This is a genomic window from Streptomyces sp. NPDC048337 (genome assembly GCF_043201175.1).
Classification (GTDB): domain Bacteria; phylum Actinomycetota; class Actinomycetes; order Streptomycetales; family Streptomycetaceae; genus Streptomyces.
In genome coordinates this window covers 115,344-172,386 of the sequence record NZ_JBICYR010000019.1, presented here as the reverse complement: position 1 = coordinate 172,386, position 57,043 = coordinate 115,344, and the positions used below count along the sequence as shown (strand labels likewise).

Sequence of the window (57,043 nt, the reverse complement as noted above, 5' to 3'; positions counted from 1 at the left end):
CGCGCCCTCGTCGGACTTCCGCTGCATCACCTGCTTGAGGTGGTTCACGTCGTCCTCGGTACCCGCCGCGACGTACTCGCCGATGGCGATTTCCTCGAGGTAGGCGTAGGAGGAGAAGGCGACGAGCTGTGCCTTGCGGATGTTCTCGTCCGTGCTCGGGCGGACCAGCAGATGGGTGCCGACGGAGCGCTGCAGCGAGTTCGCCGCCTTGGCCAGCTGGACCGCGTAGACCATGCGGCCGTACGAGGTCACGTTCCCGGTGCCGAGGCCCAGCTCGTTCGCGAACTGCATGAGGTAGTGCTGGACCAGCACGTACCCCTCTTCGGTCGGGATGGGGCCGGGCGCGGTGGGGAGGCTCTTCTTCGGGGTCTCGATCGCGGCCTGGTACGCGCTCTTGCGGACGTCCTGGAGCCTGGGCTCCTCCGCGCGGAAGAGCTCCAGACGCCGTTCCATGCCCTGGTTCTTCGGCAGGTCCTGGACGGCCTGGTCGAACTTCACCTTGGCCGCGTCGGTGTTCCCGCGGACCTTGGTGACGACCTCGCCGGCCTGCTGGCCGCTCAGCAGCGGCTCGGCGCTGAGGTCGCGCTCGTTGAGGAGCGCCTGGCTGTATTCGGAGGCCGCCTGGACGACCCTGGCTATCTTCTCGGCGTCCTTGGCCTCGTTCCAGGTGTCGATGGAGCCCTTCACCTGGTAGCCGCCCATGACCAGCCCGACGAGGGCCGGCACGAGCAGGATGGCGTTCAGACGCGTCGGCACGCGCCAGTTGCGGGGGGAGAACCTGCTGGAGCTCCCCCCGCTCGCGGGTGGTTCCACGGGCACGTCGACGGGCGACGCGGCCGCTCGCGGCGGCGGGGTGAAGTTGCCGCGCGCGGATTCAACCGCGGGGCTTGCGTTGCTTCGCCTCACTCGACCAACAACCTTCCGGCGGTGCTACTAGCTAGTTCGTTGAATTCCAGCACGATTGACGGCCGCGCTCCAAACAGTTGAAAGCGGCCATTCCCAGAGCCTTGTCCCCCACGTAAAACGGACATAAAGAGCGTCCTACGGCAAAAATGGGGGGAGTTGTGAGCGCAGCGGCATCAACCGAATGCGCCCTGTGGCGAACTGGCCGCAATTGTCTGTCGAAACGTTATGAACGAAGAGGGCGGGCCGTGTCCTATGACACAGCCCGCCCCCTCACGTTGTGAAGAACCAGTGGTACTTGAGTGGTGCCGCTTGAGCCGGGCGGGCGGTGTGGGTGTTACTTGAGGCGTGCCATGAGGGCGTGCTCGACGAGTGTGATGAGCGCGCTCTTGGCGTCCGCCCGGTGGCGGGCGTCGGTGGTGATGATGGGGGCGTCCGGGCCGATCTGCAGGGCCTCGCGGACTTCCTCCGGGGTGTAGGGCTGGTGTCCCTCGAAGCCGTTGAGGGCCACGACGAACGGCAGCCCGCTGTTCTCGAAGTAGTCCACCGCGGGGAAGCAGTCGGCCAGCCGGCGGGTGTCGACCAGCACGATCGCACCGATGGCGCCGCGGACGAGGTCGTCCCACATGAACCAGAAGCGGTCCTGACCGGGGGTACCGAAGAGGTACAGGATCAGGTCCTGGTCCAGGGTGATGCGGCCGAAGTCCATGGCGACCGTGGTGGTCGTCTTGTCACCGGTGTGGGTGAGGTCGTCGATACCGGCGGAGGCGCTGGTCATGACGGCTTCGGTGCGCAGTGGGTTGATCTCGGACACGGCTCCGACGAACGTGGTCTTGCCCACGCCGAAGCCGCCCGCGACCACGATCTTCGCGGAGGTGGTGGAGCGGGCCGCCCCGCCGTTAGAGCTTGCGAAGTCCACTGAGCACCCTTTCGAGCAGCGTGACGTCCGGCGTGCCGCCGGCCTCTCCATTGCCCGGCTGGTGGATGGCCACCATTCCGGCCTCCGCCAGGTCGGCGACGAGGATCCGGGCGACACCGAGCGGCATCGACAGCAGTGCGGAGACCTCCGCGACCGACTTGACCTCGCGGCACAGGGTGCAGATGCGCTGGTGCTCAGGGAGCAGGCCGGACAGGTGCATCGGATCGGCCGTGGTGCTGACCAGGGCCTCGATGGCGAGCTGGTAGCGGGGTCGGGTCCGGCCGCCGGTCATCGCGTACGGACGCACCAGCGGCTGGTCGCCTTCCGAGTACGAATCTCCGTACGCATCGGGGTAGGCGGGGGGCGGGGTCATTGATCCTCCGGGCTGGACAGCAGTGGTCAGCGTGCCGTCTGACAGGGCGGCCGGTGGGGGGACGGGATGACGGCCTGTCGGTGGTACTGGGTTCCGGGGCGGACCCCGGTCTCCCGGCCGGTAGTACCGTCCGGCCGGGAGAGGGAAAGTCAGATGAGCAGGCTTCCCTGGAGTTCCGCTCGCAGGTCCGGGGTGAGGACACTGCCGGCACGGTCCACGAGGAGGGCCATCTCGTAGCCCACGAGGCCGATGTCGCACTCGGGGTGCGCCAGTACGGCCAGCGAGGACCCGTCGGAGACGGACATGAGGAAGAGGAATCCCCGGTCCATCTCGACCACGGTCTGGTTGACGGCGCCGCCCTCGAAGATGCGGGAGGCTCCGGCGGTCAGCGAGGTCAGACCGGAGGCCACGGCCGCCAGCTGGTCCGCGCGGTCACGGGGGAAACCTTCGGACATCGCCAGAAGGAGTCCGTCGGCGGAGACCACCACCGTGTGGGACACCCCGGGGGTGTTGTCCACGAAGTTGGTGATCAACCAGTTCAGGTTCTGTGCCGCCTGGCTCATCGAACTCAACTATCGCTCCTGCTGGTAAGTGGGGTCGATGTGGTAACTGCCGGTCGCCGGGCCGCTGCTGCCGGCCTGACGGCCCTGCTGGATACCGCGTCGGAGGTTGGTCAGGCGGCCGCGGACGTCGTCCGGGGCACGCGAGACCTGCGGACCGGGCTGCGCGTCGGCCTGCTGCTGCGCGGTGCCGGCCACGAGGTTGGCCCGCGGGACACGGCGGGGCAGGCCCGAGGTCGTGATGCCGCCGGCGGCGGGCTGGCGCACGCGCTCGGCCTGTCGCATCAGCTCGTCGTTCGGCGAGGACTTCCAGCTGACGGTCGGCATGGCGCCGGTCGCCGCGGTGGCGGGCTCCGGCGCCTGCTCCTGGCCGCGCTGCGGCAGGTGCTGCTGCGGAGCGGGGGCCGCCGGGGCGGACTGCTGCGGCTGCTGGCCCTGCTGGGGTATCGCCGTGGACGGCGCCTGCGCGGGGGCCTGCTGCTGGCCCTCCTCGCGGAACCAGTTCGACTCCAGCGTGTCGAAGATCGGGCTGCGGGCCTCCGCCGAGGCGGGGGCCGGGGGCAGCGCCTCGGGCCGGTGGGCCTGCGGCAGCCGCGGGGCCTCCGGACGCTGGGGCGCCGCGGGGGCGTAGCCACCCTGCTGCTGGGCCTGAGGCTGCTGCGGGGCCTGGGGCTGGCGGGCGTAGCCGCCGACACCGGGACCGCCGGGCCGCTGCTGCGGGTAGCCGGGGCGCTCGAACTGGCCGGTGGCGGACGGGTCCACGGGACCCCGTACGTCCGGGCGCTCGAACTGTCCGGTCGTGCTGTTCAGGCCGTCCGCCTGCGGCATCGGGGCGTTGAAGTCCGGGCGCGCGAACTCGGCCGTCGAGCCGGGGCCCGAGAGCTCGTCGTGGCCGCGGGCCTGGTCGGCACCCCAGCTGGTGGTCTGCGGGCTCGGAAGCTCCGCACGCGGGGCGCCACCGCGCGGCGGCAGCTGCGGCCGGGGGCCGCGCGGAGCCGGAGCCGCGGGAGCGGCCGACTGCTGCTGGTGCTGCGGAGCCTGCTGGGGCTGCTGCGGACGCTCGAAGCCGTTGCCCTGCGGGAAGCCGCCCTGACCGGAAGCGGTCGGCGCGGGCGCCGGACGGGCCTGCGGACCGCGGCCCGCGAGTGGCGCACCGGCACCGAAGGCACCCTGACCCTGACCCGCGGTCGTCGGACCCGGCTGCGGGCGGCCGCCGGGTGCACCCGGACCGCCCTGCGGGCCCTGCGGACGCTGCCCGGCACCGGCACCGTCGCGTCCCGGCAGGGCGGCACGCTGGCCGCCACCGGCGACCTGGCCGCGCTGCGGAGCCGCGCCCACGGGCGGACGCGCGCCCGCACCGGGAACGGAAGCCTGCTTGCCGGGACCGCCCTGGTTGCCCGGAGCGGCACCGGGGCCACCCTGCGGACCGCCGGAGGCACCCGGCATCGGGCCCGGCTTCTTGCCGCCCTGGGCGACGTCCACCGGAAGCATGACGAGGGCCGTCGTACCGCCCGAGTCGGAGGGGCGCAGCTGGATGCGGATGCCGTGTCGCAGGGACAGGCGGCCGACCACGAACAGACCCATTCGACGGGACACCGAGACGTCCACGGTGGGCGGCGAAGCGAGCCGCTCGTTGATCGCGGCGAGGTCCTCGGGGGAGAGGCCGATACCGGTGTCGTGGATCTCGACGAGCACACGGCCGTCGGGCAGCGCGTGACCGGTGACCTTGACCTTGGTCTGCGGGGAGGAGAACGAGGTGGCGTTCTCCAGCAGCTCGGCGAGGAGGTGCACGAGGTCGTTGACGACGCGACCGGCCACGTCGGTGCCGGGCACCGACGCCAGTTCGATGCGCTCGTACTGCTCCACCTCGGACGCGGCGGCGCGGAGCACGTCGACGAGCGGGACGGGGCGGGTCCACCGGCGGCCCGGCTCCTCGCCCGCGAGGACGAGGAGGTTTTCGCCGTTACGGCGCATGCGGGTCGCGAGGTGGTCGAGCTTGAAGAGCGAGGACAGCTGGTCCGGGTCGGCCTCGCGCGACTCCAGTTCGGAGATGAGCGACAGCTGACGCTGGATGAGGCCCTGGGAGCGGCGCGAGAGGTTGGTGAACATCGCGTTGACGTTGCCCCGCAGGAGGGCCTGCTCGGCGGCGAGGCGGACGGCCTCGCGGTGCACGTCGTCGAAGGCCGCGGCCACCTGGCCGATCTCGTCGCGGGTGTGCAGGCCGACGGACTCCACGGACGTGTCCACGTCCTGCGGGTCGGACTCCGACAGCTGCTTGACGAGCTCGGGCAGTCGGTCCTGGGCCACGCGGGTCGCGGTGTCCTGGAGGCGGCGCAGCGAGCGGATCATCGAGCGGGCCATGACGAAGGCGCCGACGAGGGAGACACCGAGGACGAGGAGGATCAGGGCACCGTTGATGATGGCGTCCTGCTGCGACTCGTTCTTGAGCTCGCGGGCCTTCTGCTCCATGTCCTCGAGCAGCGTCAGCTCGATCTGCTTCATGGCCTGGAGCTTGGTGTCGTCGGCGTCGTACCAGTCCATCCAGGACCGGTTCTTCTCCTTGCCGAACTGCCCCTCGGTGGCCAGGACGCGGCGCGCGTAGTGGTCGGCGGTGCCGATCTCCGTGTTGCCGTCGCCGAGCGAGGAGAGGAGCTCCTCGGAGTGGCCCTGGTAGACGAGTTCGAAGGTCTTCTTCGCCTGCTGCTCGCCCTTGAGCGCGGAGAGACCGTAGAGCCGGTCGTTCTCCTTGAGCGTGCCCTGCTTCTCGGCGCTGTCGGGGAGCGAGGCGGCGATGATCGCGCGCTGGACGGAGGCGTACTCCTTGGAGGCGGAGAAGGCCGCCAGGGCGCGCGTGCGCTTGATCATCTCCGGGTTGGAGGTGGCCTGGGCCATGTCCGCGGAGAGCGAGAGCAGCGAGACGATCAGCGCGTTGTACTCGGTGACGGTCTGCTGGGCGCCGTTGGCGTACGCCTTCTTGCGGATTTCCTCGAGGTTGGTGAGCTGGCGGCCGATCTGCAGGATGTTGTTGCGGATCGACTTGAGCGTCTCGTCCTTGTCCTCCGTGTTGTCGACCTTGTCGGTCGCGGCGGCGAAGGACTTGGCGGCGGAGTCGGTCGTCTCACGGACGCCGTCGACGATGCTGTTCTGCTTGCCCGGCGCGACGGACAGCGGACCCGCGGACTTGTCGCGCTCCTCCTGGAGCGCGGCGGCCAGGTTGGTGGCCTGCCGGGTCATCGTCGTCAGCAGCTGCATGTGCTCCAGCTGGGCGATGTCGTTGAGCGAGTCGTTGATGCGGAAGCCACCGAGCGTGGTGGCGGCGACGACCGGCAGGGTCAGCAGCGACACGAGGCGCGTGCTGATGCGCCAGTTCTGCATCGCGAGACGGGAACCGGGCCCACTGGGGGCCTTGGGTATCGCCACGTCCTGCTCGACCGACCCGGCCTTGGCGGGCTTGGCGGCCTTGGACCTGCCTCGGCCCTTCGCCTTCACCGTCGTGGAGGAGTCGGGGCCTGCGCCTTCGACAGCCGGCCCGCGGTTCTGGGCGTGCTGGGGCGAGGAGCCACGGTCGGTCCCGCCGCGGGGCTCCTGCTCCGCCGCAGCGCTGTCCCTCTTGAATCGTCCCTGCACTAGCGTCGCAACCTCTGGACCAGGCGTCCCGCCGGGCGACCGGTGGGACGGTGTCGAGTCGTGGGGCACTGACGGCCCCATGGTGGTCGTCGGTGACCGGCGCGTCTCCCTCTCCTTGCCGCCGCGCGCAGCGCTGTCTTGCGCCACCTGCGCGCCGGCTGATACCCGCGGCGGTCCCGCGAATTCCAGCACAGTGGAGGATCTCCAACAAGGTGCGAGCGTCGGCCCGGAGAGTCGGTGACGGTTCGTGACAGACGCGCTACGCGATGTGGGACCGATTCCGCGACAAAGCGGACTTACGCCCTCCAAACGCGGAGGCTGTCAAGGTGTCCCAGTCGAGATGATCAGCAGCGGAATGACTCATTCAGTGGCGCAATGTCTGTTTTGCGGGGCAGAATTGACTGTCCGTTATGCCGGTAATGCCAGGTCACGGGTGAGCAAACTCACATAGTCGTGGCCATTACTTCCTGGTTCGGCGGGGGATTCAGATGTTTAGCCTTGCCTCTTCAAGGGTTGGCGCATGCACCGACCGACACCATTCACTCCGAGCCGAGGGCCCGAAAACTCCGATGAAGACGACGTCGCCGATGTTCCGCAACATAGCCAACCCCCGCCGCACCACCCTCGCGCACCTCAGGGACGCCGAGGAGCTGCAGGCGGCCCCGGCCACCCCGGAGCACGCCGTCGAGCTGCCGACCCAGACCGCGAACCCGCGCCGCACGATCCTGATGGACGCACCCGAGGCCACCGCCGCGCAGTAGCCGCCGCGGAACAGAACGCGAAGCGCCGCTGCCCGCCGCGTTAGCCTGGGGACGCAGACTCCAGCCAGCGGAATACAAGAGGGGCAGACGCAACACGTGCGCATCGCCAGGTTCTCGATCGACGGCAATGTCGCCTTCGGCGCGGTCGAGGGCGACGCCGCCCCCGGCGCCGAAGGGGAGCTCGTCCTCGACATCATCAAGGGCATCCCGTTCGCGGACTTCGAGCTCTCCGGTACGAAGGTCCCGCTGAGCAAGGTCCGGCTGTTGCCGCCCGTGCTCCCCAACAAGGTCGTGGCCATCGGCCGCAACTACGCGGAGCACGCGGCGGAGCTGGGTAACGAGGTCCCGGACGCCCCGATCACCTTCTTCAAGCCCTCCACCTCGGTGGTCGGCCCGGGCGACCCGATCACGTACCCCTCCTTCTCCCAGGACCTCCACCACGAGGCGGAGCTCGCCGTGGTCATCGGCCGCATGTGCCGCGAGGTCCCCAGGGAGCGCGTCAAGGACGTCATCCTCGGCTACACCTGCGCCAACGACGTCACCGCGCGCGACGTCCAGCAGCGGGAGAAGCAGTGGGCCCGGGCCAAGGGCTTCGACAGCTCCTGCCCCCTCGGCCCCTGGATCGAGACCGACCTGGACCCGAGCGACCTGACCATCCAGTGCACCGTCAACGGCGAACAGCGCCAGCTCGGCCGCACCAGCGACATGGTTCGCTCCATCGAGGACCTGATCGTCCACATCACCGAGGCCATGACGCTGCTCCCGGGCGACGTCATCCTCACGGGGACCCCGGCCGGAGTCGGCCCCCTCAACGTCGGCGACGAGGTCGCCGTCACCATCGAAGGCATCGGCACTCTCACCAACAAGGTGATCAAGCGTGGCTAACGCGAACGTCCGCGTACGTTTCTGTCCCTCCCCGACCGGCAACCCCCACGTGGGTCTGGTCCGCACGGCCCTCTTCAACTGGGCGTTCGCCCGCCACCACGGCGGTACGTTCGTCTTCCGGATCGAGGACACCGACGCGGCCCGCGACTCCGAGGAGTCGTACAACCAGCTGCTCGACTCGCTGCGCTGGCTCGGCTTCACCTGGGACGAGGGTCCCGAGGTGGGCGGCCCGCACGCCCCGTACCGCCAGTCCGAGCGCATGGACATCTACGCGGACGTCGCGAAGAAGCTGATCGACGGCGGCTACGCGTACAACTGCTACTGCACCACCGAGGAGCTCGACGCGCGCCGCGCGGCCGCCCGCGCGGCCGGCAAGCCCTCGGGCTACGACGGCCACTGCCGCGAGCTCAGCGCCGCGCAGCTGGAGGCGTACCAGGGCGAGCACCGCTCCTCGATCGTCCGATTCCGGATGCCCGACGAGCCCATCACCTTCACGGACCTCGTCCGCGGCGAGCTCACCTTCACCCCGGACAACGTGCCGGACTTCGGCATCCTCCGGGCCAACGGCGCGCCGCTGTACACGCTGGTCAACCCGGTCGACGACGCGCTGATGGAGATCACCCACGTCCTGCGCGGCGAGGACCTGCTCTCCTCGACCCCCCGCCAGATCGCCCTGTACAAGGCGCTGATCGAGCTGGGCGTGGCCAAGGGCATCCCGTCCTTCGGCCACCTGCCGTACGTGATGGGCGAGGGCAACAAGAAGCTCTCCAAGCGCGACCCCGAATCCTCGCTCAACCTGTACCGCGAGCGCGGCTTCCTCCCCGAGGGCCTGCTGAACTACCTCTCGCTCCTCGGCTGGTCCTTCTCCAAGGACCAGGACGTCTTCTCCATCGAGGAGATGGTCGGGAAGTTCGACATCGACGGCGTCAACGCCAACCCGGCGCGCTTCGACCTCAAGAAGGCCGAGTCGATCAACGGCGACCACATCCGCCTCCTCGACCCGAAGGCTTTCGCGGACGCCTGCACCCCGTGGCTGCGGGCCCCGCACGCCAACTGGGCGCCCGAGGACTTCGACGCCGAGGCGTGGGCGCGCATCGCGCCGTACGCCCAGACCCGTGTGACGGTCCTGTCGGACATCACGGCCAACGTCGACTTCCTGTTCCTGAAGGAGCCGGTCGAGGACCAGGCCTCGTGGGACAAGGCCATGAAGGGCGAGCCGGCGGCCCTGCTGACCACGGCGCGCGAGAACCTGGCGAACGCCGACTGGTCGGACCCGGAGTCCCTCAAGCAGGCCGTCCTGACCGCCGGCGAGGCCCACGGCCTCAAGCTCGGCAAGGCCCAGGCGCCGGTCCGCGTGGCCGTCACCGGGCGGACGGTCGGCCTCCCCCTCTTCGAGTCCCTGGAGATCCTGGGCAAGGAGCGCTCCCTGTCCCGCATCGACGCGACGCTGGCCAAGCTGGCCGCCGCGTAACCCGCACCCGTACGCACCCTCGGGGGGCGGCAGCCGATCTCTCTCGGCCGCCGCCCCCCGAGGCGTTCCGGAAGACCGGAAACGCCTCCGTGGAGGCCGCCTGCGGCGTAGGGTCGGTCATATGCCGATCCGTGCCGTGCTGTGGGACATCGACGACACCCTGTTCGACTACACCGGGGCCGATGCGGCCGGGCTCGCGCGGCAGCTGGACGCCGAGCGGTTGGCGGAGCGGTACGGGACTCCCGAACAGGCGCTGGCGCTGTGGCGGGAGATCACCGATCGGCACTGGGCGCGCTTCGCTGCCGGCGAGGGGACCTTCCAGGGTCAGCGCCAGGCGCGGGTGCGGGAGTTCCTCGGGGAGCCCTCGATGACCGCGGACGAGGCCGATGCCTGGTTCGACCGGTACATCGAGCACTACAAGGCCCAGTGGACCGTCTTCCCCGACGTGGTGCCCGCCCTCGACGCCCTCGCCGAGGACTACCGGCACGGGGTGCTCTCCAACTCCTCCACCGTCAACCAGGACCCCAAACTGCGTGAGCTCGGCCTGCGCGACCGCTTCGAGGTGCTGGTCTGCGCCGTCGAGCTCGGCGTCAGCAAGCCGGAGGCCGGCGCCTTCCTGGCCGCCTGCGACGCGATGGGGCTGCCGCCGGGCGACGTGGCGTACGTGGGGGACCAGCCGGAGATCGACGCCCGCGGGGCCCGGGACGCCGGCCTGCTGGCCGTCTGGCTCGACCGCGACGGCGGACGCGGGGCCGGGCCCGACGGCGTGCACCGGATCGCAGGCCTCGAACAGCTGCCGGAGCTGCTGGCAGGGGATACCCGTTTTGGAGCACGGTCAGGCATCCGGTAATGTTCTTTCTGCGCCGCCGGAGCGGGCCGAAAGGCCGGACGGGGGCGCCACTCGAAAGAAAGTTCCGATAAGGGCTTGACTTTCGGTGGGGTATAGTGTAATTGGCAACACGAGGGTTTCTGGTTCCCTTATTCTAGGTTCGAGTCCTGGTACCCCAGCGCAGTGCAGCAGTAACGCAGTGCTTTGCCCCCGTTGTGTAGCGGCCTAGCACGCCGCCCTCTCAAGGCGGTAGCGCCGGTTCGAATCCGGTCGGGGGTACAGATCCTTCCCGTGAGGTGTCCTGGGTAGCTCCCGTACGTCTTGATGCAGGATCGCTAGGGCCCCCGTTGTGTAGCGGCCTAGCACGCCGCCCTCTCAAGGCGGTAGCGCCGGTTCGAATCCGGTCGGGGGTACTGTTGGTCTGGTATAGACCACTTTGGGCTATGGTGTAATTGGCAACACGAAGGTTTCTGGTTCCTTTGTTCTAGGTTCGAGTCCTGGTAGCCCAGCGCAGTGCAGCGCAAGCTGTAAGGCATGCCCCCGTTGTGTAGCGGCCTAGCACGCCGCCCTCTCAAGGCGGTAGCGCCGGTTCGAATCCGGTCGGGGGTACGCATCGAAGAGGCCCTCCGCGTTCATCGCGGAGGGCCTCTTTCGTCGTTCCCGCGCACCGGGCTCCCGGGTGCAAGTGAGGGCCCGGCGGCGCGTGTTCGGACGTGTGCGGCGTCGTACGCGCCCCCGGGCCCGGGGGAGTGACAGGTGGGTGCGGAGGTCAGCCGGAGCGGCGCAGGGCCTCCGTGAGGCGGGCGGCCGCGTCTATGACGGCCTGGGCGTGCATCCGGCCCGGGTGGCGGGTCAGCCGCTCGATCGGCCCGGAGACCGACACGGAGGCCACCACGCGGTTCGACGGCCCGCGCACGGGCGCCGAGACGGAGGCCACACCGGGCTCCCGCTCGCCGATCGACTGCGCCCAGCCGCGACGCCGCACGCCCGAGAGCGCCGTCGCCGTGAAGCGCGCCCCCTGGAGGCCGCGGTGGAGCCGCTCCGGCTCCTCCCAGGCCATCAGGATCTGCGCGGCCGAGCCGGCCTTCATGGGGAGCGTGGAGCCCACCGGGACGGTGTCGCGGAGGCCCGAGAGCCGTTCCGCGGCCGCCACGCAGATGCGCATGTCTCCCTGACGGCGGTAGAGCTGCGCGCTCTCGCCCGTCACGTCCCGGAGGTGCGTGAGTACCGGTCCCGCCGTGGCCAGCAGGCGGTCCTCGCCGGCCGCGGCGGCGAGCTCCGCCAGCCGCGGGCCGAGGATGAACCGGCCCTGCATGTCCCTCGCCACCATCCGGTGGTGTTCCAGTGCCACGGCAAGGCGATGTGCCGTGGGTCGTGCGAGCCCTGTCGCCGCGACCAGCCCGGCGAGGGTGGCCGGACCGGACTCCAGTGCGCTCAGTACCAGAGCTGCCTTGTCGAGAACGCCGACGCCGCTAGAGTTGTCCATGAAACGATATTCACGTCTCACACTGTGAAACGCAAGTTCAATTTTTCCAAGAACCAGCGAGTCTGTATGTACGGGTCCACGAACCACTGGGCCCGGGACGGTGAGCCGGAGGGAAAGCGATGGGTAGGACACTCGCGGAGAAGGTCTGGGACGACCACGTCGTCCGGCGCGCCGAAGGCGAGCCCGACCTCCTCTTCATTGATCTGCACCTGCTGCACGAGGTGACCAGCCCGCAGGCCTTCGACGGTCTGCGTCAGGCCGGCCGCAAGGTCCGACGCCTCGACCTCACCATCGCGACCGAGGACCACAACACCCCCACCATCGACATCGACAAGCCGATCGCGGACCCGGTCTCCCGGGCCCAGCTGGAGACGCTGCGCAAGAACTGCGCCGAGTTCGGTGTTCGCCTGCACTCGCTGGGTGACGTCGAGCAGGGTGTCGTCCACGTCGTGGGACCGCAGCTGGGCCTGACCCAGCCCGGCACCACGGTGGTCTGCGGCGACTCCCACACCTCCACCCACGGCGCCTTCGGCGCGCTGGCCTTCGGCATCGGCACCAGCCAGGTCGAGCACGTGCTGGCCACCCAGACCCTGCCGCTGGCCCGCCCCAAGACGATGGCGATCACCGTCACCGGCGAGCTGGCCGAGGGTGTCACCGCGAAGGACCTGATCCTGGCGATCATCGCCAAGATCGGCACCGGCGGCGGCCAGGGCTACATCCTGGAGTACCGCGGCGAGGCCGTCGAGAAGCTGTCGATGGAAGCCCGCATGACCATCTGCAACATGTCGATCGAGGCCGGTGCCCGCGCGGGCATGATCGCCCCCGACCAGACCACCTTCGACTACCTGGAGGGCCGCGACCACGCGCCCAAGGGCGAGGACTGGGACGCGGCGGTCGCGTACTGGAAGACCCTGCGCACCGACGAGGACGCGGTCTTCGACGCCGAGGTCGTCATCGACGGCTCCGCGCTGTCCCCGTTCGTCACCTGGGGCACCAACCCGGGCCAGGGCGCGCCGCTGTCGGCCAACGTCCCCGACCCGGCTTCGTACGAGGACGCTTCGGAGCGCCTGGCCGCCGAAAAGGCCCTGGAATACATGGGGTTGACCGCCGGACACCCGCTGCGTGAGATCAAGGTCGACACCGTCTTCGTAGGTTCCTGCACCAACGGCCGCATCGAGGACCTGCGCGCCGTCGCCGGGATCATCGAGGGCCGCAAAGTCGCCGACGGCGTACGGATGCTGGTCGTCCCCGGCTCCGTCCGGGTCGCCCTCCAGGCCGTGGAGGAGGGCCTGGACAAGGTCTTCAAGGAGGCCGGCGCCGAGTGGCGGCACGCGGGCTGTTCGATGTGTCTGGGCATGAACCCCGACCAACTGGCCCCCGGTGAGCGCTCCGCGTCCACCTCCAACCGCAACTTCGAGGGCCGGCAGGGCAAGGGCGGGCGTACGCACCTGGTCTCCCCGCAGGTGGCCGCCGCCACCGCGGTGCTGGGCCATCTGGCCTCGCCCGCCGACCTGTCCGACGCCACCGCCACCGCCGGAGTCTGAGAACCATGGAAGCCTTCACCACCCACACCGGCCGGGCCGTCCCGCTGCGTCGCAGCAACGTCGACACCGACCAGATCATCCCGGCCCACTGGCTGAAGAAGATCACCCGCGACGGGTTCGAGGACGGGCTCTTCGAGGCCTGGCGCAAGGACCCGGAGTTCGTCACCAACCGCCCGGAGCGCGCCGGGGCGACCGTGCTGGTCGCCGGCCCCGACTTCGGTACCGGTTCCTCGCGCGAGCACGCCGTATGGGCCCTGCAGAACTTCGGCTTCAAGACGGTCATCTCCTCCCGCTTCGCCGACATCTTCCGCGGGAACTCGCTGAAGAACGGCCTGCTGACCGTCGTACTGCCGCAGGAGACCGTCGACCGGCTCTGGGAGCTGACCGAGGCCGACCCGACCGCCGAGATCACGGTCGACCTGGTCGCCCGCCAGGTGCGAGCGGAAGGCGTCGAGGCGGAGTTCGAGCTCGACGACAACGCCCGCTGGCGTCTGCTGGAGGGTCTGGACGACATCTCGCTCACCCTTCAGAACGAAGCGGACATCGCCACGTACGAAAGCGCCCGACCGGCCTTCAAGCCGCGCACGATTCAGGCCTGATTCCGGCCTGATCAGGGCTTATTCGCCCTTGGGTGATCACTTCGACAACACTGTGCCCCCCGCCTTACGGCGGGGGGCACAGGCGTTTGTTGAGGCCCCGTGAGGCGACAACTCGCCCCAGATGGCACAATCTGTGCATGGAACGCGACAGTCAACTCGAGCTCTACGAACTCGTCGCGGACCGGTTGAAAGAAGCACACACACGGGTGCGCGCACTGCAAGTCCCGGAGGGCGTAAGGATGGCGCTGTCCCGGAAGCTGTTGGTCGTCACGGCCGCGGCGAAGCACGATCTCGCCGATGCGGCAAGGCGCCTGGACAGGTTGATGAAGGACCTCGACGAGGGTCGATTCCCTGAAGGCGACTGATGCGAAGGAACTCCGTAACGGCCTCCAGCGTTGCGGCACTAGGGTGATTAGCCCGTTTCGTGTTTGATTTGCGGTATATATCCGCCTAACGTGCGAAATAAGCTTGAACACATTCGTTCTGGCGAAGTCTCCGAAGGGGAAGACGTTGAACAAGGCGCAGCTCGTAGAAGCGATTGCCGACAAGCTGGGCGGCCGCCAGCAGGCCGCGGACGCTGTCGACGCGGTACTGGACGCGATCGTCCGCGCTACCGTCGCGGGCGACCGGGTCTCGGTCACGGGCTTCGGCTCGTTCGAGAAGGTCGATCGTCCGGCCCGTTACGCCCGCAACCCGCAGACCGGAGAGCGCGTCCGGGTCAAGAAGACCTCGGTGCCCCGCTTCCGTGCGGGCCAGGGGTTCAAGGACCTGGTCAGCGGCACCAAGAAGCTCCCCAAGGGCGGCGAGGTCTCCGTCAAGAAGGCGCCCAAGGGCAGCCTCAGCGGTGGCGCCGCGATCAAGAAGGTCGCCGCGAAGAAGGTCACCGCCAAGAAGGCGGCGGCAAAGACCGCGGTCGCAAAGAAGGCCGCCGTCAAGAAGACCGCGGTCGCGAAGAAGGCGGCGGTGAAGACCACGGCCGCCGCGAAGAAGACGACGGCCGCGGCGAAGAAGGCCACCACCGCCAAGAAGGCGACGGCGGCGGCCAAGAAGACCACCGCCACCGCGAAGAAGACCGCCCCGGCGGCCAAGAAGGCCACCGCGGCGACGAAGGCGCCCGCCAAGAAGACGGCGACGCGCAAGGCCACCGCGAAGAAGACCACCGCCCGCAAGAAGTAGGGGCACGAGTCACACACGCCGGGCCGGTTTCCCCACCGCGGGGAAGCCGGCCCGCGGTGCGTTTTCGCAGGTGAGGGCCGTGTGCGGGTCAGAACGTCTGCAGCGTGACCAGGGTGATCCGCAGGCTCGGACCCTCGCCGTCCGTCTCGATCCGGACCCGCTGCCCGGGCCGCAGCAGGCGCAGGCCCCCCGCGTCGAAGGCCGCGGCCTCGAAGGGCACCGGGGTGCCGTCGTCCAGCAGCACACTGCCGCTGCGGGTCTGGGAGTCGTACGTGTACGCGGTCGCCTGCATACCGGCACTGTATCGGGCCGTGTGACGGCCCACACCGAGGGCGAGCGCCGTCCGCAGGTCCTCCGCCGTGTCCACGTCCCGGCGCACGCTGTCCACGCCCGCCAGAGCGATTTCCACCGCCCCCGACGCGGAATGCCTCGCCCGCGAGGGGCCGCCGAACGAGGGTGCCAATTCCACCTCCGGAGCCGCGGAAAGCAAGGTCGTCCCGATTCCGGCCGCATCCGCCAGAAATGCCCGGGGAAATGCGGAGGCGGTTTCGAGCACGCGTAGCAATTCCGGCGGCCGCAGTGCCGGCAGATCCGCGTTCATCGCGGCCACGGCCGCCCCCGGCCGCCCCGCACGTATCGCCCGCGCCCCGTGGGCCAGCGCCGCGTTGAGCCCGGCACCCGGGGCGTCCGGCACGATCCGCGCGCCCAGCCGGGCCAGTTCCGCACCGGCCTCCGCGTCGTCCGTGACGACCACCACATCCGCGACCGCCGCGCAGGCCAGCGCCCCCGCCACGGTGTCCTGGGCGAAGGCGAGCGCTAGCCCCGGGCGGGACGCGCCCACGGCCGCCGCCAGACGGCTCTTGGCCCTCGCCAGAGGCTTCAGCGGGACCACCAGACTCCAGACGGCGTTCGTGACGGACCCCTTCCCTCCGGTGCGCTCCGGCACATTCACAGGCCATGGCCGGGTCATGACCGGGTCATGTGTCGGCCCATTGTCACCTCCGCCCGGGCAACCCGGGGGTCCGGTGCCCTGAGCGGGGCGTACGGTGTTCTCGACAGAGACCGGGCCTGGGGCCACACTTGTCCGGCCCACGAGGTGCCCAAGCTGCGCACCGGTCCTAGAGGAAGGTGTCCGAGTGTCCCGCCGCAGAATCGGCTTCTGGTACCGCCTGGCGGCGGTCATCGCAAAACCGCCGCTGGTAGTGCTCTTCAAGCGGGACTGGCGGGGAATGGAGCACATTCCGGCCGAGGGCGGCTTTATCACCGCCGTCAATCACAACTCGTATCTGGACCCGCTGTCCTACGCGCACTTCCAGTACAACACCGGCCGGGTGCCCCGATTGCTCGCGAAGGCCGCCCTCTTCAAGGTGCCCGTCGTCGGCGCGATCCTGCGCGGATCCGGGCAGATCCCGGTCTACCGCGAGACCACCAACGCCCTGGACGCGTTCCGCGCCGCGGTGGACGCGATCGAGCGCGGCGAATGCGTGGCGTTCTACCCGGAGGGCACCCTCACCCGCGACCCCGACATGTGGCCGATGGCCGGCAAGACCGGCGCCGCCCGCGTCGCGCTGATCACCAAGGCCCCCGTCATTCCGGTGGCCCAGTGGGGCGCGAACCTCGCGATGCCGCCCTACGCCAAGGAGGACAAGGTCCGGCTCTTCCCGCGCAAGACCCTCCAGGTGCTCGCGGGACCGCCCGTGGACCTCTCCGCGTACTACGACCGGGAACCCACCCCGGACGTGCTCAAGGAGGTCACCGAGGTCATCATGGCGGCCATCACCGCGCTGCTGGAGGACGTACGCGGAGAGACCGCGCCCGAGCAGCCGTACGACCATCGCAAGGCCAGGGCGGAACAGCGGCGCAAGGCCGCGGGGGAGGGCAAGAAGTGACACGTCCCGTCAAGGCGACCGTCTTCGGAACCGGCTCGTGGGGCACGGCCTTCGCCATCGTCCTCGCCGACGCCGGCTGCGAGGTGACCCTCTGGGGCCGCCGCCGGGAAGTGGTCGACGCCATCAACACCGGCCGGACCAACCCGGACTACTTCCCCGACGTCGAACTGCCGGCGATCCTCCGCGCCACCACCGACCCCGCCGAGGCCGCCGCGGGCGCCGACTTCACCGTCCTCGCCATCCCCTCCCAGACCCTGCGCGGCAACCTCGCCGCCTGGGCGCCGCTGCTGGCCCCCGACACCGTGCTCGTCTCCCTCATGAAGGGCATCGAACTCGGCACCGCCAAGCGGATGAGCGAGGTCATCGAGGAAGTCGCCAAGGTCCCGGCCGAGCGCATCGCCGTCGTCACCGGACCCAACCTGGCCGCCGAGATCGCCGCCCGGCAGCCCGCCGCCTCCGTCGTCGCCTGCGTGGACGAGGCCGTCGCCCAGCGCCTCCAGGCCGCCTGCCACACCCCGTACTTCCGCCCGTACACGAGCACCGACGTCATCGGCTGCGAACTCGGCGGCGCCGTCAAGAACGTCATCGGCCTCGCCGTCGGCATCGCCGACGGCATGGGCCTCGGAGACAACACCAAGGGCTCGCTCATCACCCGCGGACTGGCCGAAGCCACCCGCCTGGGCGTGGCGATGGGCGCCGACCCGCTCACCTTCTCCGGCCTCGCCGGCCTCGGCGACCTGGTCGCCACCTGCTCCTCGCCGCTCTCCCGGAACCACACCTTCGGCACCAACCTCGGCCGCGGGATGACCCTGGAGGAGACCATCGCGGTCACCAAGCAGACCGCCGAGGGCGTCAAGTCCTGCCAGTCCGTGGCCGATCTGGCACGCCGCCACGGGGTGGACATGCCGATCACCGACACCGTCGTGGACATCGTCCACCACGGCAAGCCGACCCTGGTCGCGCTCAAGGAACTGATGGGACGCAGCGCCAAACCGGAACGGCGCTGACTCCTTTCCGGACGCACGAGCGGGTACCCTCGTGGCGATATGAGCAGCGAGAACCTCCCCCAGACCCCTGAGCAGCAGGGCCGCAAGCCCCGCGTGGCCGTCGTGTTCGGCGGCCGCAGCTCGGAACACGCCATCTCGGTCGTCACGGCGGGCGCGGTCCTGCGCTCCATCGACCGCTCCAAGTACGAGGTGCTGCCCATCGGCATCACCACGGACGGCCGGTGGGCCCTGACGGCCGACGAGCCGTCGCGGATGGCCATCGCCGACCGCAGGCTCCCGAACGTCGAGGAGCTCGCCGAGTCCGAGGACGGCGCCGTCGTGCTCTCGGTCGACCCGGCCCGCCGCGAGGTCGTCTACACCGAGCCCGGCGCCGTTCCCAAGGCCCTGGGCGAGGTCGACGTCGTCTTCCCCGTGCTGCACGGCCCGTACGGCGAGGACGGCACCCTCCAGGGCCTCCTGGAGCTCTCCGGGATCCCGTACGTCGGCTCCGGCGTCCTCGCCTCGGCCGTCGGCCAGGACAAGGACTACATGAAGCGGGTGTTCACCTCCTTCGGGCTGCGCGTCGGCCCGTACGTGACCATCCGCCCCCGCGAGTGGGAAGCCGACCGGGACGCCGCCGAGGCCAAGATCCTGGACTTCGCCGCCGAGCACGGCTGGCCGCTGTTCATCAAGCCCGCCCGGGCCGGCTCCTCCATCGGCATCACCAAGGTCGACGACGCCTCCGGCCTGGACGCGGCGATCCGCGAGGCCCGGCGCCACGACCCGAAGATCATCGTGGAGGCGCTGCTGCGCGGCCGCGAGATCGAATGCGGGGTCCTGGAGTTCGAGGACGGCCCGCGCGCGAGCGTGCCCGCCGAGATCCCGCCGGTCTCCAGCCACGACTTCTACGACTTCGAGGCGAAGTACATCGACTCCGCCTCCGGGATCGTGCCCGCCCCGCTCACCCCGGAGCAGACCGCCGAGGTGCAGCGGCTCGCGATCGAGGCCTTCGAGGCCGCGTCCTGCGAGGGCCTGGTGCGCGCCGACTTCTTCCTCACCGAGGACGGCAGCTTCGTCATCAACGAGATCAACACGATGCCGGGCTTCACGCCGATCTCCATGTACCCGCGGATGTGGCAGGAATCGGGCATCGAGTACCAGGAGCTGGTGGACCGCCTGATCCAGGCGGCCCTGCGCCGCTCCACCGGGCTGCGCTAGCCGCCGGGGCTCGCCCTGTACAGCCGACCGCCCGCTGGGGGATTCCCAGCGGGCGGCGGTGTGCTCGGGCGGACGCCCTCAGTAGGAGGAGATGCCCACCGGCACGGTCGCTGCGACCGCCGTGGACAGGCCGACCAGCATCCCCGCATCCGTGGCATGCTCCTTGTCGACCCGGACCTCGGTATACGCCAGCCGCATCCCGGTGACGAACCGGAACCCCCCGCCCGCGCTGTCGGGGAGTTTCTCCAGCAGCCACCCGACGCCGTTGACCTCGACGCCCTCCTGCTTCGGATCCGCCATCTCGGGGGGCTTGGGGATACCGCACCGCAGTACGATCGCCGAGCCGCCCCACGCGGCCGTCAGATCGGACTCCGGTGCGGTCCCGGTCCGCGCCAGGCCGGCCACCTTCTCCGGGAGTTCCTCGTGCAGCGCGGCACAGAACCCGGCGACATCGGCGGGCGGCGTGGGCGGCGGGTCCACCCGGGCCTCGGAACCACCCGGGGCACAGCCCGCCAGGGCCAGCAGGGCCGAGAAGGCGGGCAGGGCCAGGAGACGGACGGGCCGGCGGTGGAGGGACATCACCGGCCAAGAGTAGACGGGGGCTACAGATGGACCACCGGGCAGGTCAAGGTGCGGGTGATCCCCTCCACCTGCTGGACCTTGGCCACGACCATGCGGCCGAGCTCGTCCACGGTGTCGGCCTGGGCGCGCACGATCACGTCGTACGGGCCCGTCACGTCCTCGGCCTGGATCACCCCCGGGATCTGGCCGATGGACTCGGCGACGAACGACGCCTTGCCCACCTCGGTCTGGATAAGGATGTACGCCTGTACCACGGAACCTCCAGGGCGGCCACGAGGATCATTTCCCCTAACCTTCGGGTGGGCCCCACACGATCACAAGGGCCGGGGGAAGAAGGGACGCCACGGTACCGCGTCGCCGTGCGCCGCGGGGAGACCCGCGAGCCCGGCGCCACGCACAGCGGGGCGTACGGAGAGCAGAAGTTGACGTATCTGTTGACGGTACCCAGAGCTGTGACGGCTCGCGACCGCAAGCGGACTGGGCAAGAAGGGGCACAGCGATGAAGGGCACTGTGGGCGAGCTGGGGGAGTTCGGCCTCATTCGGGAACTCACCTCACGGCTCACCACCACCCCGGCGGTCCGGCTCGGTCCGGGCGACGACGCCGCGGTGGTGTCGGCCCCCGACCGGCGGGTCGTGGCGAGCACCGACATCCTGCTGGAGGGCAGGCACTTCCGGCGCGACTGGTCCACGGCCTACGACGTCGGCCGCAAGGCCGCCGCGCAGAACCTCGCCGACATCGCCGCCATGGGCGCGGTGCCGACCGCGCTGCTCCTCGGCCTCGTCGTCCCGGCGGAACTCCCGGTCACCTGGCCCACCGAGCTCATGGACGGCATCCGCGACGAGTGCCAGGTCGCCGGCGCGGCCGTGGTCGGCGGGGACGTCGTCCGCGGCGACACCATCACCGTGGCCATCACCGCCCTCGGCGACCTGCGCAACCACGAGCCCGTGCTGCGCTCCGGCGCCCAGCCCGGCGACGTCGTCGCCGTCACCGGCTGGCTCGGCTGGTCGGCCGCCGGCTTCGCCGTGCTCTCGCGCGGCTTCCGCTCCCCGCGGGCCTTCGTGGAGGCGCACCGTCGCCCCGAGCCGCCGTACCACGCCGGCCCGGCCGCGGCCGGGCTCGGCGCCACCGCCATGACCGACGTCAGCGACGGCCTGATCGCCGACCTCGGGCACATCGCCGAGGCCAGCAAGGTACGGATCGACCTGCGCTCGGCGTCCGTCGACATCCCGACCCAGATGCACGACATCGGGCAGGCCGTGGGCGTGGACCCGCTCCAGTGGGTGCTCACCGGGGGAGAGGACCACGCGATCGTGGCCACCTTCCCGCCCGACGTGAAGCTCCCCGCCCGCTGGAAGGTCATCGGCGAGGTCCTCAACCGCTCCGCGCTGCCCCAGGTGACCGTGGACGGCGCGCCCTGGACCAGCACCGGCGGCTGGGACCACTTCGGGGCCGACCCGGCCGCGGAGGAGTCCCCGCGATGACCGGCGCCCCGCCGCTGTGCCTGACCGTCGCCGGATCCGATTCCGGCGGCGGCGCGGGCATCCAGGCCGACCTCAAGACCATGCTCGCGCTCGGCGTGCACGGGATGAGCGTGGTGACGGCCGTGACCGCGCAGAACTCCCTCGGGGTACGGGGAGCCTGGGAGCTGCCCGCCGAGGCCGTCACGGCCCAGTACCGGGCCGTCGTGGACGACATCGGCGTCCAGGCCGTGAAGACCGGGATGCTGTCCTCCGCCGTGCTCGTCGAGACGGTGGCGGAGCTCCTCGCGGGCACCCCGGCCCCCGCCGTCGTGGACCCGGTGGGCGTCTCGAAGCACGGGGACGCGCTGCTCGCCGCCTCGGCGCTGGACGCCGTACGGGGGGAGCTGCTGCCGCGGGCCACCGTGGCCACCCCCAACCTGGACGAGGTGGCACAGCTCACCGGCGTACAGGTGGAGACCGAGGACGACATGCGGCGGGCCGCCGAGGCGATCCTCGGGTACGGGCCCGCCTGGGCGCTGATCAAGGGCGGCCACCTGGCGGCGCACGGGGACGAGGCGGTCGACCTGCTGACCGACGGGACCGAGGAGCGGTGGCTGCGGGCCCCCCGCCACGACAACCGGCACACCCACGGCACGGGCTGCACCCTCGCCAGCGCGATCGCGGCGGGCCTGGCCAAGGGCATGGCCGTCCCCGAGGCGGTCACGGCCGCCAAGGCGTACGTCACGGGCGCCATCGCCGCCGGCTTCCCGCTCGGCGGGGGCATCGGCCCGGTGGATCACGCCTGGCAGTGGCGCTGAAACTGTTCAGGAAAGGCAAAAGGCCGGTTCACCAGAGGTGAACCGGCCTTCTTGGCAACCGGAAGGGCTGCGCTACGACGTGGCGTCAGCGCGAGACCTTGCCGGCCTTGATGCACGAGGTGCAGGCGTTGAGGCGCTTCGGCGTCCCATTGACCACGGCACGGACGCGCTGGATGTTCGGGTTCCAGCGACGCGAGGTGCGGCGGTGCGAGTGGGAGATGTTGTTGCCGAAGCTCGGCCCCTTGGCGCAAACGTCGCAGTTGGCAGCCACAGGTCACTCCAAAGACTTCAGATGCAATTACAGTGAAACCGGCGCACCGGAATCAGAGGTCTGAAGTGGTTTGCCGGGGAATGGCCCGACTCTCATCGGGCAACCGGAGCAGCATACAACGACTGCGTCCGTCCAAGAAAACTACCATGGCCGCCGCCGGCCCCGCCCCGCGGTCCGGACGCCCGGGCAGTCCTTGGTTACCCTGCGGTGAACCCTGGCCCGCACAAGGAGGAACGCCCGGTGCCGTACGAGCCTGCGCCGCACACCCTCGACGCCGAAGCGGTGCGCACCTGGAGCTCGCTGGCCGTGGCCGCACTGGGCCGGGCCCGTGAGGACATCGACGCGATCAACGTCTACCCGGTGGCCGACGCGGACACCGGCACCAACCTCTGGCTCACCGCCGAAGCCGCCGACCGGGCCCTCGCCGAGGTCTTTCCGAAGCCCGCCCCCGGCATGACGCACGCCACACCGGCGACCTCCCTGGCCCAGGCCGTACGGGCCCTCGCGCACGGCGCCCTCATAGGGGCCCGGGGGAACTCCGGGACGATCCTGGCGCAGCTCCTGCGCGGAGTCGCCGACGTACTGGGCGAAGAACCCGGGGAGCGGGAGCCCGGCCGGATGCTCGCCCAGGCACTGACCCGGGCCGCGCAGGAGGCGTACCAGGCCGTCGCGCACCCCGTGGAGGGCACCATGCTCACCGTCGCCGCCGCGGCCGCCCGGGCCGGGGAGGCCGCCGCCGGGGGCGCCGCCGAGGTGGCGCGGGCCGCCTATGACGCGGCCCGCGCCGCCCTGGCCGAGACCCCGGGGCAGCTGGCCGCGCTGGGCCGGGCCGGGGTGGTCGACGCCGGGGGCTGCGGGCTGGTCGCCGTACTCGCGGCCCTGTGGCAGGCGCTGTCCGGCGAGGAGCCGGCCGGCGAGCCGGTGCCGGCGCACGGCCGGGTCGCGCCCGTACCGCAGTCGCCCGACCCGTGCGAGCAGGCCGAGGACGGGCCGGCGTACGAGGTGGTCTACCTGCTGGAGGCCTCCGACGAGGCGGTCGGGGAGCTGCGCGAGCGGCTCGACGGGCTCGGCGACTCGCTGGTCGTGGTCGGCGGCGAGGGGCTGTGGAACGTACACGTCCACGTCGACGACCCCGGCGCGGCCGTGGAGGCGGGGGTCGTCGCCGGGCGGCCGTACCGGATACGCATCACGCACTTCGGCGATGAGCGGCGCCGGGCGCGCGGCGAGCGCGTCCAGCGGGCCGTCGTCGCGGTGGTTCCCGGCGAGGGGCTGGCCGGGCTGTGCGGGGAGGCGGGCGCGACCACCGTGCTCGCGCCCCCCGGGGAGGTCCCGGCCGTCTCCGAACTGGTCGACGCCATCCGGCGCGCGCACGCCCGCGAGGTGGTGCTCCTGCCGGGCGGCGCCGAACTGCGCGCGACCGCGGCCGCGGCGGCCGAGCAGGCCCGCGCCGACGGCGTACGGGTGGCCGTGATCCCGACCCGGTCGGCGGTCCAGGGCCTGGCCGCGCTCGCCGTGCACGACCCGGAGGGCAGCTTCGACGAGGACGTGGTCGCCATGACGGCCGCGGCAGGCGCCACCCGCTACGGGGAGCTGGCCGTCGCCGAACGGCAGTCCTTCACCTCGGCCGGGATCTGCCAGGCCGGCGATGTGCTCGGCCTCATCGACGGGGACGTCGCCGTCATCGGCTCAGGCCTGACCGAGACCGCGGAGGCCGTCCTGGAACGGATGCTGGGCTCCGGCGGCGAACTCGTCACCCTCGTCCTGGGCCCCGAGGTGCCGGACGCCCTCGCCGAGCGGCTGGAGGCGTACGTCCAGCACGGGCACCTGGCCGTGGACACCGTCACCTACCGGGGCGGACGCTACTCGGCGCCGCTCCTCATCGGAGTCGAGTAGGGCTCGTAGGGGTCCGGCAGGGGTCGAAAGCCCCGCTTGTCAGCGGCATGGTGTGCAATGAACACGTGCCCGCGCTCGACGAAGACCTCAAGAAGACGCTCGGCCCCGCCACCGCCAAGGTGCTGGCCGAGCAGCTCGGCCTGCACACGGCCCTGGACCTGCTCCACCACTACCCCCGGCGGTACGCGGAGCGCGGTGAGCTGACCTCGCTGGCCGAGCTCACCGAACAGCTCGACGAGCACGTGACCGTCGTCGCGCAGGTCGCCGACGCCCGCATCCTGACCTTCAACGGAGGCCGCGGGAAGCGCCTCGAAGTCACGATCACCGACGGCAGCGGCCGGCTCCAGCTGGTCTTCTTCGGCGCCGGCGTCCACAAACCGCACAAGGAGCTGCTGCCGGGCAGCCGCGCGATGTTCGCCGGCAAGGTCTCGAAGTTCAACCACAAGCTCCAGCTCGCGCACCCGGCCTACGAGCCGCTCGGCGCGGACGCCTCCGACCGGGACGCCGCCACCGCGTTCGCCAACCAGCTCATCCCGATCTACCCGGCCTGCGCGAAGCTGGAGTCCTGGAAGATCGCCAAGTGCGTGGACGCGGTCCTGCCCAGCGCGCAGGAGGCCGTGGACCCGCTGCCGCCGGCCCTGCGCGACGGCCGCGGGCTGATCCCGCTCACCGAGGCCCTGTTGAAGATCCACCGGCCGGGCACCAAGGCCGACATCGAGGACGCCCGCCAACGCCTGAAGTGGGACGAGGCCTTCGTCCTCCAGGTCGCCCTGGCCCGCCGCCGCCACGCCGACTCCCAGCTCCCGGCCGTCCCCCGCCGCCCCGCCCCCGGCGGCCTGCTCGACGCCTTCGACGCGAAGCTCCCCTTCACGCTCACCGAAGGCCAGCAGACCGTCTCGAAGGAGATCTTCGACGACCTGGCCACCAGCCACCCCATGCACCGCCTCCTCCAGGGCGAGGTCGGTAGCGGCAAGACGCTGGTGGCGCTGCGGGCCATGCTCGCCGTCGTCGACTCCGGGGGGCAGGCCGCGATGCTCGCGCCCACTGAGGTGCTCGCACAGCAGCACCACCGGTCCATCACCGAGATGATGGGCGAGCTGGCCGAGGGCGGAATGCTCGGCGGCTCCGACCAGGGGACCAAGGTGGTGCTGCTGACCGGGTCGATGGGGGTGCCCGCGCGGCGGCAGGCGCTGCTCGACCTTGTCACCGGGGAGGCCGGGATCGTCATCGGGACGCACGCGCTGATCGAGGACAAGGTGCAGTTCCACGACCTCGGCCTGGTCGTCGTCGACGAACAGCACCGCTTCGGCGTGGAACAGCGCGACGCGCTGCGGTCGAAGGGGAAGCAGCCCCCGCACCTGCTGGTCATGACCGCGACCCCGATCCCGCGCACCGTCGCGATGACCGTCTTCGGCGACCTGGAGACCTCCGTCCTCGACCAGCTGCCCGCCGGGCGCTCGCCGATCGCCACCCACGTGGTGCCCGCCAAGGACAAGCCGCACTTCCTCACGCGGGCCTGGGAGCGGGTCCGCGAGGAGGTGGAGAACGGGCACCAGGCCTATGTGGTCTGCCCGCGCATCGGCGACGGGGAGGACGACCCCAGGAAGAAGAAGGCCTCCGCCGAGGACGAGGCGGAGAAGCGGCCGCCGCTCGCCGTCCTGGAGATCGCCGAGCAGCTCACGCGCGGCCCCCTCGCCGGGCTGAGCGTCGAGGTGCTGCACGGGCGGATGGACCCCGCCGACAAGGACGACGTCATGCGCCGCTTCGCCGCCGGCGAGGTCAAGGTGCTGGTCGCCACCACCGTCATCGAGGTCGGGGTGAACGTCCCCAACTCCACCGTCATGGTGATCATGGACGCGGACCGGTTCGGCGTCTCCCAGCTCCACCAGCTGCGCGGCCGCGTCGGCCGAGGCTCCGCGCCCGGTCTGTGCCTGCTGGTCAGCGAGATGCACGAGGCGAGCCCCGCCCGGGCCCGGCTGGCCGCCGTCGCCGCCACCCTCGACGGGTTCGAGCTTTCCCGGATCGACCTGGAACAGCGCCGCGAGGGCGACGTGCTGGGCCAGGCCCAGTCCGGTGTCCGCTCCAGCCTGCGGATGCTCGCCGTCATCGAGGACGAGGAGGTCATCGCCCAGGCCCGGGAGGAAGCCACCCGCGTCGTGGCCGACGACCCCGAACTGGAGCGGCTGCCCGGCCTGCGGACGGCCCTGGACGCCCTGCTGGACACCGAGCGCGAGCAGTACCTGGAGAAGGGCTGACCGGCACGACCTATCGTTGGAGTGCCGCGGCACCGCCGCGGCACCAACCGACCGCCGTACCGAAGGACCCCAGATGACCCGCGTGATCGCCGGCAGCGCCGGCGGGCGACGGCTGGCCGTGCCCCCCGGCACCGGCACCCGGCCGACCTCGGACCGGATGCGCGAAGGCCTCTTCTCCACCTGGGAGTCCCTGCACGGCGTGGAAGGGTCCCGGGTCCTCGACCTCTACGCGGGCTCCGGCGCCGTCGGGCTGGAATCCCTCTCCCGCGGCGCGGCGCACACCCTGCTCGTCGAGACCGACCCCAAGGCCGCCAAGTCGATCCGCGACAACATCAAGGCGGTGGGCCTGCCCGGCGCCGAATTCCGGTCGGGCAAGGCCGAGCAGATCATCGCGGGCGCGGCGGGCGGGGACCCGTACGACATCGTCTTCCTGGACCCGCCGTACGCCGTCGGCCACGACGATCTTCGCGAGATCCTCCTCACACTCCGGTCCAATGGCTGGCTCACGGACGATGCGCTCGTCACCGTGGAGCGCAGCACCAGGAGCGGCGCCTTCCCGTGGCCCGACGGCTTCGAGCCGCTCCGGTCCCGGAAGTACGGCGAGGGCACACTTTGGTACGGTCGCGCCGCCTTCACCAGCGAAGACTCATGAACGAGGGAGCTCACGTGCGCCGCGCCGTCTGCCCGGGATCCTTCGATCCCATCACCAACGGACACCTCGACATCATCGGACGCGCCTCGAGGCTCTACGACGTCGTGCACGTCGCCGTGATGATCAACCAGTCCAAGCAGGGGCTCTTCACAGTCGAGGAGCGGATCGAACTGATCCGCGAGGCGACGGCCGACTACGGCAACGTCGAGGTCGAGTCCTTCCACGGGCTGCTCGTCGACTTCTGCAAGCAGCGGGACATCCCGGCCATCGTCAAGGGCCTGCGCGCCGTCAGCGACTTCGACTACGAGCTCCAGATGGCCCAGATGAACATGGGCCTGTCGGGCGTCGAAACGCTGTTCGTGCCGACCAACCCCACCTACAGCTTCCTGTCCTCCTCGCTGGTCAAGGAGGTCGCGGCCTGGGGCGGCGACGTCGCCCACCTGCTCCCGGCGCACGTGCACGCGGCGCTGATCGAGCGGCTGCGCAACCGCTGACGCCCTGACGACCCGTCAGTCGGTGTCGGGGGCCCGCCCGCTGGCCTTACAGTCGTCCCGTCCGACTCGGGAACCGCCCGAGGCCGAGAGAGTGCGAGCCCCCATGGACGTGCAGAAGAAGCTCGACGAGATCGTCGCGGCCGTCGGCGGCGCCCGGTCCATGCCCATGTCGGCCTCCTGCGTGATCAACCGCGCCGAGCTGCTCGCGCAGCTCGAAGAGGTGCGCCAGGCGCTCCCCGGCTCCCTCGCGCAGGCGCAGGAGCTCATCGGCGGCCGGGAGCAGATGGTCGAGGAGGCCCGCCGGGAGGCGGAGCGGATCATCGAGTCCGCCCACAACCAGCGCGGTTCGCTCATCTCCGACACCGAGATCGCTCGGCGCTCCCAGGCCGAGGCGGACCGGATCCTGGAGGAGGCCCGCCGGGAGGCGGAGGAGATCCGGGCCGAGGCCGACGACTACGTCGACAGCAAGCTCGCGAACTTCGAGGTCGTGCTCACCAAGACGATCGGCTCGGTGGACCGGGGCCGCGAGAAGCTGCTCGGCCGGGGGCCCGGGCTGGACGAGCACGGCTACGCGGACGCGGAGGCGCCCGAACGCAGCCACGACCCCGAGACGCAGCGGCAGCAGGCGGACGCCTACGTGGACACCAAGCTGGCGACCTTCGAGGCGGTGCTCTCCAAGACCCTGGAGGCCGTCGGGCGCGGCCGGCAGAAGCTGCTGGGCCGGGTGCCGACGGACGACCTCGGCGCGCACATGGCCGCCCAGGACGCGGCGGCCGGCCAGCCCTCCCGCTCGGCGAGCGACGCGGACTTCCTGGCGGGCCTGGCCGAACCCCAGCCCGTGCAGGTGCCGATCCCGGCGCAGGCGGAGCCGGTGTACGACACGTACGGCTATCAGCAGCCCCAGCAGCAGGACGGTTACGCCTACCAGGCCCACCAGGACCCGTACGCGGGCTACCAGCAGCAGCCCGACCCGTATGCCGGGTACCAGCAGCAGCCGGACCCGTACGCGGCGTACCAGGACCCGCAGGCCCAGGCCCCGATGCAGAGCACGCAGCCGTCGTTGGACGAGACGAGCTTCTTCGACACGAGCATGATCAATCTGGACCAGCTGCGCCAGTACGAACAGGGGCGCTAGGGCCGGATTGGGCTCAGGGCGCGGCGCCGGGTATCCTGGCTCTTCGGTCGCGCGTATGCGCCGCGATCCATGCTGCCCTCAAGTGGTGGAATTTTTGATCTTCAGCGATCTGTGAAAGCAGGAACGGCCCTGAACACCCGCCTCGACCACCGCAACCCCCTCGTGTTCGACACGCACGAGCTGGGTCGGCGTCCTGGTGCCATGCAGCGGCTGTCCCGTGAGATCGCGGCACCGGCGGACCTCGGTCTCGCCGGTGTCATCGGAGTGCCGGAAGGCGCCCCGGTGAAGCTCGACCTCCGCCTGGAGTCGGTCATGGAAGGGGTGCTTGTCACAGGCACCGCCCGTGCATCGGCCGTAGGGGAGTGCGTAAGGTGTCTGGAGGCCGTCGAGCGCGAGCTCAAGGCGGACTTCCAGGAGATGTTCTCGTACCCTGACGCCGACGACCGGGGCCGCGCAAAGGCGGAGCCGGCCGACGACGCCGAGGACGACGAGGACATGCTCTTCCTCGAGGACGGCTTGTTCGACCTCGAACCCGTGCTGCGTGACGCGGTGGTGCTCGCACTGCCGATGCAGCCGGTGTGCCGGGAGGACTGTCTCGGACTGTGCCCCGATTGCGGGCTCAGCCTGAACGACGACCCGGAGCACCACCACGACGCCGTCGACATCCGTTGGGCGGCATTGCAGGAACTCGTCGTGACCGATCAGGACGACGAGAAGGACAATATGAGCGGCACTGCATCTGACGACGTTCAGAGCGCCGCCGAGAAGCAGGAGAAGTAGCCGTGGCTGTTCCGAAGCGGAAGATGTCGCGCAGCAACACGCGCCACCGCCGGTCGCAGTGGAAGGCTGCGGTCCCCACCCTGGTTTCGTGTGAGCGTTGCCAGGAGCCGAAGCTCCAGCACATTGCGTGCCCGAGCTGCGGCACCTACAACAAGCGCCAGGTCCTCGAGGTCTGAGCGGCTGGTGAGAGGCGCAATGTCTGAGCTGTCCAACGCTGAGAAGCAGGCAGACAGTAACAACGCGGCCTCGTCCCACACGCTTCTGGAAGGGCGGCTCGGGTATCGACTCGAGTCCGCCCTTCTGGTGCGTGCTCTGACCCACCGCTCGTACGCGTATGAGAACGGCGGTCTGCCCACCAACGAGCGGCTGGAGTTCCTCGGGGACTCCGTGCTGGGCCTGGTGGTCACGGACACGCTGTACACGACCCACCCCGATCTCCCCGAAGGCCAGCTGGCCAAGCTTCGGGCCGCGGTGGTCAACTCGCGCGCACTCGCGGAGGTGGGGCGCGGCCTCGACCTCGGCTCCTTCATCCGGCTCGGCCGGGGCGAAGAGGGCACGGGCGGCCGGGACAAGGCCTCCATCCTCGCCGACACCCTTGAAGCGGTGATCGGCGCGGTCTACCTCGACCAGGGCCTCGACGCGGCCTCGGAGCTGGTCCACCGGCTCTTCGACCCGCTCATCGAGAAGTCCTCGAACCTCGGGGCCGGCCTGGACTGGAAGACCAGCCTCCAGGAGCTCACGGCCGCCGAAGGTCTTGGCGTACCGGAATACCTGGTCACCGAGACCGGCCCGGACCACGAGAAGACGTTCACCGCTGCCGCCCGCGTCGGTGGTGTCTCGTACGGCACCGGCACCGGCCGCAGCAAGAAGGAAGCGGAACAGCAGGCGGCGGAGTCCGCCTGGCGCGGTATCCGTACCGCGGCGGACGAGCGGATCGCGGCGCAAGCCCTTTCCGCCGCCGCTCCGGCCGAGGACGGCGGGGCGCCGAAGCCCGCCGACCCGGCGCCGGACGCCTGACCGCCTTCTTTTACAGTGACCCCGTCGCACCTCGGTGCGGCGGGGTTTTCCCGTTCGCCCCCACGTCCCACCCCGGAGGAACGCCGTGCCAGAGCTGCCCGAAGTCGAAGTGGTGCGGCGCGGTCTGGAGCGCTGGGTGGCCGGCCGGACCGTCGAGTCCGTCGAGGTCCTGCACCCGCGGGCCGTACGGCGCCACCCGGGCGGCGGGGCCGACTTCGCGGCGCGGCTGGCCGGGCAGACCATCGGGGTGCCGCGGCGGCGCGGCAAGTACCTGTGGCTGCCCCTGGAGGGGCGGGACCTGTCCGTGCTGGGGCATCTGGGGATGAGCGGGCAGCTCCTCGTGCAGCCCGAGGACGCTCCGGACGAGAAGCACCTGCGGATCCGCGTGCGGTTCGACGATGAGGCCGGGACGGAACTGCGCTTCGTGGACCAGCGGACCTTCGGCGGGCTCTCGTTGCACGAAACGGTCCCCGACAGCACGGACGGGCTGCCCGACGTCATCGCGCACATCGCGCGGGACCCCCTGGATCCGCTGTTCGACGAGGGCGCCTACCACCTCGCGCTGCGCGCCAAGCGGACCACCGTCAAGCGGGCGCTGCTGGACCAGTCGCTGATCAGCGGGGTCGGCAACATCTACGCGGACGAGGCGCTGTGGCGCGCCAAACTGCACTACGAGCGCCCCACGGCCACCCTCACGCGCCCCCGGAGCGCGGAACTCCTCGGCCATGTGCGGGACGTCATGAACGCGGCCCTCGCCGTCGGCGGCACCAGCTTCGACAGCCTCTACGTCAACGTGAACGGCGAGTCCGGCTACTTCGACCGCTCGCTCGACGCCTACGGGCGGGAGGACGAGCCGTGCCGGCGCTGCGGTACGCCGATGCGCCGCCGCCCGTGGATGAACCGGTCGAGCTACTTCTGCCCGCGCTGTCAGCGGCCGCCGCGCGTCTCGTCGTAGGACTCCCGGGCGGTCAGCACCTGCGGCATGCTCCCCTCCAGGAAGTGGATCAGGGAGAGCAGCCGGTCCGCGACCTCGACGCCGAGCGGGGTCAGTTCGTAGTCGACGCGGGGCGGGTTCGTCGGCTGCGCCTCGCGGTTGACGATCCCGTCGCGCTCCAGCGCGTGCAGGGTCTGGGAGAGCATCTTCTCGCTCACGCCTTCCACCCGTCGGCGCAGCTCGTTGAAGCGGCACGGGCCCTCGCGCAGGGCGCCCACGGTGAGGCTGCCCCAGCGGCCCGTGACGTGCTCCAGGGTCTCGCGGGACGGGCAGGCACGCGCGAAGGCGTCGAACGGGAGGTTCGGGTCGGCGCCCTCGGCGCCCTCGGTACAGATGGCTGATGTCTCCATGAAGAGAGCGTACCCCCGCGCAGCGCTAACTATGGGGTTGCGCTTTCTAAAAGTTAGTGCTTTTCTTCTCGGGTCGCACCACGCCCCGCGGTGCGGCGAGACTTCCCCGAGGAGAGATCCACCGTGTCCGCTACCACGCACACCCCCGTTGTCGCGATCGCCTACCACTCCGGCTACGGCCATACCGCCGTCATCGCCGAGGCCGTTCGGGCCGGTGCCGCCGAGGCCGGCGCCACCGTCCACCTGATCAAGGTCGACGAGATCGACGACGCGCAGTGGGAGCTGCTCGACGGCTCCGACGCCATCGTCTTCGGCTCCCCGACCTACATGGGCACCGCCTCCGGCGCCTTCCACGTCTTCGCCGAGGCCACCTCGAAGCGCTGGTTCGGCGATGTCTGGCAGGACAAGGTCGCGGCGGGCTTCACGAACTCCGCCTCCAAGAGCGGCGACAAGCTGAACACCCTGCAGTACTTCCAGATGCTGGCCTCGCAGCACGGCATGAGCTGGGTCAACCTGGGTCTGAAGCCGGGCTGGAACTCCAGCACCGGTTCCGAGAACGACCTCAACCGCCTCGGCTTCTCCTCCGGCGCGGCCGCCCAGTCCAACGCCGACGAGGGTGCGGACGCCGTCCACAAGGCCGACATCGCGACCGCCGAGCACCTCGGCCGCCGCGTCGCCGAGCACACCCGCGTCGTCATCGCGGGCCGCGCCGCCCTGGCCGCGCTCTAGCCCCGGCTGCGTCCGTAGCGGGCTAGAAGCCGAAGTCCTGCGTCCACCAGGGGCCGCCGTCGGCGAAGTACGCGCCGACGCCCAGGGTGCGGAACTCGCAGTTCAGGATGTTCGCCTTGTGGCCCGGGCTGTTCATCCAGGCCTTCATCACGGCCTGGGCGTCGCCCTGGCCGCGGGCGATGTTCTCGCCGGCCATGCCCGAGATGCCGGCCTTCGTGGCGCGGTCCCAGGGGGTGTTCCCGTCCGGGTCCGTGTGGTCGAAGAAGCCGCGGACGGCCATGTCCTTGCTGAAGGCCCCGGCCAGCGCCGCCAGCGGCGGGTTGGCCCGGACCGGCCCGCAGCCGGCCTGCGCGCGCTCCTGGTTCACCAGGGCCAGTACGGCGGCCTCCTCGGCGGAGTGCCCGTCGCCGGGGGTCGGGGTGGCCGGTGCCGGCGCCGGGGTCCTGGTCGCCGGCTTCGAGGGCGCGGGGGCGGGCGCCTTCTGAGGGGTCTTGGTGGAGGGCGCGACCGAGGGGGAGGCGCTCGGCGAGGGCGATGCGGACGGGCTCGGCGAGGCCGACGGCGACGGGGAGGCCGACGGGCTGGGGGAGGCGTCGGGGGTGGTGGAGGGGTGGCCGTTCAGGCTGGCGAGTCCGCCCTGCTGCTGCAGCGTGTTGTCGGGGCTCGCCGAGGCCTTCGCCTTCGCCCGCGTGTCACCCGCGGAACCCTTTGCGCCGACCCCCACGTAGGGGAAGGAGTGGCCGACCGGCACCATGCCGGTGGTGACCGCCGCCGTGCCCAGGGCCACGGCCACCGAGACACCCAGCAGGCCGTTGCGCACGGCGGTGCCGCGCTTGCCACCGCGGCGCGGCGCGGCGTGAAGTCGGTGGCGTCCCATCGGCCTCGTGCCTTCCTTACCAGATCAAGATCGTCCTTTTCTCACCCAAACGGGTGAGTTCATTGGTGCGCGACTGTACGCCATGGGGCCAGGGGGCGATGTGCCCCGAAAGTGTTTGCCCGGTTAGCGTTCACGCATGAATGAAGATGTCCGCATGACCGCCTGGGTGCGCGGCCGTGTACAGGGAGTGGGCTTCCGCTGGTTCACCAGGGAGAACGCACTGGAGATCGGCGGAGTGATCGGCTTCGCACTCAATCTCGACGACGGGCGAGTGCAGGTGGTGGCGGAAGGTCAACGTGAGAATTGCCACCGGCTGCTGGATTGGCTGCGGTCGGCCGACACGCCCGGCAGGGTGGACGGGGTGACAGAGATCTGGGGCACACCGCGCGGTGGCTACGACGGGTTCGGGATCCGCTGACCGATCGACTGATCATGTACTGATCACATCCGCGGACCGCCCACAGGCGGTCGGAACTGCGCGTTCTCCGTCGACGCGTTGCCGACACGGAGGATCCGTGGAAGGCTCGGAGTTGAGGATGATCTCCATGCCCCGTGCAGGGGCCGGGCCGCCCGCCGATACGGGGCGTGATCGTGTTGACCGTCAAACTTTTTGGTGAGACGCTGGAAGCCCCGCGCACCTGAGCTGTTTGGCAGTGTTGGCAGTACCAAGCGCAGTGACCGTCAGTCGCTGCCGGACATCCGCGGGTGCGATTCCCTCACGACCCACACCGCTTCGGTCGGTCACTCAGTGTGGAGGACCATCCATCATGGCAAAGGCGCTTCTCGGTTACGTCGGCGGTTCCGATCCGCGACTCCTCGCCGAGATGCGACGGCTTCAGCAGCGCGTCCAGGACCTCGAGTCCGAGCTCGTACGGATTCAGTCCGAAAATGACGCGCTGAACGCGGCCGCCGCTCAGCACGACGGAGACTCGCTGCTGGACAGCATCGATATCGACGTACCCCAGGCGGAGCCTGCGCTCACCTGATCCCATAACGTCGCTCGACTCCAGCCTCGCATGATCTGCAAGGGACGCTCCGGCGTCCCTTCTTTCTTTGGCCGCCGATTCCTTTAACGTCTGTCGTGCCCTGCACCTTCATGGGCGAAACCGAACGTGAAAGGTAGAGTCCGGCGGCGTGCACCTCAAGTCCCTGACCCTGCGCGGTTTCAAATCGTTTGCTTCCGCCACCACCCTGCGCTTCGAACCCGGCATCACCTGCGTCGTGGGTCCGAACGGCTCAGGCAAGTCCAACGTGGTGGACGCGCTGTCCTGGGTCATGGGCGAACAAGGCGCCAAATCCCTGCGCGGCGGGAAGATGGAAGACGTCATCTTCGCCGGAACCACCGGCCGCCCGCCGCTCGGGCGCGCCGAGGTCTCGCTGACGATCGACAACTCCGACGGCGCACTGCCCATCGACTACGCCGAAGTCACCATCACCCGGATCATGTTCCGCGGCGGCAGCAGCGAATACCAGATCAACGGGGACACCTGCCGCCTCCTCGACATCCAGGAACTGCTGTCCGATTCCGGCATCGGCCGCGAGATGCACGTCATCGTCGGACAGGGCCAGCTGGACTCCGTCCTGCACGCCGATCCCATGGGGCGCCGCGCCTTCATCGAGGAGGCGGCCGGCGTACTGAAGCACCGCAAGCGCAAGGAGAAGGCGCTGCGGAAACTGGACGCGATGCAGGCCAACCTCGCGCGCGTGCAGGACCTCAACGAAGAGCTGCGGCGCCAGCTGAAGCCGCTGGGGCGGCAGGCGGCGGTGGCCCGGCGGGCGGCCGTGATCCAGGCGGACCTGCGGGACGCGCGGCTGCGGCTGCTCGCCGACGACCTCGTCACGCTGCGGCGGGCGCTCGACGGGGAGATCGCGGACGAGGCCGCGCTGAAGGAGCGCAAGGAGGCCGCCGAGGCGCAGCTCGCGGGCGCGCTGCGGCGCGAGGCGGAGCTGGAACAGGCCGTACGGGAACTCGCGCCGCGGCTCCAGCGGGCGCAGCAGAGCTGGTACGAGCTCTCGCAACTCGCCGAACGGGTGCGGGGGACCGCGTCCCTGGCGGACGCGCGGGTCAAGAGCGCGACGGCTCCGATGGAGGAGGAGCGGCGGGGGCGCGACCCGGAGGAGATGGAGCGGGAGGCCGCGCGGATCCGTGAGCAGGAGGCGGAACTGACGGCGGCTCTGGAGGCCGCCTCGCGCGCGCTGGAGGACACGGCGGCGCACCGGGCGGAGCTGGAGCGGGCGCTGGCCGAGGAGGAGCGGCGGCTGCGGGACGCGGCGCGGGCCATCGCCGACCGGCGCGAGGGGCTGGCCCGGCTGACGGGGCGGCTCGGCGCGGCCCGGTCGCGGGCGGGCGCGGCGCAGGCCGAGATCGACCGGCTGGTCGCGGCGCGCGACGAGGCGGAGTCCCGGGCGGTGGCGGCACAGGAGGAGTACGAGGCACTGGCCGAGGAGGTCGGCGGCCTCGACGACCCGTCGGTGGACGCGGATCACGAGGCGGCACGGGCGGCGCTGGCCTCGGCGGAGGCCGAGCTGTCCGCGGCACGGGACGCGGTCACCGCGGCGGAGCGGTCGCGGGCGGCGGTCTCGGCGCGCCGGGACGCGCTGGCGCTCGGGCTGCGCCGCAAGGACGGTACGGGGGCGCTGCTCGCGGCGCGCGAACGGCTGGTCGGGCTGCTGGGGCCGGCGGCGGAGCGGCTGTCGGTGACCCCGGGGTACGAGGTGGCGGTGGCCGCCGCGCTGGGTTCGGCGGCGGACGCGCTGACGGTGTCGTCCCCGGCCGCGGCCGCCGAGGCGATCCGCCACCTCCGCACCGCCGACGCGGGCCGCGCCACGCTCCTGATCGCCCCGGCCCATGCCCTTGCGGGCCGGGTTGCGGATGCTGCGGGACCCGCTGCAGTGCCGGGCCAGGCGTCGGGTGCGGGGCCCGCTCCAGTGGACCCTGCCCTCCCGGGGCAATCACCGGGCGCCGCGGGTCCGGCTGTTCTGCCGGGCCAGGTGTCGGCCCCGGGCTCTGCCGCGACGGACTCCGGCCTCCCGGGCGGTGGCTCGGCTGAGGGCAGACCGTCCGCCGGTCCGGCTTCGGCCGGGGCCGGAGGAGTCCCCCACCCCGCCCCTTCCCGAGACGAGGCTCTGCCCGGACCCGCGCCTCAAACGCCTGCGGGGCTGGGGAGTGGGGCGCGGGGTTCTGCCCCGAACCCGGCGTCGAACCGAGCCGAGCCGGCCGGCGCAGCGGCGGCACGCTCAGCCTCGCCGGCGATTGAGGCGCGGGCTCTGGGGCGGAGCCCCGGCGGTGGGTGCGTGGGCGAAGCCGTCGTAGGGCTGGTGCACGGGGACGCCGAGGTGGGGCGGGCGCTCGCGTGGGTGCTGCGGGACCACTTCGTGGTCGGGACGCTCCAGGAGGCCGAAGGCCTTGTCGCGGCGCGGCCCGAGGCGGTGGCCGTGACCCTGGACGGGGACCTGCTCGGCGCGCACCTCGCGCACGGCGGCTCCGCGGCGGTGCCCAGCCTGATCGAGGTGCAGGCCGCCGTCGACGAGGCCGCGGCGGAGCTGGCCCGGCTCGACGGGCAGTGCACCGAACTGGCCGCCGCCCTGGCCGCCGCCCAGGCACGGCGGCAGGACGCCGCGTCCCTGGTCGAGGAGGCCGCCGAGCGGCGCCGGGCGGCCGAACAGGCCCGGGCCGGAGTCGCACAGCAGCTCGGCCGGCTCGCCGGGCAGGCGAAGGGGGCCGTCGGCGAAGCCGAGCGCAGCGCCTCCGCCGCGGCCAAGGCCCAGGACGCGCTCGAACAGGCGCTGGCCGACGTGGAGGAATGCGCGGAACGGCTGGCCACGGCCGAAGAGATGCCCGTGGAGGACGAGCCCGACACCGCGGTGCGGGACCGGCTCGCCGCCGACGGGGCCAACGCCCGGCAGACCGAGATGGAGGCCCGGCTCCAGCTGCGGACCCACGAGGAGCGGGTCAAGGGCCTGGCCGGACGAGCCGATTCACTCGATCGGGGGGCCCGCGCGGAACGGGACGCCCGCGCCCGCGCCGAGCGGCGCCGGGCCCGGCTGCGGCACGAGGCCGAGGTGGCCCGGGCGGTCGCCGACGGCGCCCGCCAGCTCCTCGCGCACGTGGAGGTCTCCCTCCTGCGCGCCGACGAGGAGCGCGCCTCGGCGGAGTACGCCAAGGGGCTGCGCGAGCGGGAGCTGGGCGAGGCCCGCAACAGCGGCCGCGACCTGAAGGGCGAGCTCGACAAGCTCACCGACTCCGTGCACCGCGGCGAGGTGCTCGGCGCCGAGAAGCGGCTGCGCATCGAGGCCCTGCAGGACAAGGCGCTGGAGGACTTCGGCATGGAGGCCGCCGTGCTCGTCGCCGAGTACGGCCCCGACCAGCCGGTCCCGCCCTCCCCGCCCGCCGAGGGGGAGGAGCTGCCCGAGGACCCCGAGCACCCCCGGAACCGCCCCGGCCCCTTCGTCCGCGACCGCCAGGAGAAGCGGCTCAAGGCCGCCGAGCGCGCCTACCAGCAGCTCGGCAAGGTCAACCCGCTCGCCCTCGAGGAGTTCGCCGCGCTGGAGGAGCGCCACCAGTTCCTCAGCGAACAGCTCGAGGACCTGCGCAAGACCCGCGCCGACCTCCTTCAGGTGGTGAAGGAGGTCGACGAGCGCGTCGAGCAGGTCTTCACCGAGGCCTACCGGGACACGGCCCGCGAGTTCGAGGGGGTGTTCTCGCGGCTGTTCCCCGGCGGCGAGGGCCGGCTGATCCTCACCGACCCCGACAACATGCTGACCACCGGGGTCGACGTCGAGGCTCGCCCGCCGGGCAAGAAGGTCAAGCGGCTGTCGCTGCTCTCCGGCGGCGAGCGCTCGCTGACCGCCGTGGCCCTGCTGGTGTCCATCTTCAAGGCGCGGCCCAGCCCGTTCTACGTGATGGACGAGGTCGAGGCCGCGCTGGACGACACCAACCTGCAGCGGCTGATCCGGATCATGGAGGAGCTCCAGGAGAGCTCGCAGCTGATCGTCATCACGCACCAGAAGCGGACGATGGAGGTCGCGGACGCGCTCTACGGCGTCTCGATGCAGGGGGACGGGGTCTCCAAGGTCATCAGCCAACGCCTCCGCTGAGGACCCATTGCTTCAAGAAGTGAACACAATCACCCTGACGTCCGGTTCATGTGAACTTCACGCAGACTATTGACTTCAGAAAATGAACACATAGGCTCGCTCCGCTGTCTCCCGCCTTCGGGTGGTGCCCGATCTTGAACTGTGCGCCACTGGGAGGACGGACAAAACCCCCACGGAGCACACCTTGACCAGCAGCACAGCGCAGCAAGCGGCGGCAGGCGGCGGCGGACGCGCCGCGCAACCCGACCACCTCGGCCACGTCATCTTCATCACCGCGGCCGCGGCCATGGGCGGCTTCCTCTTCGGCTACGACAGCTCCGTCATCAACGGCGCCGTCGTCGCGATCCGCGACCGGTTCGACGTCGGATCCGAGGCCCTCGCCCAGGTGATCGCCGCCGCGCTGATCGGCTGTGCGCTCGGTGCCGCCACCGCGGGCCGCATCGCCGACCGGATCGGCCGCATCCGCTGTATGCAGATCGCCGCCGCCCTCTTCACCGCGAGCGCGATCGGCTCGGCCCTCCCCTTCGCCCTCTGGGACCTCGCCATGTGGCGCGTGATCGGCGGCTTCGGCATCGGCATGGCCTCCGTCATCGGCCCCGCCTACATCGCCGAGGTGTCCCCGCCCGCCTACCGCGGCCGGCTCGCCTCCTTCCAGCAGGCCGCCATCGTCATCGGCATCGCCATCTCCCAGCTCGTCAACTGGGGCATCCTGAACCTCGCCGACGGCGACCAGCGCGGCGTGATCGGCGGCCTCGAGGCCTGGCAGTGGATGCTCGGCGTCATGGTGGTCCCGGCCGTGCTCTACGGGCTGATGTCCTTCGTCATCCCGGAGTCCCCGCGCTTCCTGATCTCCGTGAACCGCACCGAGCAGGCCAAGCAGGTGCTGCGCGAGGTCGAGGGCTCGCACGTCGACCTGGACGCGCGCGTCCTCGAGATCGAGCGCGCCATGCGCTCCGAGCACAAGTCCACCTTCCGGGACCTGCTCGGCGGCCGCTTCGGCCTGCTGCCCATCGTCTGGATCGGCATCGGCCTGTCCGTCTTCCAGCAGCTCGTCGGCATCAACGTGATCTTCTACTACAGCTCCTCGCTGTGGCAGTCCGTCGGCATCGACCCGACCAGCTCCTTCCTCTACTCCTTCACCACGTCGATCATCAACATCATCGGCACCGTGATCGCGATGATCTTCGTCGACCGGATCGGCCGCAAGCCGCTCGCCCTCATCGGCTCGGCGGGCATGGCCGTCTCCCTCGGCCTCGCCGCGTGGGCGTTCTCCTACAAGTCCGACGTCGCCGGCGAGATCTCCATGCCCGAGACCCAGGGCACAGTCGCGCTCGTCGCCGCGCACTCCTTCGTGCTCTTCTTCGCCCTGTCCTGGGGCGTGGTGGTCTGGGTGCTGCTTGGCGAGATGTTCCCGAACCGCATCCGGGCCGCGGCCCTCGGTGTCGCCGCCGCGGCCCAGTGGGTCGCCAACTGGGTCATCACCGTCTCGTTCCCGACGCTCTCGGACTGGAACCTGTCCGGCGCGTACGTCATCTACACGGCCTTCGCCCTGCTCTCGATCCCGTTCATCCTCAAGTGGGTGCCGGAGACCAAGGGCAAGGCGCTGGAGGAGATGGGGTAACCAATCCCCGCCACCACCCCCTCTCCTCGCTACTGCCCCGGCTCAGTCCTTGAGCCGGGGCAGTACCTGTTCGCACAGCAGGTGCAGGCTGCGCCAGCCCTCGTCCAGGGGCATCCCGCCGCACAGCGGGTGCAGCACCAGGTTCCCCGCCTCGCCCGCCTCCCGGGCGTACGCCACCGCCTCCTCCGGGGTGAGGATCCGGTAGACGCCCTCCGCGCGCAGCTCCGCCACCGAGCGCGCGGACGACCGTACGGCGCTGCGGATGTCCTTGGACTGCCACGAGGCGTACATGCCCGCCTCGTGCAGGAAGCGCTCGCCGTGCTCGGCCCAGGTCCGGTCCGGATCCTCGGAGATGTGCAGCAGCGGGGTCTGGGCCGCGGGCATCATGCAGAAGCCCTCCGTGCCGTACTCGGCCAGCTTCGCCTGGTAGTACGCCTCCAGCTCCGGCAGGTGCGCGCTCGGGAAGAACGGCAGCCCGAGCCGGGCCGCGCGCCGGGCGGCCGCCTCGGAGCTGCCGCCGACCAGGAGCATCGGGTGCGGCTGCGTGAAGGGCCGCGGGGTGACCCGCACGGTGCGGCCGCGGTACTCGAAGGGCTCGCCGGTCCACGCCTTCAGCAGGGTCTCCAGCAGCTCGTCCTGGAGCCGGCCGCGCCGGCCCCACTCCACGCCGTGCTGCTCGTACTCCTCCGGCCGGTAGCCGATGCCCGCGACCGTGACCAGGCGTCCGCCGCTCAACAGGTCGAGGACGGCGATGTCCTCGGCCACCTTCAACGGGTCGTACAGCGGGCCGATGATCGCCGAGACGGTGACGGCGATCCGGCGGGTGGCGCCGAAGACGGCGCCCGCGAAGGCGAAGGGGGAGGGCAGCCAGTTGTTGCCGGTGCCGTGGTGCTCCTCGGTCTGGACGGTGTCGATCCCGCGGTCGTCCGCGTAACGGGCCATCTCCAGCGCCGCCTTGTAACGGGCGGAGAGGGACTCGGGGGTGCCGTTCGGGTCGACGAGATTGAACCGGGCCACGGTGATGGGCATGGAGAAGTCCCCCTTCGCCGGATGTGGGTGGGCGGGCGAAGGGGGACGTTAGCTGACGCAGCGTCAGTTGGACAGGGATCCGGCGAGCTCGCGCCCCCCGGCCGCGGCCGGCTCCGCCGGCGCCGTGCGCGGGAGTGCGGCGTACAGCACGGCGGAGGTGAGGATGCCCGCCGCCCAGCCCAGGCCGTTCTCGCCGATCCAGGTGGAGGAGAGCGGTCCGCTGAACCAGTCCACCTTGGTGAACAGCAGGCCCACGACGAGGGCGAGGCCCCACGCGGTCATCGCCTGCCAGGCGAAACCGGCCCGGTACCAGTAGGCGCTGGTCCGCGTGGTGTCCAGCAGTGCGGGGCCGTCGTACGTCCTGCCGCACAGCATGTCCACGCCGAAGACGCCGATCCACGCGGAGAAGGCCACGGCCAGCAACGTCAGGAAGGAGATGAAGGAGCCGAAGAAGCTGGTCGCCACCACCATCAGCAGGAAGCCGAAGACCAGGCTGATCGCGGCGTTGACGCTGACGGCCCAGGCGCGCGGGACCTTGATGCCGAGGGTCTGCGCGGTGAAGCCGGCCGAGTACATGGACATCGAGTTGATCAGCAGCATGCCGACGAGCGCGATGAGCAGGTACGGGACCGCGATCCAGGTCGGCAGCAGCTCCCCGATGAAGGAGACCGGGTCCTGGGCGGTGGCCAGGTCCGGAGTGCCGACGGCCATGACCGCGCCCATCAGGACCATGGGGAGGACGACCACGCCGGCGCCGCCGATCGTCGCGCCCACCATGGCCCTGGAGGAGGCGGTGCGGGGCAGGTAGCGGGTGAAGTCGGGGCCGGACGGGACCCAGCTGATGCCGCCGGCCGCGATGGTTCCGATGCCCGCGATCATCATCGCCGTGGAGCCGGCCGGCTTGCCGAAGACGGCCGACCAGTCGGTGGTGAAGACCAGGTACCCGAGGACGAGCACGCTGAAGGCGCCGAAGAGGTACGTGGACCACTTCGAGCAGACGCGCAGTGCGTTGATGCCGAGGCCGGAGACCACGAAGGTGCAGCCCACGAAGAACAGCAGGGTGACGACGATGAGGGGGGTGTTGCTCTCGATGCCGAAGAGCAGGTCGAGCACGGTCAGGACGGCGTAGGCGCCGCTGACCGCGTTGATGGTCTCCCAGCCCCAGCGGGCCACCCAGATCAGCGCGCCCGGGAAGAGGTTGCCGCGCTGCCCGAAGACGGCCCGCGACAGGGCCATGCCGGGGGCGCCGCCCCGCTTGCCGGCGATCGAGATCAGGCCGACGATCCCGTACGAGACGACCGGCGCGGCGATCGCGACGACCAGCACCTGCCAGATGTTGAGCTTGTTGAAGATCACCAGGCCGGCGCCCATGGTCAGCAGCAGCACGCTGATGTTGGCGGCGACCCAGGTGGGGACGAGCTCTCGGACGCGGCCGCCGCGCTCGCTGTCGGGGACGGGCTCCAGGCCGCGGGTCTCGACCGCGGTCTCTTCGGCAGGCATGCGGTACTCCGTGGGGGAGGGTGCGGGGGAAGCTGCCCATCATCGTAGGTTTGACGCTAAAACGACAAATAGAGGCTTCCGTCCCGGTGTGAACCTCCAGGGTCCGAGTTCTGGGGCGCCCGTGGCCGATACTGGTCTCGTTATGGACATCCTCATCCTTGCTGTAGTCATCGCCCTGGTCGCGGTCGGCGCGATCAGCGGGCTCGTGGTCAGCAGCCGCAAGAAGAAGCAGCTGCCGCCCCCGGCACCGTCGCAGACGCCGACCATCACTGCCCCGCCTGCCGAACCGCAGGTGGGGGAGGACGCCGTAGAGACGGCGGAAGAGCCGCGCCGCACCATCGAGGAGGTCGCGCTCCCGGAGGCGGAGGCCGAGGCTCCCGTCGAGGTGCCCGTCGAGGAGGCGGTCCCGGCCGCCCCCGCGATCGAGGTGCCCGAGCCCACGGCCGGCCGCCTGGTCCGGCTGCGCGCCCGGCTCGCCCGGTCGCAGAACTCCCTCGGCAAGGGGCTGCTCACGCTGCTCTCCCGGGAGCACCTCGACGAGGACACCTGGGAGGAGATCGAGGAAACCCTCCTCGTCGCCGACGTCGGCGTCGTCCCGACCCAGGAGCTGGTCGACCGGCTCCGCGAGCGGGTCAAGGTGCTCGGCACCCGTACCCCGGCGGACCTGCGCGCCCTGCTGAAGGAGGAGCTGCTGACGCTGGTCGGCACCGACTTCGACCGCGTCGTGAAGACCGAGAGCGGCGAGGACACCCCGGGCGTGATCATGGTCGTCGGCGTCAACGGCACCGGCAAGACCACCACCACCGGCAAGCTGGCCCGCGTGCTCGTCGCCGACGGCCGCAGCGTGGTGCTCGGCGCGGCCGACACCTTCCGCGCGGCCGCCGCCGACCAGCTCCAGACCTGGGGCGAGCGCGTCGGCGCCCGCACCGTCCGCGGCGCCGAGGGCGGCGACCCCGCCTCGATCGCCTACGACGCGGTCAAGGAGGGCATCGCCGAGGGCGCCGACGTGGTGCTCATCGACACCGCCGGCCGCCTGCACACCAAGACCGGCCTCATGGACGAGCTCGGCAAGGTCAAGCGCGTCGTGGAGAAGCACGGCCCGCTCGACGAGATCCTGCTGGTCCTCGACGCCACCACCGGGCAGAACGGCCTGACCCAGGCCCGGGTCTTCGCGGAGGTCGTGGACATCACCGGCATCGTGCTGACCAAGCTCGACGGCACCGCCAAGGGCGGCATCGTCGTCGCCGTCCAGCGCGAGCTGGGCGTCCCGGTCAAGCTCGTCGGCCTCGGCGAGGGCGCGGACGACCTGGCGCCCTTCGAGCCGGAGGCGTTCGTGGACGCCCTGATCGGCGACTGAGCGCGCTCCGCGGGTACGTACGCCGGTGCCCCCGTGTTCCGTCCGGAACGCGGGGGCACCGGCATGTGGAGCGGGCGGGCGGCGGCTACCTGCGGAAGCGGTGGCACAGGTAGGCGAGCGTGCCCAGCAGCAGCCGGGCCTGCGGCGGGTCCCCGGCGGTGTCGAGCGCGGGCGGCCGCAGCCAGCCGACCGGTCCGAGCCCGGCCCGGTCGGACGGCGGGGCCGTGACGTGGGCCCCGTGCCCCAGGGCGAGCAGGTCGAGGTCGGCGTCGTCCCAGCCCATCCGGTACAGCAGCTCGGGCAGTTCGGCCGCCGCGCCCGGGGCCACGAAGAACTGCGCCCGGCCGTCCGGCGTCACGATGACCGGCCCGAGCGGCAGGCCCATCCGCTCCAGCCGGACCAGCGCCCGCCGCCCGGCCTCCTCGGAGACCTCGATGACGTCGAAGGAGCGGCCGACGGGGAGCAGCACCGCCGCGCCGGGGTACTCGCCCCAGGCCTCGGTGACCTCGTCCAGGGTGGCCCCGGCCTTGACGGCCGGGGCGAAGTCCAGCGGATGCGCCCCGGGGGCGGCGCACCGCGGGTCCCCGCAGGAGCAGTCCCGGGCGGGCGCCGCGGCGCGGGCGCCGGGGACCACGTCCCAGCCCCACAGCCCGGTGTACTCCGCCACCGCCGTGCACTCCGAGGTCCGGCCGCGGCGCCGGACGCCGGAACGGAACTCCCTGGTGCCACGGCTGCCGCCGATCGTGAAGCCCATGCCCATGCCCCCTCCAACGGGTCGGACGCACCGGTGGTTACGACGTCGGTGGGAACCAGCGGCGGGGCGGTCCGCCGCCGGGAGCCGTCCGATCCCGCCCGGCGCGCTCCTCGCCGTGCACGCCCCGGACGCACTCCAGTCCAACCAAGCCGTTTCACCTCGGTGTCAAGTGAATCGCGCCTGGCGGGTGGCTAGTTCATTCGAAGGGGTGGCGAATGGTGGCGTTTCTGGAATCGACCTCGCCGAAGGGGTGATCGTAGGATTACTTTCAGTGCACGAACCCCGAAAGCAGACCCGTCCGTGGGTATGCCGGAGGCAATGTGTGGAGGACTTGTGAAGGTCCGTGGCGGCGCTTGCCGCCCCCGCCAGGGTTTCGTGAGGAAGAGGCTGAGCGGATGGGGGCGTTCCAGTGAGCGGCAACGGCGCAAGCGGAACGATGGACGACTCTGCTGCGCGCAATGAACAGCTGACTTCGTGGTTCGTCCGCAGCGGCTGGTCCAAGGGCGAGCTGGCCCGCCAGGTCAACCGGCGGGCCCGCCAGATGGGCGCCCACCACATCAGCACGGACACCTCCCGGGTGCGCCGCTGGCTCGACGGCGAACAGCCCCGCGAGCCCGTCCCGCGGATCCTCTCCGAGCTGTTCTCGGAGCGCTTCGGCTCGGTCATCGCCATCGAGCAGCTCGGCCTGCGCACCGCCCACCAGACGCCCTCCGTCTCCGGCGTCGACCTGCCCTGGGCCGGTCCCCAGACCGTCGACCTGCTCGGCGAGTTCTCCCGCAGCGACCTGATGCTGGCCCGCCGCGGCTTCCTCGGGACCTCGCTCGCCCTCTCCGCCGGCCCGGCCCTCATCGAGCCCATGCAGCGCTGGCTCGTCCCGGTCCCGGCCGCCGACCCGGGACCGCGTCCGGCGGGGGCCGGGTCGGCGGGCGCCCTCGGCGGCCACCGCCCGCCCCAGCTCTCCGAGCCCGAGCTCGACCTCCTCGACGCCACCACCGTGATGTTCCGCCAGTGGGACGCCCAGTGCGGGGGCGGACTGCGCCGCAAGGCCGTCGTGGGACAGCTCCACGAGGTCACCGACCTGCTCCAGGAGAACCACCCGGCCCCGGTCATGAAGCGGCTCTTCAAGGTCGCCGCCGAACTCGCCGAGCTGGCCGGCTGGATGAGCTACGACATCGGCCTGCACCCCACCGCGCAGAAGTACTTCGTCCTCGCGCTGCACGCCGCGAAGGAGGCCGGGGACAAGCCGCTCGGCTCGTACATCCTCTCCGGCATGAGCCGCCAGATGATCCACCTGGGCCGCCCCGAGGACGCCCTCGAACTGATCCACCTCGCCCAGTACGGCAGCCGCGACTGCGCCGGCCCGCGCACCCAGGCCATGCTGTATGCGATGGAGGCCCGCGCCTACGCCAACATGGGCCAGCCCAGCCGCTGCAAGCGGGCCGTGCGGATGGCCGAGGACACCTTCGGCGACGTCGGCTTCGGCGGCGAGCCCGAACCCGACTGGATCCGCTTCTTCTCCGAGGCCGAGCTGAACGGCGAGAACTCCCACTCGTACCGCGATCTGGCCTACGTCGCCGGGCGCAGCCCCACCTACGCCTCCCTCGCCGAACCGGTCATGGAGCGGGCCGTCGAACTCTTCGAGAAGGACCAGGAGCACCAGCGCTCCTACGCCCTCAACCTCATCGGCATGGCCACCGTCCACCTGCTCCAGCGCGAGCCCGAACAGGCCGCCGTCCTCGTGGACCGTGCACTGGACGTGGCGGGAAAGGTTCGGTCCGAACGGGTGAACACCCGGCTCCGCAAGACCGTCGACACCGCCGCCCGTGAGTACGGTGACGTCGCCGAGGTGGTCCGGCTCACCGACCACCTCGCCTCCCGCCTCCCCGAAGCCGCGGAGGCCGTCTGACGGCCCCCGCGGCCGCCCCCAAGGCCCCGGCCGCGGCAGTCACCCCGTGAAGCCCGATCAGGCTCCCCCAGCCAGGACGTCCGGGTCACTGCCGCGGCCGGTCTCGCACGACCCCTCGTTCATGGACGCGTAACACGTCCGACCTCTTCGTCATCGGCACGAAACACCGAGCGGCGCCGCCGGAAACCGGCCTGCGCGAATCTCAGGGCCAATAACCGGCCAGTTCCTTGGACCGCCGCTCAGGTTTTCACGATCGCCCGCACGCGAACGTACCGACGACGAGGAGACGCCGATGGCATCAGCCATCACGACCCTCGCGGCAGACGCCCCCACGCTCTCTGCCGCGAACACCGGGTTCATGCTCATCTGCTCCGCCCTGGTCATGCTGATGACCCCGGGACTCGCCTTCTTCTACGGAGGCATGGTCCGCGTCAAGAGCAGCCTCAACATGCTGATGATGAGCTTCATCAGCCTCGGGATCGTCACGATCCTCTGGGTCCTCTTCGGCTTCAGCCTCGCCTTCGGCACCGATTCCGGCTCCCTCATCGGCTGGAACTCCGACTACCTCGGCCTCAGCGGCATCGGCATCACCGAGCTGTGGGACGGCTACACCATCCCGGTGTACGTCTTCGCCGTCTTCCAGCTGATGTTCGCCGTCATCACCCCGGCCCTGATCAGCGGCGCCCTCGCCGACCGCGTGAAGTTCACCGCCTGGGCCCTCTTCACCGCCCTGTGGGTCACGCTGGTCTACTTCCCCGTGGCCCACTGGGTCTGGGGCGCCGGCGGCTGGCTCTTCGAGCTCGGCGTGATCGACTTCGCGGGCGGCACCGCCGTCCACATCAACGCCGGCGCCGCCGCCCTCGGCGTGATCCTGGTCATCGGCAAGCGCGTCGGCTTCAAGAAGGACCCGATGCGCCCGCACAGCCTCCCCCTCGTCATGCTCGGCGCCGGTCTGCTCTGGTTCGGCTGGTTCGGCTTCAACGCGGGCTCCTGGCTCGGCAACGACGACGGCGTCGGCGCCGTCATGTTTGTCAACACCCAGGTGGCCACCGCCGCCGCCATGCTCGCCTGGCTCGGCTACGAGAAGCTGCGCCACGGCTCCTTCACCACCCTCGGCGCCGCCTCCGGCGCGGTCGCCGGCCTCGTCGCCATCACCCCCTCCGGCGGCTCCTGCTCCCCGCTCGGCGCGATCGCCATCGGCGCCATCGCCGGTCTGCTGTGCGCCATGGCCGTGGGCCTCAAGTACAAGTTCGGCTACGACGACTCCCTCGACGTGGTCGGAGTCCACCTGGTCGGCGGCGTCGTCGGCTCCCTCCTCGTCGGCTTCTTCGCCACCGGCGGGGTCCAGTCCGACGCCGCGGGCCTCTTCTACGGAGGCGGCCTGGAGCAGCTCGGCAAGCAGGCCATCGGAGTCTTCTCCGTCCTCGCCTACTCTCTCGTGGCGTCCGCGCTGCTCGCCTTCCTCCTCGACAAGACGATCGGGATGCGGGTCACCGAGGACGACGAGGTCTCCGGCATCGACCAGGTCGAACACGCCGAGACCGCCTACGACTTCAGCGGCGCCGGCGGCGGCTCCTCCTCCCGGAGCACCGCCGTCCCCGCCCCCGCCGCCACCACGAGCAAGAAGGTCGACGCATGAAGCTGATCACCGCGATCGTCAAGCCGCACAAGCTGGACGAGATCAAGGAGGCCCTCCAGACCTTCGGAGTCCAGGGGCTCACGGTCTCCGAGGCCAGCGGCTACGGCCGCCAGCGCGGACACACCGAGGTCTACCGCGGCGCCGAGTACACCGTGGACCTCGTACCCAAGATCCGCATCGAGGTACTGGTCGACGACGCCGACGCCGACGAGGTGATCCGGGTCATCGTGAGCTCCGCCGCGACCGGCAAGATCGGCGACGGCAAGGTGTGGAGCGTCCCCGTGGACTCGGTGGTCCGGGTCCGCACCGGCGAGCGCGGCGCTGACGCGCTCTAGGTGACGGGAGCTCCTGGGTGACGAGCGTCGAAGAGACCACGGACCAACCGGCCGACTCGGGACCCAGCGGATACGCCGCGGCCCGGCTGCGACTCCTCCAGGAGGAGTCGCGGTCCGGGCCTTCGCGGCGTTCCGCGCTGGCCGGGCTGACCGACGCATGGCTGAACTCCCTGTTCACGACCGCCGTCCGGGAGACGGGCGTACGCGGCGTCGCCCTGGTGGCCGTCGGCGGCTACGGGCGGGCCGAACTCTCCCCGCGCAGCGACCTCGACCTGGTGCTGCTGCACGACGGCAAGGCCGAGCCGCGGGCGCTGAGCGCGCTCGCCGACCGCGTCTGGTACCCGGTGTGGGACCTGGGTCTGGCCCTCGACCACTCGGTACGGACCCCCGGCGAGGCCCGCAAGACCGCCTCCGAGGACCTCAAGGTGCACCTCGGACTGCTGGACGCCCGGCCGGTCGCGGGAGACGTCGGACTCCTCGCCGGCCTGCGCACCTCCGTCCTCGCGGACTGGCGCAACCAGGCCCCCAAGCGGCTCCCGCAACTGCACTCCCTGTGCCGGGACCGGGCCGAGCGCGCCGGGGAACTGCGCTTCCTGCTCGAACCCGACCTGAAGGAGGCCCGCGGGGGCCTGCGCGACGTCACCGCGCTGCGGGCGGTGGCGGCGTCCTGGCTGGCCGACGCCCCTCGCGAGGGCCTCGCCGAGGCCCGGCGCCGGCTCCTCGACGCGCGGGACGCCCTGCACCTGGTGACCGGCCGGGCCACCGACCGGCTCTCCCTCCAGGAACAGGACCAGGTCGCCGCGCAGCTCGGGCTGCTCGACGCGGACGCGCTGCTCCGCGAGGTGTACGAGGCCGCGCGGGTCGTCTCGTACGCCGCCGACGTGACCTGGCGGGAGGTCGGGCGGGTGCTGCGGGCGCGCGCCGCCCGGCCCAGGCTGCGGGGACTGCTGGGCACCCGGGGCACCCCGGCGGCCGAGCGGGCGCCGCTGGCCGAGGGGGTCGTGGAGTCCGACGGCGAGGCCGTACTGGCCCTGGCCGCGCGCCCCGACCGCGATCCGGTGCTCGCGCTCCGGCTCGCCGCGGCCGCCGCGCAGGCGGGTCTTCCCGTATCGCTGCACGCCCTGCGCAGGCTCGCCGTACAGGCCAAACCGCTTCCCGTGCCGTGGCCCGCGGAGGCCCGGGAACAGCTGCTGACCCTGCTGGGGGCGGGGGAGCCGACCGTGGCCGTGTGGGAGGCCCTGGAGGCGGAGGGCCTGATCACCCGGCTGCTGCCCGACTGGGAGCGGGTCCGCTGCCGCCCGCAGCGCAATCCCGTCCACACCTGGACGGTGGACCGCCACCTGATCGAGACGGCCGTTCGAGCCTCGGCCCTCACCCGCCGGGTCGGCCGCCCCGACCTGCTGCTGATGGCCGCCCTCCTGCACGACATCGGCAAGGGCTGGCCGGGGGACCACTCGGTGGCCGGCGAGACGATCGCGCGCGACGTCGCCCTGCGGATCGGCTTCGACGCGCAGGACGTCGCCGTACTGGGCACCCTCGTACGGCACCACCTGCTGCTGATCGACACCGCGACCCGGCGGGACCTGGACGACCCGGCCACGGTGCGCTCGGTCGCCGAGGCCGTCGGGTCGGTGGGGACGCTGGAGATCCTGCACGCCCTGACCGAGGCGGACGCGCTGGCCACCGGGCCGGCGGCGTGGAGCGCGTGGCGCGGATCACTCGTGGCGGACCTGGTCGGGCGGGTCGCCGCCGTCCTGCGTGGCACCACCCCGGCGGTGGGGGAGGCGGAGATCCCGACCACGGAGCAGGAACGCCTGGCCGTGGAGGCCCTGCGCACCGGCGAGCCCGTGCTCGCGCTGCACGCACGGCAGGAGGCGGACGCGGTCGGCGTCGAGCTGGTGGTGGCCGTCCCGGACCAGCCGGGGGTCCTTCCGGCGGTGGCCGGGGTGCTGGCCCTGCACCGCCTCACGGTCCGGGCGGCCGACCTGCGCTCCGTGGAGCTCCCGGACCGGCTGGGCGAGGTCCTGGTGCTGCGGTGGCGGGTGGCGGCCGAGTACGGCTCGCTGCCGCAGGCGGCGCGGCTGCGGGCCGACCTGATCCGGGCCCTGGACGGCTCGCTGGACGTCCCGGCGAAGCTGGCGGACCGGGAGGCGGCGTATCCGCGGCGGCGGGGGGTGGTCCCGCCGCCGCCCCGGGTCGATGTGCTCCCGGATGTGTCGTCGCTGGCGACGGTGCTGGAGGTCCGTGCGCCGGATGCCGTAGGCCTGCTGCACCGGATCGGGCGCGCCCTTGAATCCCGGGGCGTGCGGGTCCGCAGCGCGCACGTGTCCACGCTGGGCGCCAACGCCGTGGACACGCTGTACGTCACCACCCCGGAGGGGAAACCCCTGGATCCCGCGGACGCGACCGCCCTGGCGGGGCTGGTGGCGTCGGCCCTGACGTAGGCCCGTGGGGGCCGCCGCGCGCGGCGGGGCCCCCACCCGTCCTTCCGGGGAAAGCCGACCGCAGGGCCGGATGGGGGGCGGGGGCGGATACCCTGGGGGTCGACCACCACGCCCCCGACCCGAGGAATCGCGACCACCGTGTTCGATACGCTCTCCGACCGCTTGGCGAATACCTTCAAGGGCCTGCGCGGCAAAGGCCGGCTGTCCGAGGCTGACATCGACTCCGCGGCCCGGGAAATCCGTATCGCCCTCCTCGAGGCCGACGTCGCCCTCCCCGTCGTCCGCTCGTTCATCACGAACGTCAAGGACAGGGCTCGCGGCGAGGAGGTCAGCAAGGCGCTCAACCCCGGCCAGCAGGTCCTCAAGATCGTCAACGACGAGCTCGTCACGATCCTCGGCGGCGAGACCCGGCGGCTCCGCTTCGCCAAGACCGCGCCCACCGTGATCATGCTGGCCGGTCTCCAGGGTGCCGGTAAGACCACCCTCGCGGGCAAGCTGGGTCTCTGGCTGAAGGGGCAGGGCCACACCCCGCTCCTCGTCGCCTGTGACCTCCAGCGCCCCAACGCCGTCAACCAGCTCAGCGTCGTCGCCGACCGCGCCGGCGTCGCGTTCTACGGCCCCCAGCCCGGCAACGGCGTCGGCGACCCGGTCCAGGTCGCCAAGGACTCCGTCGAGTACGCGCGCACCAAGCAGTTCGACATCGTCATCGTCGACACCGCCGGCCGCCTCGGTATCGACCAGGAGCTGATGCAGCAGGCCGCGGACATCCGCGACGCCGTCAGCCCCGACGAGATCCTCTTCGTCGTCGACGCCATGATCGGTCAGGACGCGGTCAACACCGCCGAGGCCTTCCGGGACGGCGTCGGCTTCGACGGCGTCGTGCTCTCGAAGCTCGACGGCGACGCCCGCGGTGGTGCCGCGCTCTCCATCGCGCACGTCACCGGCAAGCAGATCATGTTCGCCTCGAACGGCGAGAAGCTCGACGATTTCGACGCCTTCCACCCGGACCGCATGGCCGGCCGGATCCTCGACATGGGTGACATGCTCACCCTCATCGAGCAGGCCGAGAAGACCTTCTCGCAGGCCGAGGCCGAGAAGATGGCGGCCAAGCTCGCCAAGGGCCCCAAGGAGTTCACGCTCGACGACTTCCTGGCCCAGATGGAGCAGGTCCGGAAGATGGGCTCCATCTCCAAGCTGCTCGGCATGCTCCCGGGCATGGGTCAGATCAAGGACCAGATCAACAACATCGACGAGCGCGACGTGGACCGCACGGCCGCGATCATCAAGTCGATGACCCCGGCCGAGCGCCAGGACCCGACGATCATCAACGGCTCGCGCCGCGCCCGTATCGCCAAGGGCTCCGGCACCGAGGTCAGCGCCGTCAAGTCGCTCGTCGAGCGGTTCTTCGACGCCCGCAAGATGATGTCCCGCATGGCCCAGGGCGGCGGCATGCCGGGCATGCCCGGCATCCCCGGGATGGGCGGCGGCCCCGGCCGGCAGAAGAAGCAGGTCAAGCAGGCCAAGGGTAAGCGCAAGAGCGGCAACCCGATGAAGCGCAAGCAGGAGGAGGCCGCGGCCGCGGCCCGCCGCGAGCAGGGCCCGCAGGCGATCGAGCCCGCGGCCGGCGGCAGCCCCTTCGGCCTTCCCACGGGTGGCCAGCCGGGGCAGGACTTCGACCTTCCGGACGAGTTCAAGAAGTTCATGAAGTAGTACCCGCGCAGGCAGGCAGCGGAGGGCCCCGACCGTGTGTTCACGGTCGGGGCCCTCCGCTTTCTGCGGGGCAACGGGGGGATTTGTCGCTTATCGTCGGCCGGGAGGACGGCAGAAGGAGGCGCCCCGTGCCCAGCCCCACCCCCGTACCGCCCCGCGACCGGGCCGATACGCCCTGGCGCTCCGAGGGCGCGCCGCCCACCCCTCCGCCGAAGAAGCGGATGCCGGGCGGCTGGCGGTGGCTGATCCTCACCGCGCTGATCGTGTACCTGATCACCAACCTGGTGCTGTCCTTCTTCAACGAGGGCGACGAGCCGACGATCTCGTACACCGAGTTCAGCAAGCAGGTCGCCAACGGCAACGTCACGAAGATCTACTCCAAGGGCGACGCCATCCAGGGCCAGCTGAAGGCCAAACAGCCGATGCCCGACGGGGACAAGGGCGACTACACCAAGTTCGTCACCCAGCGCCCGGCCTTCGCCGACGACGACCTCTGGGCCAACCTCACCAAGCAGAACGTGAACGTCACCGCCTCCCCGGTCGTCGAGCAGCGCAGCTTCCTGGCCAATCTGCTGCTCTCCCTCGCCCCGATGCTGATCCTGGTCCTGCTGTGGGTCTTCATCGCCCGCCGGATGGGCGCGGCCATGGGCGGCGGCCTCGGCGGCCTCGGCCGCAAGGCCCCGCCCAAGCCGGTCGAGCTGGAGGAGGGCGCCCAGCGCACCACCTTCGAGGACGTGGCCGGTATCGACGAGGTCGAGGGCGAGCTCAACGACGTCGTCGACTTCCTCAAGAACCCCCAGGCCTACCGCAGGCTGGGCGCCCGGATGCCCGGCGGCGTCCTCCTGTCCGGCCCGCCCGGCACGGGCAAGACCCTGCTCGCGCGGGCGGTCGCGGGCGAGGCCGGGGTGCCCTTCTTCTCGGCCTCCGCCTCCGAGTTCATCGAGATGATCGTCGGCGTCGGCGCCTCACGGGTGCGCGAACTCTTCAGCGAGGCGCGCAAGGTGGCCCCCGCGATCATCTTCATCGACGAGATCGACACCATCGGGCGGGTGCGGGGCGGCGGCGCGGCCCTCGGCGGCCACGACGAACGCGAACAGACCCTGAACCAGATCCTCACCGAGATGGACGGCTTCTCCGGCTCGGAAGGGGTGGTCGTCCTCGCCGCCACCAACCGGGCCGACGTCCTGGACCCCGCCCTGACCCGGCCCGGCCGCTTCGACCGCACGGTGACCGTCTCCCCGCCCGACCGGGGCGGCCGCGAGGCCATCCTGCGCATCCACACCCGGGACATCCCGCTCGCCCCGAGCGTCGACCTCGCGCAGGTGGCCCGCACCACCCCCGGAATGACCGGCGCCGAACTGGCCAACCTGGCCAACGAGGCCGCCCTGCTGGCCGTCAAACGCCGCCAGGACCAGGTCACCCAGTCCGACCTCTCCGACGCTCTGGAGAAGGTTCAGCTCGGCGCCGAGCGGTCCCTGGTCATGCCGCTGGAGGAGCGCCGCCGCACCGCCTACCACGAGAGCGGCCACGCCCTGCTGGGCATGCTCCAGCCGGGCGCCGACCCGGTCCGCAAGATCACCATCGTCCCGCGCGGCCGCGCCCTCGGCGTCACCCTCTCGACCCCCGACGCCGACCGGTACGCGTACACCGAGGAGTACCTGCGCGGCCGCATCATCGGGGCGCTCGGCGGCATGGCCGCCGAACATGTCGTCTACGACGTCATCACCACGGGCGCGGAGAACGACCTCGAACAGGTCACCAACATCGTCCGGGGCATGGTCGGCCGCTGGGGCATGAGCGAGCGCATCGGCAAGCTCACCGCCATCCCGACCGACGGCGGCGGCCCCTACGGCCTCTCCGCCGCCCCCGCCACCCTCGACGCGGTGGACCACGAGATGCGCCGGATCGTCGACGAGTGCTACGTGGAGGCCTGCCGCCTCCTGCGCGAGCACCGCCCGAAACTCGACGCCCTCGCCGAGGCCCTGCTCGCCAACGAGACCCTGGACGAAGCGGCCGCCTACGCGGCCGCCGGGATCACCCGCCTGACCAAGGGCCACGACACCGAGTGACCGGGACCGGTTACGCCATCCGGGCGATCACATACCGGAAGATGTTCGGCAGCCATACGGCCCCGTCGGGCCGCTCGTACGGGTGAAGGGCCTCGGCCAGCTCCTTCTCCGCGAGCGCGGGATCGGCGGCGCCGTCGTAGAGCCCGGTCGACACCAGCCCGCGCACGGCGCTGTCCACGTCCGCGTACCCGAAGGGGCAGAACACCCGCCCCGAACCGTCCGGCCGCAGCCCGGCCCGCTCCACCAGCGCGTCCAGGTCCCGTGGCGCCGGCCCGCCGCCCAGCACCGACGGCACCGTGCAGCGCTCCGCAGGACCCCAGTCGGCCAGCACCACGGCCCCGCCCCGCCGGACCGCGGGCAGGGCCGCCGCCAGGGCCGCCGGGGCCGGCGCGAAGGCCAGCAGCGCGTCGTACGGGCGCTTCGCGATCGGCGGCGCGGGCGGCGCCGCCAGCACCTCCAGGAGCCGCTCACGGGCCAGCGCGCGCAGCGCCGGATCCGCCTCCACACCCGTGGCCACGGCTCCCCGCCCGGCCGCGAGCAGCAAGGGCAGCCCGGCCCCGCAGCCGAGGCCGAGCAGGCGGTCGCCCGGCCCGACCTCCAGCCGGTCGTAGACCGCCTCGTACAGCGGTACCAGCATCCGTTCCTGGATCTCCGCCCAGTCCCGGGCGACGAGCGTCGCCGTCGGCGTCGGTGTCATCGAAAGAGCGCTCCTGATTCCGTGTCGCCCCCATGCCCCCGTTGCCAGAGAACTCCCCATTCGCGCCCGCGTCCAGAGGAGCGCGCCACCCGATTCACGCTCGACGCGCCCGGCGCCGTACCATTCGCGCCATGGCAAAGGCACCCGTTCTCACCCCGCAGGCGGAGGATTTCCCCCGCTGGTACCAGGATCTGATCAACAAGGCCGAGCTGGCCGACAACGGTCCGGTCCGCGGCACCATGGTCATCCGACCGTACGGCTACGGCCTGTGGGAGCGGATGCAGCAGGAGATGGACGCGCGGATCAAGGACGCGGGCGCCCAGAACGCGTACTTCCCGCTCTTCATCCCGCAGTCGTACCTGACGAAGGAAGCCGAGCACGTCGAGGGCTTCGCCCCCGAGCTCGCGGTCGTCACGCACGGCGGCGGCAAGGAGCTGGAAGAGCCCGTCGTCGTCCGGCCCACCTCCGAGACGATCATCAACGACTACTTCTCCAAGTGGGTCCAGAGCTACCGCGACCTGCCGCTGCTGATCAACCAGTGGGCCAACGTGGTCCGCTGGGAGATGCGCCCGCGCGTGTTCCTCCGCACCAGCGAGTTCCTCTGGCAGGAGGGCCACACCGCCCACGCCACCTACGAGGACGCCCGCGACTACGCCGCCCGGATCCACCGCGACGTCTACGGCGACTTCATGACGAACGTGCTCGGCATCGACGTCGTGCTCGGCCGCAAGACCGCCAAGGAGCGCTTCGCCGGCGCCATCAACACCCTCACCCTCGAGGGCATGATGGGCGACGGCAAGGCCCTGCAGATGGGCACGAGCCACGAGCTCGGCACCAACTTCGCCAAGGCCTTCAACACCCAGTACCTGTCGAAGGAAGGCCAGCAGGAGCTTGTCTGGCAGACCTCGTGGGGCGTCTCCACCCGCATGGTCGGCGGTCTGATCATGTCCCACGGCGACGACAACGGCCTGCGCGTCCCGCCGCGTCTGGCGCACGTCCAGGTCGTCGTCATGGCGATCAAGGGCGACGAGGCCGTCACCAAGGTCCGCGAGCTCGGCGCGCAGCTGAAGGCCGCGGGCATCCGGGTCCACGTCGACGACCGCGTGGACACCCCCTTCGGCCGCCGCGCCGTGGACTGGGAGCTCAAGGGCGTACCGGTCCGCATCGAGATCGGCCCCCGCGACCTGGAGGCCGGCACCGCGATGCTGGCCCGCCGGATCCCGGGCGGCAAGACCCCGGTGCAGATCGACGCGCTCGCCGACCTGCTGCCCAAGGTGCTCGACGAGGACCAGGCGCAGCTGCTGCGCGAGTCCCGCGAGCGCCGTGAGGCCCGTACGACCGACGTCGCCA

Annotated in this window: 50 protein-coding genes, 5 tRNA genes and 1 pseudogene (2 of these 56 only partly in view); 40 read left to right on the top strand and 16 right to left on the bottom strand. The window is 71.2% G+C overall.

Translation table 11 applies throughout. The annotated features are described in order from the left end of the window. The 5 genes from ACGFYU_RS27510 to ACGFYU_RS27490 form a co-directional block, all read right to left on the bottom strand. Positions 1-906, bottom strand: the beginning of a protein-coding gene (locus tag ACGFYU_RS27510) for a nitrate- and nitrite sensing domain-containing protein (RefSeq protein ID WP_393829979.1). It extends 2,295 nt beyond the left edge of the window; the window shows 906 of its 3,201 coding nt (coding positions 1-906); it begins with the start codon at positions 904-906; the stop codon falls past the left edge of the window. A gap of 334 nt (positions 907-1,240) precedes the next feature. Next, the gene (locus ACGFYU_RS27505) at positions 1,241-1,822 is read right to left on the bottom strand and encodes an ATP/GTP-binding protein (protein ID WP_365166226.1); all 582 of its coding nucleotides are present in this window, start codon (positions 1,820-1,822) and stop codon (positions 1,241-1,243) included. Then, positions 1,803-2,195, bottom strand: coding sequence for a DUF742 domain-containing protein (locus ACGFYU_RS27500; protein ID WP_007266775.1), 393 nt, complete (start codon positions 2,193-2,195; stop codon positions 1,803-1,805). The genes ACGFYU_RS27505 and ACGFYU_RS27500 overlap by 20 nt, the downstream gene beginning before the upstream one ends. 149 nt (positions 2,196-2,344) lie before the next feature. Further along, positions 2,345-2,758, bottom strand: a complete 414-nt coding sequence (locus tag ACGFYU_RS27495) for a roadblock/LC7 domain-containing protein (RefSeq protein WP_008739864.1) — start codon at positions 2,756-2,758, stop codon at positions 2,345-2,347. A gap of 9 nt (positions 2,759-2,767) precedes the next feature. Further along, a complete protein-coding gene (locus tag ACGFYU_RS27490; protein ID WP_393829978.1) occupies positions 2,768-6,382 on the bottom strand; it encodes a nitrate- and nitrite sensing domain-containing protein in 3,615 nt (1,204 codons plus the stop codon). Positions 6,383-6,951: 569 nt separating this feature from the next. Between ACGFYU_RS27490 and ACGFYU_RS27485 the strand changes: the two genes are divergently transcribed. The 9 genes from ACGFYU_RS27485 to ACGFYU_RS27445 all read left to right on the top strand — a co-directional run bounded on the left by ACGFYU_RS27485 (position 6,952) and on the right by ACGFYU_RS27445 (position 10,937). Then, positions 6,952-7,143, top strand: a complete 192-nt coding sequence (locus ACGFYU_RS27485) for a hypothetical protein (RefSeq protein ID WP_393829977.1) — start codon at positions 6,952-6,954, stop codon at positions 7,141-7,143. A 96-nt stretch (positions 7,144-7,239) separates the two neighbouring features. Further along, on the top strand, positions 7,240-8,028 hold the full coding sequence (locus ACGFYU_RS27480; protein ID WP_393829976.1) for a fumarylacetoacetate hydrolase family protein: 789 nt from the start codon (positions 7,240-7,242) through the stop codon (positions 8,026-8,028). Next, the gene (gltX, locus tag ACGFYU_RS27475; RefSeq protein ID WP_393829975.1) at positions 8,021-9,499 is read left to right on the top strand and encodes a glutamate--tRNA ligase; all 1,479 of its coding nucleotides are present in this window, start codon (positions 8,021-8,023) and stop codon (positions 9,497-9,499) included. The genes ACGFYU_RS27480 and gltX overlap by 8 nt, the downstream gene beginning before the upstream one ends. Positions 9,500-9,620: 121 nt before the next feature. Continuing rightward, on the top strand, positions 9,621-10,349 hold the full coding sequence (locus tag ACGFYU_RS27470; protein ID WP_393829974.1) for an HAD family hydrolase: 729 nt from the start codon (positions 9,621-9,623) through the stop codon (positions 10,347-10,349). A gap of 86 nt (positions 10,350-10,435) precedes the next feature. Beyond that, positions 10,436-10,507 (top strand) — tRNA-Gln (locus tag ACGFYU_RS27465). A gap of 27 nt (positions 10,508-10,534) precedes the next feature. After that, positions 10,535-10,607, top strand: a tRNA-Glu gene (locus tag ACGFYU_RS27460). Between the two features lie 61 nt (positions 10,608-10,668). Next, positions 10,669-10,741 (top strand) — tRNA-Glu (locus tag ACGFYU_RS27455). 24 nt (positions 10,742-10,765) lie between these two features. Further along, positions 10,766-10,837: transfer RNA gene (locus tag ACGFYU_RS27450), tRNA-Gln, on the top strand. A gap of 27 nt (positions 10,838-10,864) precedes the next feature. Next, positions 10,865-10,937, top strand: a tRNA-Glu gene (locus tag ACGFYU_RS27445). Between the two features lie 160 nt (positions 10,938-11,097). Here ACGFYU_RS27445 and ndgR read toward each other — a convergent pair. Beyond that, on the bottom strand, positions 11,098-11,814 hold the full coding sequence (ndgR, locus tag ACGFYU_RS27440; protein ID WP_007266782.1) for an IclR family transcriptional regulator NdgR: 717 nt from the start codon (positions 11,812-11,814) through the stop codon (positions 11,098-11,100). 119 nt (positions 11,815-11,933) lie between these two features. On the opposite strand from ndgR, the gene leuC reads away from it, so the two are divergent. The 4 genes from leuC (at position 11,934) to ACGFYU_RS27420 (ending at position 15,133) form a co-directional block, all read left to right on the top strand. Then, complete coding sequence (gene leuC, locus ACGFYU_RS27435) at positions 11,934-13,358, top strand: 3-isopropylmalate dehydratase large subunit (protein ID WP_393829973.1); 1,425 nt, start codon at positions 11,934-11,936, stop codon at positions 13,356-13,358. 5 nt (positions 13,359-13,363) lie between these two features. Beyond that, positions 13,364-13,957, top strand: a complete 594-nt coding sequence (leuD, locus tag ACGFYU_RS27430) for a 3-isopropylmalate dehydratase small subunit (RefSeq protein WP_382640946.1) — start codon at positions 13,364-13,366, stop codon at positions 13,955-13,957. Positions 13,958-14,094: 137 nt separating this feature from the next. Continuing rightward, complete coding sequence (locus ACGFYU_RS27425; RefSeq protein WP_079429951.1) at positions 14,095-14,322, top strand: hypothetical protein; 228 nt, start codon at positions 14,095-14,097, stop codon at positions 14,320-14,322. 145 nt (positions 14,323-14,467) lie between these two features. Continuing rightward, complete coding sequence (locus ACGFYU_RS27420) at positions 14,468-15,133, top strand: HU family DNA-binding protein (protein ID WP_393829972.1); 666 nt, start codon at positions 14,468-14,470, stop codon at positions 15,131-15,133. Between the two features lie 292 nt (positions 15,134-15,425). Here ACGFYU_RS27420 and cofC read toward each other — a convergent pair. Continuing rightward, positions 15,426-16,079, bottom strand: a pseudogene (gene cofC, locus ACGFYU_RS27415) (2-phospho-L-lactate guanylyltransferase); the annotation flags it as partial. Between the two features lie 190 nt (positions 16,080-16,269). Here cofC and ACGFYU_RS27410 point away from each other — a divergent pair. From ACGFYU_RS27410 to ACGFYU_RS27400, 3 genes are read left to right on the top strand one after another with little or no spacing between them, the layout of a single operon-like run. After that, entirely contained in the window at positions 16,270-17,022 is a 753-nt protein-coding gene (locus ACGFYU_RS27410; RefSeq protein WP_393829971.1) for a lysophospholipid acyltransferase family protein, read from the top strand. Beyond that, positions 17,019-18,029, top strand: coding sequence for an NAD(P)H-dependent glycerol-3-phosphate dehydrogenase (locus ACGFYU_RS27405; protein ID WP_393829970.1), 1,011 nt, complete (start codon positions 17,019-17,021; stop codon positions 18,027-18,029). The genes ACGFYU_RS27410 and ACGFYU_RS27405 overlap by 4 nt, the downstream gene beginning before the upstream one ends. Positions 18,030-18,068: 39 nt before the next feature. Continuing rightward, entirely contained in the window at positions 18,069-19,226 is a 1,158-nt protein-coding gene (locus ACGFYU_RS27400) for a D-alanine--D-alanine ligase family protein (protein ID WP_393829969.1), read from the top strand. 78 nt (positions 19,227-19,304) lie between these two features. Here ACGFYU_RS27400 and ACGFYU_RS27395 read toward each other — a convergent pair whose 3' ends face one another. Both ACGFYU_RS27395 and ACGFYU_RS27390 read right to left on the bottom strand, forming a co-directional pair. Further along, positions 19,305-19,805, bottom strand: a complete 501-nt coding sequence (locus ACGFYU_RS27395; RefSeq protein ID WP_393829968.1) for a DUF3515 domain-containing protein — start codon at positions 19,803-19,805, stop codon at positions 19,305-19,307. A gap of 23 nt (positions 19,806-19,828) precedes the next feature. Further along, a complete protein-coding gene (locus ACGFYU_RS27390; protein WP_030028650.1) occupies positions 19,829-20,062 on the bottom strand; it encodes an Lrp/AsnC family transcriptional regulator in 234 nt (77 codons plus the stop codon). Between the two features lie 245 nt (positions 20,063-20,307). Here ACGFYU_RS27390 and ACGFYU_RS27385 point away from each other — a divergent pair, with 245 nt between their 5' ends. Continuing rightward, on the top strand, positions 20,308-21,291 hold the full coding sequence (locus ACGFYU_RS27385) for a thiamine-phosphate kinase (RefSeq protein WP_393829967.1): 984 nt from the start codon (positions 20,308-20,310) through the stop codon (positions 21,289-21,291). After that, a complete protein-coding gene (gene thiD / locus ACGFYU_RS27380) occupies positions 21,288-22,088 on the top strand; it encodes a bifunctional hydroxymethylpyrimidine kinase/phosphomethylpyrimidine kinase (protein ID WP_393829966.1) in 801 nt (266 codons plus the stop codon). The genes ACGFYU_RS27385 and thiD overlap by 4 nt, the downstream gene beginning before the upstream one ends. Positions 22,089-22,173: 85 nt before the next feature. Here the strand turns inward: thiD and rpmB are convergent, their stop codons facing one another. Continuing rightward, entirely contained in the window at positions 22,174-22,359 is a 186-nt protein-coding gene (rpmB, locus tag ACGFYU_RS27375) for a 50S ribosomal protein L28 (protein WP_007266795.1), read from the bottom strand. 240 nt (positions 22,360-22,599) lie between these two features. On the opposite strand from rpmB, the gene ACGFYU_RS27370 reads away from it, so the two are divergent. The 9 genes from ACGFYU_RS27370 (at position 22,600) to mutM (ending at position 31,540) form a co-directional block, all read left to right on the top strand. Then, on the top strand, positions 22,600-24,252 hold the full coding sequence (locus ACGFYU_RS27370) for a DAK2 domain-containing protein (RefSeq protein WP_393829965.1): 1,653 nt from the start codon (positions 22,600-22,602) through the stop codon (positions 24,250-24,252). A 47-nt stretch (positions 24,253-24,299) separates the two neighbouring features. After that, positions 24,300-26,507, top strand: coding sequence for an ATP-dependent DNA helicase RecG (recG, locus tag ACGFYU_RS27365; RefSeq protein WP_393829964.1), 2,208 nt, complete (start codon positions 24,300-24,302; stop codon positions 26,505-26,507). Positions 26,508-26,580: 73 nt separating this feature from the next. Next, complete coding sequence (gene rsmD, locus ACGFYU_RS27360; protein ID WP_393829963.1) at positions 26,581-27,159, top strand: 16S rRNA (guanine(966)-N(2))-methyltransferase RsmD; 579 nt, start codon at positions 26,581-26,583, stop codon at positions 27,157-27,159. A 14-nt stretch (positions 27,160-27,173) separates the two neighbouring features. Next, entirely contained in the window at positions 27,174-27,653 is a 480-nt protein-coding gene (gene coaD / locus ACGFYU_RS27355) for a pantetheine-phosphate adenylyltransferase (protein ID WP_382641023.1), read from the top strand. Between the two features lie 103 nt (positions 27,654-27,756). Then, positions 27,757-28,788: a cell division initiation protein gene (locus tag ACGFYU_RS27350; RefSeq protein ID WP_393829962.1), complete on the top strand. Its 1,032-nt coding sequence runs from the start codon at positions 27,757-27,759 to the stop codon at positions 28,786-28,788. A 69-nt stretch (positions 28,789-28,857) separates the two neighbouring features. After that, positions 28,858-29,568: a YceD family protein gene (locus tag ACGFYU_RS27345; RefSeq protein ID WP_393829961.1), complete on the top strand. Its 711-nt coding sequence runs from the start codon at positions 28,858-28,860 to the stop codon at positions 29,566-29,568. A 2-nt stretch (positions 29,569-29,570) separates the two neighbouring features. Next, positions 29,571-29,744, top strand: coding sequence for a 50S ribosomal protein L32 (gene rpmF, locus ACGFYU_RS27340; RefSeq protein WP_003965982.1), 174 nt, complete (start codon positions 29,571-29,573; stop codon positions 29,742-29,744). 19 nt (positions 29,745-29,763) lie between these two features. Further along, positions 29,764-30,585, top strand: coding sequence for a ribonuclease III (rnc, locus tag ACGFYU_RS27335; protein WP_393829960.1), 822 nt, complete (start codon positions 29,764-29,766; stop codon positions 30,583-30,585). 85 nt (positions 30,586-30,670) lie between these two features. After that, positions 30,671-31,540 (top strand): bifunctional DNA-formamidopyrimidine glycosylase/DNA-(apurinic or apyrimidinic site) lyase, encoded by an 870-nt coding sequence (mutM, locus tag ACGFYU_RS27330; RefSeq protein ID WP_393829959.1) that lies wholly within the window; start codon positions 30,671-30,673, stop codon positions 31,538-31,540. Here the strand turns inward: mutM and ACGFYU_RS27325 are convergent. Beyond that, the gene (locus ACGFYU_RS27325) at positions 31,513-31,929 is read right to left on the bottom strand and encodes a winged helix-turn-helix transcriptional regulator (RefSeq protein WP_393829958.1); all 417 of its coding nucleotides are present in this window, start codon (positions 31,927-31,929) and stop codon (positions 31,513-31,515) included. The two genes, mutM and ACGFYU_RS27325, sit on opposite strands and share 28 nt — an antisense overlap. A 123-nt stretch (positions 31,930-32,052) precedes the next feature. Here ACGFYU_RS27325 and ACGFYU_RS27320 point away from each other — a divergent pair, with 123 nt between their 5' ends. Continuing rightward, a complete protein-coding gene (locus tag ACGFYU_RS27320; RefSeq protein WP_393829957.1) occupies positions 32,053-32,658 on the top strand; it encodes a flavodoxin family protein in 606 nt (201 codons plus the stop codon). A gap of 22 nt (positions 32,659-32,680) precedes the next feature. On the opposite strand, the gene ACGFYU_RS27315 is transcribed toward ACGFYU_RS27320, so the two are convergent. Next, on the bottom strand, positions 32,681-33,535 hold the full coding sequence (locus ACGFYU_RS27315) for a CAP domain-containing protein (protein WP_393829956.1): 855 nt from the start codon (positions 33,533-33,535) through the stop codon (positions 32,681-32,683). Between the two features lie 136 nt (positions 33,536-33,671). Here ACGFYU_RS27315 and ACGFYU_RS27310 point away from each other — a divergent pair, with 136 nt between their 5' ends. The 4 genes from ACGFYU_RS27310 (at position 33,672) to ACGFYU_RS27295 (ending at position 40,253) form a co-directional block, all read left to right on the top strand. Further along, positions 33,672-33,953, top strand: coding sequence for an acylphosphatase (locus ACGFYU_RS27310; RefSeq protein WP_393829955.1), 282 nt, complete (start codon positions 33,672-33,674; stop codon positions 33,951-33,953). A gap of 349 nt (positions 33,954-34,302) precedes the next feature. Beyond that, positions 34,303-34,521 (top strand): hypothetical protein, encoded by a 219-nt coding sequence (locus ACGFYU_RS27305; RefSeq protein ID WP_030032603.1) that lies wholly within the window; start codon positions 34,303-34,305, stop codon positions 34,519-34,521. 148 nt (positions 34,522-34,669) lie between these two features. After that, positions 34,670-38,632 carry an AAA family ATPase gene (locus ACGFYU_RS27300; protein ID WP_393829954.1) on the top strand — a complete coding sequence of 1,321 codons (3,963 nt, stop codon included), beginning with the start codon at positions 34,670-34,672 and terminating at the stop codon, positions 38,630-38,632. Between the two features lie 184 nt (positions 38,633-38,816). Next, on the top strand, positions 38,817-40,253 hold the full coding sequence (locus tag ACGFYU_RS27295) for a sugar porter family MFS transporter (protein ID WP_393829953.1): 1,437 nt from the start codon (positions 38,817-38,819) through the stop codon (positions 40,251-40,253). Between the two features lie 42 nt (positions 40,254-40,295). Here ACGFYU_RS27295 and ACGFYU_RS27290 read toward each other — a convergent pair whose 3' ends face one another. Both ACGFYU_RS27290 and ACGFYU_RS27285 read right to left on the bottom strand, forming a co-directional pair. Next, positions 40,296-41,282, bottom strand: coding sequence for an LLM class flavin-dependent oxidoreductase (locus ACGFYU_RS27290; protein ID WP_393829952.1), 987 nt, complete (start codon positions 41,280-41,282; stop codon positions 40,296-40,298). A 63-nt stretch (positions 41,283-41,345) separates the two neighbouring features. Further along, positions 41,346-42,782 (bottom strand): cytosine permease, encoded by a 1,437-nt coding sequence (locus ACGFYU_RS27285; RefSeq protein ID WP_393829951.1) that lies wholly within the window; start codon positions 42,780-42,782, stop codon positions 41,346-41,348. A gap of 142 nt (positions 42,783-42,924) precedes the next feature. Between ACGFYU_RS27285 and ftsY the strand changes: the two genes are divergently transcribed. Continuing rightward, positions 42,925-44,139: a signal recognition particle-docking protein FtsY gene (gene ftsY, locus ACGFYU_RS27280; protein WP_393829950.1), complete on the top strand. Its 1,215-nt coding sequence runs from the start codon at positions 42,925-42,927 to the stop codon at positions 44,137-44,139. 85 nt (positions 44,140-44,224) lie between these two features. Here ftsY and ACGFYU_RS27275 read toward each other — a convergent pair whose 3' ends face one another. Further along, a complete protein-coding gene (locus ACGFYU_RS27275) occupies positions 44,225-44,893 on the bottom strand; it encodes a bifunctional DNA primase/polymerase (RefSeq protein ID WP_393829949.1) in 669 nt (222 codons plus the stop codon). 409 nt (positions 44,894-45,302) lie between these two features. Between ACGFYU_RS27275 and ACGFYU_RS27270 the strand changes: the two genes are divergently transcribed. From ACGFYU_RS27270 to ftsH, 6 genes are all read left to right on the top strand, one after another. After that, entirely contained in the window at positions 45,303-46,799 is a 1,497-nt protein-coding gene (locus ACGFYU_RS27270) for a hypothetical protein (RefSeq protein WP_393829948.1), read from the top strand. Positions 46,800-47,091: 292 nt separating this feature from the next. Further along, positions 47,092-48,438 (top strand): ammonium transporter, encoded by a 1,347-nt coding sequence (locus ACGFYU_RS27265; RefSeq protein WP_393829947.1) that lies wholly within the window; start codon positions 47,092-47,094, stop codon positions 48,436-48,438. Next, a complete protein-coding gene (locus tag ACGFYU_RS27260; RefSeq protein WP_393829946.1) occupies positions 48,435-48,773 on the top strand; it encodes a P-II family nitrogen regulator in 339 nt (112 codons plus the stop codon). Before ACGFYU_RS27265 ends, ACGFYU_RS27260 begins: the two co-directional genes overlap by 4 nt. A 17-nt stretch (positions 48,774-48,790) precedes the next feature. Beyond that, positions 48,791-51,217, top strand: a complete 2,427-nt coding sequence (locus ACGFYU_RS27255; protein ID WP_393829945.1) for a [protein-PII] uridylyltransferase — start codon at positions 48,791-48,793, stop codon at positions 51,215-51,217. Positions 51,218-51,355: 138 nt separating this feature from the next. After that, positions 51,356-52,927 (top strand): signal recognition particle protein, encoded by a 1,572-nt coding sequence (gene ffh, locus ACGFYU_RS27250; protein ID WP_393829944.1) that lies wholly within the window; start codon positions 51,356-51,358, stop codon positions 52,925-52,927. A 128-nt stretch (positions 52,928-53,055) separates the two neighbouring features. Continuing rightward, complete coding sequence (ftsH, locus tag ACGFYU_RS27245) at positions 53,056-54,996, top strand: ATP-dependent zinc metalloprotease FtsH (protein WP_393829943.1); 1,941 nt, start codon at positions 53,056-53,058, stop codon at positions 54,994-54,996. Positions 54,997-55,006: 10 nt separating this feature from the next. On the opposite strand, the gene ACGFYU_RS27240 is transcribed toward ftsH, so the two are convergent. Continuing rightward, positions 55,007-55,693, bottom strand: a complete 687-nt coding sequence (locus tag ACGFYU_RS27240) for a methyltransferase type 11 (RefSeq protein WP_393829942.1) — start codon at positions 55,691-55,693, stop codon at positions 55,007-55,009. A 131-nt stretch (positions 55,694-55,824) separates the two neighbouring features. Between ACGFYU_RS27240 and proS the strand changes: the two genes are divergently transcribed. After that, positions 55,825-57,043: the 5' portion of a proline--tRNA ligase gene (gene proS / locus ACGFYU_RS27235; RefSeq protein ID WP_393829941.1), read on the top strand. 194 nt of this gene lie beyond the right edge of the window; only the first 1,219 of its 1,413 coding nucleotides appear in the window; the start codon lies at positions 55,825-55,827; the stop codon falls past the right edge of the window.

What these genes read in the sequence shown, in the direction of transcription:
- ACGFYU_RS27260 (WP_393829946.1), top strand. Translation starts at nt 48,435, where the DNA reads ATGAAGCTGATCACCGCGATCGTCAAGCCGCACAAGCTGGACGAGATC.
- recG (WP_393829964.1), top strand. Translation starts at nt 24,300, where the DNA reads ATGGTGTGCAATGAACACGTGCCCGCGCTCGACGAAGACCTCAAGAAG.
- ACGFYU_RS27315 (WP_393829956.1), bottom strand. Translation starts at nt 33,535, where the DNA reads ATGGGACGCCACCGACTTCACGCCGCGCCGCGCCGCGGTGGCAAGCGC.
- ACGFYU_RS27290 (WP_393829952.1), bottom strand. Translation starts at nt 41,282, where the DNA reads ATGCCCATCACCGTGGCCCGGTTCAATCTCGTCGACCCGAACGGCACC.
- leuD (WP_382640946.1), top strand. Translation starts at nt 13,364, where the DNA reads ATGGAAGCCTTCACCACCCACACCGGCCGGGCCGTCCCGCTGCGTCGC.
- ACGFYU_RS27395 (WP_393829968.1), bottom strand. Translation starts at nt 19,805, where the DNA reads ATGTCCCTCCACCGCCGGCCCGTCCGTCTCCTGGCCCTGCCCGCCTTC.
- ACGFYU_RS27265 (WP_393829947.1), top strand. Translation starts at nt 47,092, where the DNA reads ATGGCATCAGCCATCACGACCCTCGCGGCAGACGCCCCCACGCTCTCT.
- ACGFYU_RS27485 (WP_393829977.1), top strand. Translation starts at nt 6,952, where the DNA reads ATGAAGACGACGTCGCCGATGTTCCGCAACATAGCCAACCCCCGCCGC.
- ACGFYU_RS27350 (WP_393829962.1), top strand. Translation starts at nt 27,757, where the DNA reads ATGGACGTGCAGAAGAAGCTCGACGAGATCGTCGCGGCCGTCGGCGGC.
- ACGFYU_RS27500 (WP_007266775.1), bottom strand. Translation starts at nt 2,195, where the DNA reads ATGACCCCGCCCCCCGCCTACCCCGATGCGTACGGAGATTCGTACTCG.
- ftsY (WP_393829950.1), top strand. Translation starts at nt 42,925, where the DNA reads ATGGACATCCTCATCCTTGCTGTAGTCATCGCCCTGGTCGCGGTCGGC.
- ACGFYU_RS27305 (WP_030032603.1), top strand. Translation starts at nt 34,303, where the DNA reads ATGGCAAAGGCGCTTCTCGGTTACGTCGGCGGTTCCGATCCGCGACTC.
- ndgR (WP_007266782.1), bottom strand. Translation starts at nt 11,814, where the DNA reads ATGGACAACTCTAGCGGCGTCGGCGTTCTCGACAAGGCAGCTCTGGTA.
- ACGFYU_RS27310 (WP_393829955.1), top strand. Translation starts at nt 33,672, where the DNA reads ATGAATGAAGATGTCCGCATGACCGCCTGGGTGCGCGGCCGTGTACAG.
- ACGFYU_RS27275 (WP_393829949.1), bottom strand. Translation starts at nt 44,893, where the DNA reads ATGGGCTTCACGATCGGCGGCAGCCGTGGCACCAGGGAGTTCCGTTCC.
- leuC (WP_393829973.1), top strand. Translation starts at nt 11,934, where the DNA reads ATGGGTAGGACACTCGCGGAGAAGGTCTGGGACGACCACGTCGTCCGG.
- ACGFYU_RS27385 (WP_393829967.1), top strand. Translation starts at nt 20,308, where the DNA reads ATGAAGGGCACTGTGGGCGAGCTGGGGGAGTTCGGCCTCATTCGGGAA.
- rnc (WP_393829960.1), top strand. Translation starts at nt 29,764, where the DNA reads ATGTCTGAGCTGTCCAACGCTGAGAAGCAGGCAGACAGTAACAACGCG.
- thiD (WP_393829966.1), top strand. Translation starts at nt 21,288, where the DNA reads ATGACCGGCGCCCCGCCGCTGTGCCTGACCGTCGCCGGATCCGATTCC.
- ACGFYU_RS27495 (WP_008739864.1), bottom strand. Translation starts at nt 2,758, where the DNA reads ATGAGCCAGGCGGCACAGAACCTGAACTGGTTGATCACCAACTTCGTG.
- ACGFYU_RS27400 (WP_393829969.1), top strand. Translation starts at nt 18,069, where the DNA reads ATGAGCAGCGAGAACCTCCCCCAGACCCCTGAGCAGCAGGGCCGCAAG.
- ACGFYU_RS27470 (WP_393829974.1), top strand. Translation starts at nt 9,621, where the DNA reads ATGCCGATCCGTGCCGTGCTGTGGGACATCGACGACACCCTGTTCGAC.
- rsmD (WP_393829963.1), top strand. Translation starts at nt 26,581, where the DNA reads ATGACCCGCGTGATCGCCGGCAGCGCCGGCGGGCGACGGCTGGCCGTG.
- ACGFYU_RS27285 (WP_393829951.1), bottom strand. Translation starts at nt 42,782, where the DNA reads ATGCCTGCCGAAGAGACCGCGGTCGAGACCCGCGGCCTGGAGCCCGTC.
- ACGFYU_RS27325 (WP_393829958.1), bottom strand. Translation starts at nt 31,929, where the DNA reads ATGGAGACATCAGCCATCTGTACCGAGGGCGCCGAGGGCGCCGACCCG.
- ACGFYU_RS27240 (WP_393829942.1), bottom strand. Translation starts at nt 55,693, where the DNA reads ATGACACCGACGCCGACGGCGACGCTCGTCGCCCGGGACTGGGCGGAG.
- ACGFYU_RS27345 (WP_393829961.1), top strand. Translation starts at nt 28,858, where the DNA reads ATGCTGCCCTCAAGTGGTGGAATTTTTGATCTTCAGCGATCTGTGAAA.
- ACGFYU_RS27425 (WP_079429951.1), top strand. Translation starts at nt 14,095, where the DNA reads ATGGAACGCGACAGTCAACTCGAGCTCTACGAACTCGTCGCGGACCGG.